Here is a 47404-nt window from a genome sequence, read left to right as displayed (position 1 = left end):
CGCGCCGGCCGGGCCGGGGCCTGCTGGCCCCGGTGTTACGCCAGGCGCCCCCGAGCGCCTGGTTGCTGGCAAGTTGTCGTGCTTGTTATTTCTTGAAGACAGGCTTGCCCAGCGCGAGGTTGCTCGGGGCGATGGTGACCAGCTTGCCGTCCTGCCACTGCATCACGTAGAACGTGGACGCATTGTTCTGGCCGTCTTCGCCGAAGTCGAAGGCCCAGCCGTTGGCGGTCTGGCCGGCGGGCTTCTTGTAGGCCAGCACGGCGGCGCGAATCTTGTCCTTGTCGGTGGACTTGGCCGCGGCGATGGCTTCGAAGAAGGCCTTGGCGCCGACGTAGTTGGTCAGGCTGTGGCCGGATTGCGGATCGCTCTTGTAGGTGGACTTGTAGGCTTCCAGGAACTTGTCCAGGCCGGGCGCGCCGGCCGGGTTGATGGACGATTGCGGGAAGTCCAGGTCGAACACGCCGTTCATGTCGGCGCCCACGGCCTTGGCGGTGTCGGCCAGCGAATAGCCGCCACCCGCGCCGATCACGACCTTGGGCTTGAAGCCCGCGGCGCGCGCCTGGCTGAAGAACAGGATGGCGTCGTTCTGGTAGGCCGTTTGCAGCACGACGTCGACCTTGGCGCCCTTCAGCCGCAGGATCAGCGACGACAGGTCGACCGTCTTGGCGGAGTAGGGCAGCACCTCGGCCACGGTGTAGCCGAGTTCCTGGGCGCGCTTTTTCTCGGTGGCGGCCACGTCGGTGCCGTAGGGCCCGTCTTCGTGGATGATGCCGATCTTGATGTCCTTGGGGTTCAGGCCCATGCCGGGCGCGATGGTGTCGTGCAGCGCATTGACCACCGAGACGCCGTACAGCGCGGTGTTGGGGTTGCTGCGGAACAGGTACTTGTAGCCGCGCGTGGTGATCTTGTGGGCGGTAGCGCCCAGTTCGAAGTAGGGCACGCCGGCCAGTTCGGTGACGGGCGAGGCCGCATACGAGATGCCCGACGCGTAGCTGCCGAACACGCCGACCACGTTGGACGAGATCAGGCGCTTGGTTTCGGAGACGGCCTGGGTGGGGTCGACGGCGTCGGCCTTGATGATCTGGATCTTTTCGCCGTTGATCCCGCCGGCGGCATTGATTTCATTGACGGCCAGTTCCAGGCCGCGGTAGCTCTCCTGGCCCAGCAGCGCCAGGGCGCCGCTGAACGGGAAGAGGGCGCCTACTTTCATGTCGGCCGCTGCGGTGCCGCTGACCATGACGCCGCACAGGCCCAGCGCGATGGCGAATTTATTGAACTTGAACACTGTCTACGCTCCTTTGTTGGTATGGGATGCGGACTGTATGCTGCTTCGTCCGTCTTTTTTAAATATATGATATATGCGCCGGCGGGGTGTGGGAACCTCGTTCTGGATTCTAGTGCCGGACTTGCACGGCTGAATCGGGGATTTCCCTCAAGCCGCATGAATAAAGCGTTTGCGGGCGATTGGCTCCTATGTGGCGGCGTGAGTTCCCCCCTTCGGATGAGGCGTATGGAACCACTTTTCGACAATTCCCGCGGCAAGAAACTGTCCGTTTAAATCATATATCCTATATGATCGAAAGGCGTTTCACGAAAAGAATCCAGGAGACATACGCATGTTCGAGGAAGTGGATTTCGCCGGAAAAAAGGTACTGATCACGGCCGGCGCCGATGGACTGGGCCTGGAAATGGCCCAGGTATTCCACCGCGCCGGGGCGTCGGTGCTGGTGTGCGACGTCAATCGCGACCGGCTGGCCGCGTTGCCGGGTGAGTTGCCCGGCGTGCAGGCGGTGTACGCCGACGTGTCGGACGAAGACAGCGTGGCCGCGCTGTTCACCGCCGTGCGCCAGACGCTGGGCGGGCTGGACATCCTGGTCAACAATGCCGGCGTGGCCGGCCCCACGGGCTTTGTCGAAACCCTGTCCAAGGCCGACTGGGACCGCACGCTGGCCGTCAACATCACCGGCCAGTTCCTGTGCGCGCGCCAGGCCATCCCGCTGCTCAAGGAATCGCCTGCCGGCGTGATGATCAACCTGTCGTCGGCGGCGGGGCACCTGGGGTTTGCCGGGCGGTCGGTGTATTCGGCGTCCAAGTGGGCGGTCATCGGCTTCACCAAGTCGCTGGCCATCGAACTGGGCGGCCACGGCATCCGGGTCAACGCGATCCTGCCGGGCGCGGTCGAAGGGCCGCGCATCCGCGCCGTCATCGCCGCCAAGGCCAAGACGCTGGACAAGCCGGTGGACGAGATCGCGGCGCTGTACGAAAACCAGGCCGCGCTGGGCCGCATGGTCACGGCGCGCGATATCGCCAACATGGTGCTGTTCAACGCCAGCGAGGCCGCCCGCAGCGTGACGGGCCAGGCCATCGTGGTGGACGGCTTCACGCAGAAGCTCTACTGATGGCGGCCGCCACCGACCCGCGCGACGGGGCAGAGCGTCGCGGTACCGACGCTGAGTTTGCTGGCCGCCGCTGCGCAGCCATCATCGGCACCGGGCTCATCGGCCAGGGCTGGGCCATCGTGTTCGCCCGCAAAGGCTGGGACGTGCGCCTGTATGACGTCAACGCGGCCATGCTGGGCGAGGCCCGCGCCCTGATCCGCCGCCAGCTGGACCAGCTGCAGGCGCACGGGCTGCTGCAGGACGCCGCGGCGGCCGCTGCGCGCATCCATGTCGCCGACAGCCTGCAGGATGCGCTCAAGGGCGCGAGCTACATCCAGGAAAACTCGCCCGAGACGCGCGACATCAAGCGCAGCCTGTTCCCCTTGCTGGATGCGGCGGCCGAGCCCGACGCCATCATCGGCAGTTCCACGTCCAGCATTCCGGCTAGCGAATTCACCGAGGACCTGCCCGGGCGCCACCGCTGCCTGGTGTCGCATCCGGTCAATCCGCCTTACCTGATTCCGGTGGTGGAACTGTGCCCGGCGCCCTGGACAAGCGCGGACACGATGGCGCGCGCCCGCGACATCATGCGGGACATCGGCCAAAAGCCCGTGTCGATGACGCGCGAGATCGAAGGCTTCATCCTGAACCGCCTGCAAGGCGCCTTGCTGCACGAGGCCTTCCGGCTGGCGGCGGCCGGCATCGCCAGCGCCGAGGACATCGACGCCACGGTGAAAGACGGCCTGGGCCTGCGCTGGTCGTTCATGGGGCCGTTCGAAACCATCGACTTGAATGCCCCCGGCGGCATCGCCGATTACTGCGGCCGCTATGGCGGCCTGTACCAATCCATCGGCGCCACCCAGGCCGAAAGCGTGGCCTGGGAGGGCGCGCTGGTCGATGCCCTGTCGGCCGAACGGCGGCGCCTGCTGCCCGACGAAGACCTGACGGCGCGCCGCTATTGGCGCGACGAGCAACTGATGCGCCTCGCGCGCCACAAGCAAAGCAACGGAGACGAAATTGGCTAAACCCAAACAGAAAGTCGTGATCACCTGCGCCGTCACGGGCGCCATCCACACGCCCAGCATGTCGCCGCACCTGCCGGTCACCGCCGACGAAATCGCCGAAGCCGCCATCGGCGCGGCGCGCGCGGGCGCCGCGGTGCTGCACCTGCACGCCCGCGACCCCGAAACCGGCAAGCCGTCGCAAGACCCGGAGCTGTTCAAGCCTTTCCTTGAGCGCATCAAGGCCGAGACCGACGCCATCATCAACATCACCACCGGCGGCAGCCCGCACATGACGGTGCAGGAGCGCATGCGCCCGGCCACCACGTTCAAGCCCGAGCTGGCGTCGCTGAACATGGGGTCGATGAATTTCGGCCTGTTCCCGATGCTGGACCGCTTCCAGGACTTCAAGCACGACTGGGAACGCGAGCACCTTGAGAACAGCCGTTCGCTGATCTTTCGCAACACCTACGCGGACATCGAATCGATCCTTGAACTGGGCAACGCCAACGGCACCCGCTTCGAGTTCGAGTGCTACGACATCAGCCACCTGTACAACCTGGCGCACTTCGTGGACCGCGGCCTGGTCAAGTCGCCGCCGTTCATCCAGTCGGTGTTCGGCATCCTGGGCGGCATCGGCCCGCACCCCGAAGACCTGATGCACATGAAGCGCACGGCCGACCGCCTGTTCGGCAATGACTACGAATGGTCGATCCTGGGCGCCGGCCGCAACCAGATGCCGCTGGCCACCATCGGCGCGGCCATGGGGTCGAACGTGCGGGTGGGGCTGGAAGATTCGCTCTGGATCGGGCCGGGCCAGCTGGCCGAGTCGAACCGGGTGCAGGTCGAGCGCATTCGCACCATCCTGGAGGCGCTGAATCTGGAAGTGGCCACGCCGGAGGAAACCCGCGCCAAGCTGGGGCTCAAGGGCGGTGACAACGTGGCGTTCTGAGGCGGCAACGCCCGGTGTGGGAAGGGAAGGCCCCCACGCCGCGCGCTACGCGCTAGCTGCCCCCCAAGGGGGGCGCCCCCCGCCTTGGGGCGGCCCGGCGGCGGAAGGGAAGGCCCCCACGCCGCGCGCTACGCGCTAGCTGCCCCCCAAGGGGGCGCCCCCCGCCTTGGGGCGGCCCGGCGGCGGGGGTGTTCTTATCGGCAGCTTTTCACGCGTGGCGGCGCAATGCGTCTGCGAGAGTCTTGATGTCCAGGGTGCGATCGAAATTGGCGGCGTGGCGCGCCTTGAGCGTCAGGTCGGCCGCCAGCGTCAGTTCGGCGTCGGTGGGGGCGACGGCGCCCAGCGCGTGTAGCGTGGTGGGCAGGCCCACCTGGTCGTACCACTGGGACAGCGTGGCCAGCATGCCGTCCTGGCGGTCTTCGAGGTCCAGCTGCACCAGCAGGCCGACGGCCACTTGCAGGCCGTGCAAGGCCGTGGCCACGCCCGTGATCTTGGGCAGGCCGCGCGTCAGGGCGTGGGCGATGGACAGGCCGCCGCTTTCGAAACCCAGGCCGCTCATCAGGATCATGGCTTCCACCACGCGCTCGAACGCGGGCGTGGGCGCGCCGCTGCCGGCAACGGCCAGCGCGTCGGCGCCGTCGGCCAGCAGCGTGCGCAGGCAGCCGTCGGCGATCAACTGGGCCGACAGCAGCGGGGCGCCGTCGTACATGTTCTTGCCGCCGTTGCGGGCGCATTGCTCGGCTTCGAACTTCTTGGAAATGGCGTCGCCCAGGCCGGCACGAAAGAAGTGCGCGGGGGCGGTGGCGATGATGGCGGTGTCCACCAGCACGATGGTGGGGTTGAACAGCATGTGCTCGACCGCCAGGAGGTTGTGATGGGCGTCGTACAGCACGTAATTCTTGCTGGTGGGCGCGTCGTTCGAGGCCACCGTGGGCACGGTGACCAGGTGGCAGTGCGCGGCCTTGGCCACGGCCTTGCCGGCGTCCAGCGACTTGCCGCCGCCCACCGCGATGACCATGTCGATGCCCGCGGCCGCGGCCTGGGCGCGCAGCGCCGCAATGACCTCGGGCGTCAGGTCGCCTTCCACCAGGAGCGGCGTGAGCGTCACGTGGCGCGCCGCGCACAGCGCTTCGATTCTTGGGCCCAGCACGCCATGGACGTAGCGGTCGATGACCAGGGCGGCATGGCGGCCGAACAGGGCGGCGTAGTCGCCCAGGGTGTCCAGTGCGCCCGCTCCCTGGATATAACGGCCGGGAGCGCCAAAAATCTTCAGCATGGGGTCTTCCTATTTGCGGGGCCCGGGCGGGCGGTAGTCGAGTTCTTTTTCGCGTTCGACCAGCCAGTCGATCATGATTTTTCCGCCCCAGACCAGGTCGGCCTGGATGGCCTTGGCCGCGGCGTCGGAATCGCGTGCTTCCAGGGCTTCCAGCACGGCCTCGTGGCGATGCTCGTTTTCGGAATAGTCGAGCCCGGCCGTCTTCACATGGAACACCTTGAGGATGGGGCCGGTGATGACCCAGAACGATTCCACGGTGTTGCGCAGGATGGGCTTGTTGCTGGCTTCGAGGATGCCGAAGTGGAACTTGCGGTTCAGGTAGCTGGCGCGCTTGGGATCGGTGGACGTGCAGGAGATGAAGTCTTTCTGCAGGGCGATCAGGTTGTCCAGCTGCTTGCGGGTGATGTGCTTGGCGGCTTCGGCCGCGCCCATGCCTTCCAGGTGGAAGCGGATCTGCTGGATTTCGCGCAGCTTTTCGGAATTGACGTAGGGCACGTACACCGCGGTGGCGGCTTGCATTTCCAGGCCCTGTTCGCTGATGAGGCGGAAGATGGCCTCGCGCACGGGCGTGATCGAGACGCCCATTTCCTGGGCCAGCTCGCCAATGATCAAACGTTCTCCGGGTTCGTACTGCCCGTTGATGAGGGCATTGCGGATTTCGTTGTAGACCTTGACGGAGAGGTTCTCTTTCTTTACCGGTTTAAGGCTGGGCATGACGGTTGGGGCTTGCGGGTTCGAGGGAATGGGCCGGGGCCGGAAAACAGCGCCCGGCGCAATTCTAGCCCGGCCTAGCCAATTCGAGCGCGATGGGTATATTATATATCATATATTCTAACGACGTAAGGGAACGTCATGCGCCAGGACCGGGGAGCCCCAACCGAAGGGGAAATCCGCATGCTGCGGGAAAAGGCCCGCTACATACGGCTGGAGACAATCAGGCTGATCGAAATCGCCAAGGTCGGGCACTACAGCTCGGTCTTCTCGTGCGCCGAGATCTTTGCCGCGCTGTACTACGACGTGATGCGATTGCGGCCGGGCGAGGCCGCCTGGCCGGACCGCGACCGCTTCCTGATGGGCAAGGGCCACGCGGCGGTGGGGTTGTTTCCCGTGCTGGCCGACCACGGCTTCATTGCGCGCGAACTGCTGGACGGCTATACCCGCCTGGGCAGCCCGCTGGGCGACCACCCCGACATGACCAAGGTGCCGGGCGTGGATTTCAGCTCGGGGTCCATCGGCCACGCGCTGTCCAACGGCGCCGGCATGGCGGTGGGCGGGCGCATGAACGGGCGCGATTACAACGTCTTCGTGATGCTGGGTGATGGCGAGATGCAGGAAGGGCAGGTCTGGGAAGCCGCGCTGTTCGCCGCCCACCAGCGGTTGTCGCGCCTGGTGGCCATCGTCGACCGCAACGGCTATCAGCTGGATGGCAAGGTCGATGACGTGATCGGCGTGGAATCGCTGAAAGACAAGTGGCAGGCCTTTGGCTGGGACGTGCACGAGGTGGACGGCCATGATCTGTCGGCCCTGACCACGCTGCTGCGCCGCCTGCGCGCCGACCAGACGCGCGACAAGCCGGCCTGCGTCATCGCCAGGACCATCAAGGGCAAGGGCGTGGGCTACATGGAAACCGAACCCGGCTGGCATCTGGGCTACCTGGCGCCCCAAGACGCGCAGGCCGCCATCGACGAAATCATGACCCGCGAGATCTGAATGGCACAGGCACAGATAACTTCCCCCGATTCCTGGCAGTACCGCGCGCTGAACGCGGTGAACCCCGGGCTGTCGTATCTTTCCGATGCGCTGATCGACCTGGCGCAGGCCGGGCACCCGGTGGTGGCCGGCTCGGCCGACCTGCAATATTCCAACGGCCTGAACCGCTTTGCATCGGCCTATCCCGACCGCTACGTGCAGTTCGGCATTTCCGAGCAGAACATGGTGTCGGCGGCGGCCGGGCTGGCCACCACCGGGCTGATGCCCTTCGTGGCCACGTTCGCCTCGTTCCTGGGCCTGCTGTGTTGCGAGCAGATCCGCATGGACGTGGCCTATACCCGGCTGCCCGTGCGCCTGATCGGCCATCACACGGGCATCAGCCTGGGGTTCTACGGCACCTCGCACCACGCCACCGAAGACATCTCCACCATGCGCGCCATTGCCGGCCTGACGGTGGTGTCGCCGGCCGACGGCCCGCAACTGGCCGCTGCCATCAAGGCGTCGGTCGACTGGCCCGAGCCGATCTACTTTCGTATCGGCCGGGGCCGCGACCCGCAGGTGTACGAAGACGGCACGCCGTTCACGTTCGGCCGCGCCATCACCCATGGCACCGGCACCGACCTGAACATCATCGCCTGCGGCATCACGCTGCATGCGGCGCTGGAGGCGGCCGCGCGGCTGCGCGAAGACGGTCTGTCGGTCGGCGTGATCGACATGCCCACCATCAAGCCGCTGGATCGCGAGGCCGTGCTGGCCGCCGCCGGCCAGGCGCGCGCGTTGCTGACGGTGGAAGAACACAATGTGATGGGCGGGTTGGGGTCGGCGGTGGCCGAAGTGCTGGCGGATGCCGGCACCGGCACGCGGCTGCGGCGCCATGGCATCTACGATGAATACAGCCTGATCGCCCCGCCCACCACCCTGTACGCCCATTACCAGCTGGACGGCGCCGGCATCGAGGCCGTGGCGCGTGAGTTCATCCAGCGATAAGACACGGAGACAGCAATGAAGGAAATCAGCGGCAATACGCGCTTGTTCGGCATCCTGGCCGACCCCATCTACCACGTGAAGACGCCGCAGCGCATGAACGAGCACTTCGCGCGCATCGGCTTTGACGGCGTGTGCGTGCCGTTCCATGCGCGGCCCGACAACCTTGCCGAGGTGGTGGCGGGCCTGCGCCGCCTGGAAAACCTGGGCGGCCTGATTGTCACCATGCCGCACAAGACGGCCATCCTGGCGCTGGCCGACGAGGCCACCCCGGTGGCGCGCAAGATCGGCGCGGCCAATGTGGTGCGGCGCGAGGCCGACGGCCGCCTGGTGGCGCACATGCTGGACGGCGAAGGCTTCGTGCGCGGACTGCGCACGGCGGGCGTGTCGCCCGAGGGCAAGAGCGCCTACCTGGCCGGCGCCGGCGGCGCGGCCAACGCCATCGGCTTTGCGCTGGTGCAGGCGGGCGTATCGCGCCTGACCATCGCCAACCGCACGCCGGCCAAGGCCGAGGACCTGAAGGCCCGCATCCTGTCGCTGCATCCGCAGGCCCGCATCGATGTCGGCACGGCCGACCCGTCGGGCCACGACCTGGTGGTCAACGGCACGTCGCTGGGCATGAAGGAAGACGACGCGCTGCCGCTGGACGCGCAGCGCCTGACGCCCGACCAGCTGGTGTGCGAGGTCATCATGCAGCCCAAGGACACGCCGTTGCTGCGGGCCGCGCAGGCGCGCGGCTGCCGGGTGCACTATGGCGCGCCGATGCTGGCCGGGCAGATCGAGCTGATGGCGGAAATGATGGGCGTGGCGCCCGCCGCGCAAGCCTGAGCCCGCGGAACCAGACGATGGGCGATTACGACTTCATTATCGCGGGCGGCGGCACCGCCGGCTGCATCCTGGCCAACCGGCTGTCGGCCGACGGCCGCCACCGGGTGCTGATGCTGGAAGCGGGCCATGAAGCCCGCAGCATGTGGATCGGGATTCCGGCGGGCTTTTCCAAGCTGCTGGTCAACCCGGACTACAACTGGCGCTTTGCCACCGAACCCGAAGACAACGTCCACGGCCGCACCATCGCCGTGCCGCGCGGCAAGGGCGTGGGCGGCTCGACGCTGATCAACGGCATGATCTACGTGCGCGGCCAGCCGGCCGACTACGACGGCTGGGAGGCCGCGGGCGCCACCGGCTGGGGCTATCGCCAGGCCGAACGCGTATTCCGCAAGATCGAGCACTACGAACCCGGCGACGCCAGCCGTGGCAAGAGCGGGCCGATGCACCTGGAAGAAGTGGCCGAGCGCTTTCCGGTGTCCGATGCATTCTTGCGCGCGGCCCAGGAAGACGGCCTGCCGCTGAACCCGGACTACAACGGCGGCAAGCAGGACGGCGTGGGCTATTACCAGGTGCTGCAGCATCGCGGCCGCCGCTGGAGCGTGGTGGACGGCTACCTGAAACCCGCCGCCGGGCGCAAGAACCTGACAGTGGAATGCGGCGCGCACGTGACCCGGCTGCTGTTCGAGGGCAAGCGCTGCGTGGGCGTGGCCTATCGCCAGAACGGCCGCGAATTCACCGTGCGGGCCCGTCGCGAGACGCTGGTGTGCCTGGGGGCGGTGCAGTCGCCGCAACTGCTGGAATTGTCCGGCATCGGCAACCCGGCGCTGTTGCAGTCCTTGGGCATCGCGCTGGTGCATGCGCAGCCGCAGGTGGGCGAAAACTACATCGACCACTTCGCCACGCGCATGAACTGGCGGGTCAAGAATACGGTGACGCTGAACGAGATGTCGCGCGGCTGGCGGCTGGCGCAGCAGGTGGCGCGCTACTACACGCAGCGCAAGGGCATCCTGACGCTGGGCACGGGCCTCGTGCACGGCTTCATCAAGAGCGCGCCGGACCTGCCCGCGCCCGACGTGCAGTATTTCTTCGTGCATGCCAGCTACGCCAACGCGGCCGAGCGCATCCTGGACCGGCATCCGGGCATGACGCTGGGCGTGGCGCAGTTGCGGCCCGAATCGGTGGGCACCATCCACATCAAGTCGGCCGATCCGCTGGCGGCGCCCGCGATCCGGCCGAATTTCCTGTCGGCGCAGGTCGACCGCGACAGCCTGGTGGGCGGCATGCGGGTGGCGCGGCGCATCGTGCAGCGGCCGGCGTTGCAGCACTACATCGAGGCCGAACTCAGCCCGGGGCCGGCGGTGGAGACCGACGCGCAATGGCTGGACTTTGCCCGCCGCAATGGCCAGACGATCTATCACCCGATCGGTACCTGCCGCATGGGGTCGGACGCCGCCGCGGTGACCGACGTGCGGCTGCGGGTCAACGGCGTGTCCGGGCTGCGGGTGGTGGATGCCTCGGTGATGCCGAAGATGGTGTCCGGCAATACCCAGGCGGCGGTGATGATGGTGGCCGAGCGCGGGGCCGAGATGATCCTGGAAGACGCCGCCGCGGCGTAAGGGCGGGGCATCGGTGCAGGCAGCCGCCCGGCGACGGGCGCTGCCGTCGCCTGCCCCACGCCCGCTTTGTGCTTCAGTCGTGCCGGCTTCGGTGCAGCGTCAGCTTGCCGATGCGGTCCCAGTCCCAGGCGATGCCCAGGCCGGGTTCGTCCGACGGGATGGCGCGGCCCTGCTCGATGCGCATGCCGCGTTCGGTCACCATGTCCAGCTGCGGAATGTATTCCAGCCAGCGGCTGTTGGGCACGGCGCAGCACAGGGCCACGTGGATCTCCATCAGGAAGTGCGGGCACACCGGCACGTTGCAGGCCTCGGCCATGTGCGCCACCTTCAGCCAGGGCGTGATGCCACCGATGCGGCCCACGTCCACCTGCACGATCGAGCAGGCGTCGCTTTGCAGGTAGTCCTTGAACTGCGACAGGCTGTAGAGCGATTCGCCGACGGCGATCGGCAGGGTGGTGGATGCGCTCAGGCGGCGGTGCGCCTGCACGTCGTCGGCGTGAATGGGCTCTTCGAACCAGGCCAGGTCCAGCGGTTCGAAGCAGCGGGCCCGGCGGATGGCTTCGGGCAGGGAAAAGCCCTGGTTGGCGTCCGTCATGATGTCCCAGCCCGGGCCGACGGCGGCGCGCACGGCCGCCAGCCGCGCCACGTCTTCGGCGACGTGGGGCTTGCCGACCTTGAGCTTGGCGCCGCCAAAGCCGGCTTCGCGCGCCTTCAGGGCTTCTTCCACCAGCTGCGTCTCGGTCAGGTGCAGCCAGCCGCCTTCGGTGGAATACAGCGGAATGTCCGCCTTGGCGCCGCCCGCCAGCTGGTGCAGCGGCAGCTTGGCGCGGCGGGCGCGCAGGTCCCACAAGGCGGTGTCGATGGCGGCCAGCGCGATGGACGTCAGCGCGCCGACGGTGGTGGCGTGCACGCGGTACATCAGGTCGCGCCACAGTTGCTCGATGTAGTCGGCATCGCGGCCCAGCAGCAGCGGCGCCAAGTGGTCGTCCAGCAGGCGCACCACCGACGAGCCGCCGGTGCCGATGGTGTAGCTGTAGCCGGTGCCGGTGACGCCGTCGGCGTCCGTGATGCGCACGATGGGGGTTTCCTGGCGCTCGAAGCTTTGCACGGCGTCGGTACGCTTGACCTTGGGCTGCAGGTCCACCTGCAGGATGTCGACGGAGACGATGCGGGCCATGTCGGGTTCTCCTGGGCGAGGTGTCAGCCGCCGACCTTGGCGACTTCCTGCGGCAGGTCGACGCCGTGGAACTGTTTGTAGATGGTGTTGAGTTCGCCGTTCTTCAGGTTGGCGCGCACCCAGTCATCCAGCTTGGCCTTGAGCGCCGGCTCGTTCTTGCGCAGGCCGATGGCCAGCATGTTCAGGCGCATCACGAACTTCGATTCCATCTGCTTGGCGGGCGCCTTGTCGTTGATGGTGCGCAAGAGGGCGGGGGCGGTGGCGAAGATGTCGGCCTGGCCGCTGACCACGGCAGTGATCGAGGTGGCGTCGTCGTCGAATCGGATGATCTGTGCGTCCTTGGGGGCGATCTTGGTCAGCTCGGTGTCGTTGGTGGTGCCGCGGGTGGCAATGACCTTCTTGTTGGACAGGTCGGCCGCGCTGGTCAGCGTCATGCTCTTGGGGGCGCCCACCACGGCCAGGATGGCAGCGTAGGGCACTGAAAAGTCGATGACCTTCTGGCGCTCGGGCGTGACGGACATGCTGGAGATGACAATGTCGGCCTTGTTGGTCTGCAGGAAGGGCACGCGGTTGGCGCCGGTGGTGGGCACGATTTCCAGTTCCACGCCCAGGCCCTTGGCCAAGAGGCGCGCGGTTTCCACGTCGGACCCGGTGGAATGGAGCGCGGCGTCTTTCATGCCGTAGGGCGGCACGCCCAGGTCGATGGCCACGCGCAGCTTCTTGGCCTTCATGATGTCGTCGAGCTGGTCGGCGTGGGCCGCGCCGGTGGCGGCCAGGGCGCCGGTCAGCGCCAGGCCGAGGAAGGCGGCGCGCAGCCGCGGCAGGAATACGGGCGTGTTCATGCAGGTGTCTCCAGTGTCTTGGTGTTGTGGTTATTGCTGCGAGAGGGCGGCGGCGTTACAGGCCGCTGCCCAGGAACTGCCGCAGTTCCGGCGTGGCGGGGGCCGACAGCATGCTGGACGGCCCCTGTTCCCAGACCTGCCCCTGGTGCATGAAGATGACCTTGTCGGCCACTTCACGCGCAAACGCCATTTCGTGCGTGACCAGGATCATGGTCATGCCGTCGGCGGCCAGGTTTTCCATCACCTTCAGCACTTCGCCCGTCAGTTCGGGGTCCAGCGCCGAGGTCACTTCGTCGAACAGCATCACCTTGGGCTGCATCGCCAGCGACCGGGCGATGGCCACGCGCTGCTGCTGGCCGCCCGACAACTGCTCGGGATAGGCGTCGGCCTTGTCGGCCAGGCCGACGTGTTCCAGCGCCTGCATGGCCTGTTCGCGCGCCTGGGCCGGTTTGACGCCCTTGACCGAGCGCGGCGCCAGCGTGATGTTCTGCAGCGCGGTCATGTGCGGGAACAGGTTGTAGCTCTGGAACACGATGCCCACGTCCTTGCGCAGCGCCCGCAGATCCAGCTTGTCGCTGTCGTGCAGCGCATGGCCGCAGACGTGGATGGTGCCGCCGTCGGTGGTCTCCAGGCGGTCCATGCAGCGCAGCGCGGTGCTCTTGCCCGAGCCGCTCTTGCCGATGATGGCGGCGACCTCGCCACGGTTGACGGAAAACGACACGCCGCGCAGCACGTGGGTGCCGCCAAAGCGTTTGTGGACCTGGTCCAGTTCAACGACGGGTTGCATTCAGTCTCCTTTCCAAGGAACGGCTCCAGCGTGACAGCGGGTAGCACATGAGGAAGTACAGGACGGCCGCGCAGCCGAAATACACGAAGGGCTGGAAGGTCGAGTTGTTCAGGATCTTGGCGTTGTAGGCCAGCTCGGCGTAGCCGATCACCAGCGAGGCGATCGAGGTGTTCTTGATGATCTGCACCAGGAAGCCGACGGTGGGCGGGGTGGCGATGCGCAGGGCCTGCGGCAGCACCACCTTGGCCATGCGCTGCAGCCGCGACAGGCCCAGGCATTCGGCCGCTTCCCATTGGTTCTTCGGCACGGCCTGGATGCAGCCGCGCCAGATTTCGCCCAGGAAGGCGCTGGCGTACACGGACATGGCCAGCGCGGCGGCGGCCAGGGCCGACAGCTCGCCCAGGCCGAACAGGCTGGGCCCGAAAAAGCACAGGCCCATCAGCACCAATAGCGGCGTGCCCTGGATGACCTGGATATAGCCGGCGGCCGCCAGGCGCAGCAGCTTGCGCGGCGCCACCCGGGCCAGCGCCAGCAGCAGGCCGGCCGCGCCGCCGCCCACGAAGGTCCAGGCCGACAGCTTGATCGTGCCCCAGGCGCCTTGCAGCAGGTACAGGGCGTGTTCGTCGGGAATGAAGAAAGCCATGGCGCGGGTCCTTACAGCGACGTGCCGAGCTTGCGCCGGCGCGGAAACACGATCTGCGCCAGCAGCCAGAAACCCAGTCGCATCAGCCACGACAACGCCAGGTATACGCCCCACAGCACGATGAAGACTTCGAAATTGCGATAGGTGTCGGACTGGATGCGGTTGGCCACGCCCAGCAGTTCCTCGGCGCCCACCGCCGACATGATGCTGGAGGCCAGCATCAGCAGGATGAACTGGCTGGCCAGCGACGGGTACACGCGTTCGACGGCCGGGCGCAGCACCACGTGCCAGAACACCTGCGGGCGCGACAGCGCCAGGCATTCACCGGCTTCGAGCTGGTCCTTGGGAATGGACTCGATGCCGGCCCGCATGATTTCGCAGGTATAGGCGCCGATGTTGATGACCAGCGCCAGCACTGCACCGGTCATTATCGACATCGTCAGCCCGGCGCTGGACAGGCCGAAGATCAGGAAATAGGCCTGGATCAGGAGCGGCGTATTGCGGATCAGCTCGACGTAGCCGCCGGCCAGCGCCCGCAGCCAGCCCAGCCGGCTGTTGCGCGCCAGGGCGCACAGCGTGCCCAGCACGAAGCCCAGCACCGTGGCCAGGAAAGACAGCTTGACCGTGACCCAGGCGCCTTGCGCCAGCAAGGGCCATTGTTCGAGCACGGACGCGAAATCAAACGTGTAGTTCACTACGTCACTCCTTGGGCCGGCTGGCTGCGCGGGCCGGTCAGGCCGCGCGGGTCAGCGGCAGGCAGGACGGGCCGATGGGCTCGAACGCCTTGTAGGTCAGGATGAATTCGCGGTGCCCCAGGTCTTCGGACTTGCTGGGGGCGCCGTTGGCCACCGCCGCGACCTGGGCGTGGATCTCCTCGGCAACCTCTTGCAGCGTGCCGCGGCCTTCCAGGATGCGGCCGGCGTCCACGTCCATGTCTTCGCCCAGCGCACGGTAGGTGTCGGGGTTGGCGCAGACCTTGATGACGGGCGAGACCGCCGACCCCACCACCGAGCCGCGGCCGGTGGTGAACAGGATCACGTGCGAACCGCAGGCGATCAGCTCGACGATTTCGGCGTTGTCGCTGATGTTGGGAAAGCCGAAGCGCGGCTCGCCGTCGGGCACCACGTCCAGCAGATACAGGCCGCCAAAAGGCGGCACGTCGCCGGGCTTGATGATGCCGTCGATGGGCGAGGCGCCGCTCTTGGCGTAGGCGCCCAGCGATTTTTCTTCAATGGTGGACAGGCCGCCGTCGGCGTTGCCGGGGGCGAAGCTGCCGTGGCCCATGATGCTGTAGTAGCGCGCGGCCTTGTTGACGCAGGCCACGATCTCGTCGCCCAGTTCGGGGGTGGCGGCGCGGCGGCGCATGTGGAATTCGCAGCCGACCAGTTCGCCGGTTTCTTCGAAGATACAGGTGGCGTCCTGGGCGATGAGCATGTCGAAGGCGCGACCCACCGCCGGATTGGCGGTGATGCCGCTGGTGCCGTCGGAGCCGCCGCAAATGGTGCCCACGATCAGTTCGTCCATGCCCATCGGCACGCGGGTCTGCTGCGCCAGCTGCTGCGCCGTGGCGCGCACCCAGTCGCGGCCGGCGGCCACGGTGCTGCGGGTGCCGCCGCGTTGCTGGATGGTCAGCGTGTGGACCGGCCGGCCGGAATCGGCGATGGCCGCTTCCAGCTTGCGCTTGTTCATGCTTTCGCAACCCAGCGACACGAGCAGCGCCGCGCCCACGTTGGGATGCGTGGCGATGGCCGTCATCATCTGCTCGGCATAGGCGTTGGGGTAGCAGCCGGGAAAGCCCACCAGGTGCACCTGCACATCGCCGGTCAGGTCGCGGAAATCCAGCGCGATCTCGCGGGCCACGTGGTGGGCGCATTCCACCAGGTAGGCCACGACGACCACGTTGCGTATGCCTTTGCGGCCGTCGGCGCGCGGGTAGCCCTGCAAGGGCGGGGTCAGATCCGTCATGGGAAAACCTCAGTGCCGGTCGGTGAAGGCGTGACCTTCTTCCAACGTGTAGGTGGGGGTGTAGTCGCTGTCCAGGTTGTGGGTATGGATGTGGTCCCCGGCGGCGACGGCGGTGGTCAGGCTGCCGATGACGGCGCCGTACTTCAGGATCTTTTCGCCGGCCGGCATGGCGTGGCGCGCCAGCTTGTGGCCCAGGCCCAGCGGCGTGGCGATGAGGGCGGTGCCGGTTTCCAGCTGCACACGGGCGCCGGCGGGCAGGGCGCTGCGCACGATCAGGCAGTTGTCTTCGGGGGAAATCAGCAATAGCTGAGGGTCCAGGGTGGCTTGTCTCGTCATGATTTTTTAGGAATGATTGTTTTGCGTATAAAAGCAAGTTTCATATCGGAGGTCAACATTGGTTTTCCCGAATTTTGGAATATTTGAAGGGAATTCGGGTAATTACCGATGGGTGCAGGCTTGCGCCGGCTTGCTGCATGCTAAATTTCCCGTGTATTGTGTTTTACAAATGAAATTCAATTTTCATTAAATGGATCCGGCGCAGGCCTTTGCGGCGACGCCGGGCCGCCTTACCCACCCGAGAGAAGAGACATGACCCTACGTTTGCAAGACAAGCGCGCGCTGGTCACCGCGGCCGGCAATGGCATCGGCCGCGCCAGCGCCCTGGCCCTGGCCCGCGAAGGCGCCCAGGTCTGGGCCACCGACATCAGCGAAGACGCGCTGGCCGACCTGGCGCGGGAGGCCCGCGAGGCCGGCCTGACCGGCCTGCGCACCCGCGTGCTGAACGTGCGCGACAACGCCGCGGTGGCCGACTGCGCCCGCGAGACCGGCGCGGTGGACGTGCTGTTCAACTGCGCGGGCTTCGTGCACGCCGGCAGCATCCTGGACTGCGAGGAAGCCGATTGGGACTTCAGCATGGACCTGAACGTCAAGGCCATGTATCGCACCATTCGCGCCTACCTGCCGCTGATGCTCGAGCGCGGCGGCTCGATCATCAACATGGCTTCGGCCGCATCCAGCGTGAAGGGCGTGCCCAACCGCTTGGTCTACGGCGCGTCCAAGGCCGCGGTGATCGGCCTGAGCAAGGCGGTGGCCGCCGACTTCGTGGCGCGCGGCATCCGCTGCAACGCCATCTGCCCCGGCACCATCGAATCGCCGTCGCTGCGCGACCGCATCGCGGCGCAGGCCCGCCAGCAAGGCAACGACGAGGCTACGGTGCGCGCCGCCTTCGTGGCGCGCCAGCCCATCGGCCGCGTCGGACGGGTGGACGAAGTGGCGGCGCTGGTGGTCTACCTGGCCAGCGACGAATCCGGCTTCACTACCGGTACCATCCAGGTTATCGACGGCGGCTGGTCCAACTGACCGGCCGGCCTCTTTCATTCCCTTCCAAGGATTACGCATGAAACTCGTACGCTATGGCCAACCCGGCCAGGAAAAACCCGGCCTGATCGATGCCCAGGGCGCCCTGCGCGACCTGTCCGGCGTGGTCGGCGACATCGATGCCGGCGCCATCGCCCCGGCCTCGCTGGCCAAGCTGGCCAAGCTCGACGCGGCCTCGCTGCCGCGCGTGGACGGCGCGGTGCGCTATGGCTGCCCCGTGAGCGGCGTGGGCAAGATCGTCTGCGTGGGGCTGAACTACGCCGACCACGCGGCCGAGTCCGGCCTGCCGGTGCCGGCCGAACCGGTGCTGTTCCTGAAACCCAGCTCGTCCATCACCGGCCCCAACGACCCGGTCATCATTCCGCGCAACTCGGTCAAGACCGACTGGGAAGTCGAGCTGGGCATCGTCATCGGCAAAAAGGCGTCCTACGTCGAAGAAAGCGAGGCCCTGGAGTACGTGGCAGGCTACGCCGTGGTCAACGACGTGTCCGAACGCGAATACCAGATCGAACGCGGCGGCCAGTGGGACAAGGGCAAGGGCTGCGACACCTTCGCCCCGATCGGCCCGTGGCTGGTCACCCGCGACGAGATCGCCGACCCGCAGAACCTGGACATGTGGCTGGAGGTCAACGGCCACCGCTACCAGAACGGCAGCACCCGCACCATGGTGTTCGGCGTGGCCACGCTGGTCAGCTACATCAGCCAGTTCATGACGCTGCAGCCCGGCGATGTCATCAGCACCGGCACGCCGCCGGGCGTGGGCCTGGGCCAGAAGCCGCCGGTCTACCTGAAGGCGGGCGACGTGATGCGCCTGTCCATCGCCGGCCTGGGCGAACAGCGCCAGGTTCTGCAGGCCTGGTCGCGGGTCGAATAAAATTCGGTTCCCACCCAGAGCCACGCCATGACCGCAACCAAGAAATCCGCCTCCGCCCGCGCGACGCCCAAGACCGATGTGCCGGCTGACGTTCTGGCCGAATCCCCGGCAGACGCGTCCGCCGAAAGCCCGGGCGCGCAACGCTACGCGGCGCCCGCCCTGGAAAAGGGGCTGGATATCCTGGAAGCGCTGGCGGCCAGCCCGGCCGGCTACACGCTGGCCGAGCTGGCCCAGAAGATCGGCCGCAGCGTCAGCGAGATCTTCCGCATGGCGGTGACGCTGCAGCGACGCGGTTTCGTGCAGGTCGACGAAAACGACCGCTACACGCTGACGCTCAAGATGTTCGAGCTGGCGCACCGCCAGCAGCCGCTGAAATCGCTGGTCAGCGTGGCCCTGCCGCTTTTGCGCGAGTTGGCCAACCGTGCCCGCCAGTCGTGCCACCTGGCCGTGTACCAGGGCGGCCGGGTGGTGGTCATTGCCCAGGTCGACAGCCCCGAGCGCTGGTCCTTCGGCCTGAAGGTGGGCGTGATGATGGGCCTGACCGACACGTCGTCGGGCCACGTGCTGCTGGCGTTTCGCGACGAAGTCGAACGCACCCGCATGCTGGCCGCGCACATCAAGGTCGAAGGCGAACTGGAATCCGACCCGGGCGAGCTGTTTTCCATTCTGGCCGACGTGCGCAAGAATGGCTGCGCCTGCATGGCCAGCCGCCAGATCCGCGGCATCACCAACGTGGCGTATCCGGTGATGGGCGTGGGCAACCACGTCATCGCCGCGATCAACGTGCCGCACATCGAACGCATCGACCAGAAAGAATCGCCCAGCATCGCCCAGGTGCAGGAGATCGTCGGCAACGTGGCCAAGCGGCTGTCGACGCTGATGGGATACAGCGGGTATCTGCCGGAACAGGCGTAGGCCGCGGGCGGCCGGGCTACACCGCGTACACCACGCGGTGCGCCTCGGTGGGCAGCGGCAGGTCCCAGCGATGCAGCATCGCCGTCAAGGTCTTGTTGGACAGGGACGTGTCGCGGCGGGTATTGCGCCGCAGGAGTTCGGCGCGCGGTTGCTCCAGGTACACCAGGTCCACCTCGGCGTGGTAGCTGTACAGCAAGTCCAGCGTCTTCTTGCGCATCAGTTCGCTCAGGTTGGTGGCGTTCCACACGAACGGCTGGCGCCTGCGCAGCAGGTCCTTGGCGCGATCCACCGCCAGGTGCGCGACCTTGCCCTCGTTCTTGCCGTGGGCCAGGCCCAGGGCTTCGCGGGCGTCGTCGAACGACACCACCGGCAGGTCGGGATGATGCCTGGCCACCCAGCTGTTCTTGCCGCTGGCCGGCAGGCCCGACATCACGATGACCTTGGACCCGGGCTCCTGGAACAAGGCGTAGTCCGGGTGCACCTGCGCACCGCGGAAATAGCTGACGGCGGTATGCGCATCGGCAAAGTGGCGAGGCTGGCCGAAACAGGCTTCGTCGCGGGCCACTTCGCAGAACAGCGCAATGTTGTCCAGCACCTTGCCCTGGTCGGCGCAGACGCGGCCGCGCATGTCGGCTTCGGCCAGCATCGCCAGCAAGCGAATGTCCAGCTGCCACGACAGTTCGCGCACGATGAATTCCGCCGATTTGCCGCGGCGCGATCCGGCCAGCGCGTAGAACGGCACCTGGTGCACGCTGATCAGCCGGCAGATCGCTTCGCGCACGGCGAACGGCACGCCCGCGTCCCACAGCGCGATGCGGGCGTCGATGGCGCCCTTGCGCGAGTGGCCCGGCTGGCCGATGGCGCCCGTGACCGGGTCGATCACGGTGGTGCTGTGCTTGGCCATGTCGTGCAGCAGCGCGGCCAGGAAGACGATTTCCTGGTCGCCGCGGCTGGCCTCGCGATACTGCGGCAGCGCCAGCAAGGCCTCGACCACCATCTGCGTATGGGTCCATACATCGCCCTCGCCGTGGTAGCGCGGGTCTTGCGGCGTGGTCTTGGCCAGCTCCAGCGCCGGAAACGCCGCCAGGCAGGCCGCGAAGTCCGGTTGTTGGCCGGGGGCGGGCGCCAGGGCCCGCAGGTGTTCGTAGTTCATGATGCCTCCGGCGAGTGTGGGGCGGCCGCGCGCAGGGTGTCCCAGTCGACAGCCGGCTGGCTGGCGTACAGGTCCACGCCCGGCGCCAGCAGGTTGGGCACGTAGGGCTGTTCGGAATGGTGCTTGTCGGATTCCAGGATGGCCTGCACGAAATCCGCGCGCACCCACTTGTAGCGGGCAACGGTCTGGCCGCCGGATTCGACCTTGATGTACAGGCCTTCGGACAGGTCCGACTTGTCGCATTGCTGCCAGGCCATGGGCAGATCGTGGCCTTCGCGCCGCAGCGTTGCCTCGAAGGCGTTGCGCCACTGCGCGGTCTTGGCCAGCGAGGGTTGGAGCAGCGCCTTCAGGGCGGCCAGCCGGGTCGGCGCGATGCCTTCAAACAGCACCGGCACCGACAGCACCGGGCCGCCTGCCAGCAGGTCGCGGCGCGCCGCGGTCGACAGGAACTCGCCGGTCTGGCGGTCCAGCACGTCGAATTCGAAGAAGTGATGCGGCAAGGCGTCGTAGAACACCGAGTGTTTCTTGGACATCGTTTCGCCGTACATCACGTAGCGGTCTTCCAGGCGTTGCAGCAGCCAGTCGGCATGCGCCTGCGCCCACGCCTTGATGAAATTGAACTGGCGTTCGCGGCCGCCGCCCACCAGATAGTGGCCGCGCGACTGCAGCAGCAGTTCACCGGCCGGGCTGAAGCTGATGCCGGTGTTGGCACCGTCCAGCTTTTCTTCCACCACCAGGAACTGGCCTTGCAGGTGGCGGTAGGGAACGTGGTCGTGGCCCTCGTCGCCGTCCTGCAGGCGCGAGCCTTCCAGGTGCGGGGTGCGGGGGTAGCGATAGAGGTCGAAGGATTGCGCGTGCGCGCGCGGATCGGGCGTCATGGAACTTCTCCAGGCAAAGTGGGGAAGCCGACGACGCGGTCTTACGGGGGAGGGGAAGCGAGTGTGTGTTGTGCTTTCCGGAACCGCGCCTGCCGTGCAAGGGGCTCAAGACGCAGGCGTCGAGCCGCAAAGACGGACAGGCAGACCGCGATTACCCGGAAAGGGAAGTCGTCGGCGATTAGGCGAATTGACGGATGGCAGACACGGTTGCACTCGGAAAGAAAGGGGGTGAAAAGAAGGCTGCGTGAAAAGCAGGGCGCCATCCTAAGGCGGGGCAATGCCGGTTGTCAATGCGGGCCTGCCAAAATGCTGCATTGTGCGGGTGACGTGTGCATCGCAACTGCTCGTGACCACTGTGCGTGGTCATTGTTCAAGGCCGTTCTTTGTGGCTTTCGCCCTACAGCCCAGCGTTTGTAAAACGAAAATACAGCCTGTACTTTGTTTTCGGTCATGCGGGGCAATGTACGCATTGAGTATCGTGCACGCCTTTGCCCCGCGTGTCGGTCCCTACAGCCGTGTCACCTGCAACACCGCATCGGCAAACGCCTTGGGCGCTTCCTGCGGCAGGTTGTGGCCGATGCCGCCGGTGATGTCGCGGTGCTGGTACTTGCCGGTGAACTGCCTGGCGTACGCGGCGGGGGGGCGGGTGCGGCGCGCCGTTGGCGTCGCTTTCCAGGGTAATGGTGGGCAGGGCGATCTTGGGGGCCGCGGCCAGGCGGCGTTCCAGCTCGTCGTAGCGCGCTTCGCCCTGGGCCAGGCCCAGGCGCCAGCGGTAGTTGTGGATCACGATGGCGACGTGGTCGGGGTTGGCGAAGGCCTTGGCGCTGCGCGCATAGGTGGCATCGTCGAAGTCCCATTTGGGCGAGGCCAGTTTCCAGATCAGCTTGTTGAAGGCGTCCACGTTGGCGGCGTAGCCGGCCGCGCCGCGTTCGGTGGCGAAGTAGAACTGATACCACCACTGGAATTCGGCTTCGGGCGGCAGCGGCTTGCGGTTGCCTTCCTGGCTGCCGATCAGGTAGCCGCTGACCGATACCAGCGCCTGGCAGCGCTCGGGCCACAGCGCGGCCATGATGTTGGCGGTGCGCGCGCCCCAGTCGAAGCCGGCGATGACGGCCTTGGGAATCTTCAAGGCGTCCATCAGGGCGATGATGTCGACGGCCACCACGGCCTGTTCGCCGTTGCGGGCGGTGTCGGCCGACAGGAAGCGGGTGGTGCCGTAGCCGCGCAGGTGCGGCACGATGACGCGATAGCCGGCGGCGGTCAGTTGCGGCACGACGTCGATGAAGCTGTGGATGTCGTAGGGCCAGCCGTGCAGCAGCACGGCGACCGGGCCGCTGGACGGGCCGGCGTCGACATAGCCGATGTCCAGGTCGCCGGCGCGAATCTGGCGGATGGCGCTGAACGTGGTGCTGGCGGCCGATGGCGTGCCGTTGGCGGCGATTGGTGCGGCCAGCGCCTTGGCGTTCAGGCCCAGGTTCAACAGGCTGGCGCCGGCAAGGGCCGAGGTGGTGCCGAGCAGGCGGCGGCGTTGAGTGTCGATCGGGTCGGGCATGGTCGGGGTCTCCGGAAGGGGATGGGGGGCAGGGACGTTGTAGCCAGCCCAAGGGCGCGAAGGGTGTCGCAATGTACGGGCCGGGGGCGCGGATACATAAGGACGTAAATCTCTTGATCGTCCGGGCGCCCGGCGGTGCCGTGCGGGGAGAAAACCTGCGCATGGTTGTGCATTGCGCCCGGACTTGGCATGATCCGCGCCATGGCAACGGCACCCGCTTTCCGCACGACATCTTCCCGCCCCGGCCGCACGGTCTTGTGGCTGGCACTGGGGCTGGCCGCGCTGGTGGCGGCGGCCTATGGGGCGACCGCCGTGATGGAGATTCCACCACCGCCGCAATTGCTGCGGCTGGAGATCTCGGCGCCGTCGCGCCGCGGCGATCTGTTTCCGGTCCGCGAGGTGGCGGCGCCGGCGCAAGCGTCCGCGTTGCCGTCACGCCCGCAGCCGATGCCGGCCGTGGTGCCCTGGAAGGGCGGCGAGCTGCCGTTTGCGCAGTTCCTGGCGGGCACCGCCACGAATGCGTTCGTGGTGCTGCGCGAGGGTGGGGTGGCCTACGAGTGGTACCGGCCGGGCGTGGATGCGTCCACGCGGCTGTCGTCGTGGTCGATGGCCAAGTCCGTCGTGTCGCTGCTGGTGGGGCAGGCGATTGCGCGCGGCGAAATCCGCGAAGACGACCGCCTGACCGCGCTGCTGCCCGAACTGGCCGGCGCGGGCGATTACGACCGCATCACGCTGGGCCAGTTGCTGGACATGGCGTCGGGCATCGACGTGGCGGAAAACTACCGGCCCTACTGGCCCTTTACGGGCACGGCCCGCATGTACCTGACCCGCGATCTGCCCGGCTATGTGCAGACGCATCGCGCGATGCATTTCGTGCCGGGCAGCCAGGGCGACTACCGCAGCATCGATACGCAGCTGCTGGGCATGGTGCTGACCCGCGTGACGGGCCGGCCCCTGGCCGACCTGTTGGCCGAACGCCTGTGGCGGCCGATGGGGGCCGAGGCGCTGGCGACCTGGAACCTGGATACGCCAAGCGGCACCGAAAAGGCGTTCTGCTGCCTGAATGCCACGGCGCGCGATGTGGCGCGCATCGGCCAGCAGGTGCTGGAGGCGGGGCGCGGGCAGAGCGTCATCCCCGCTGAGTGGGTCGCGCGCATCGCCCGGCCGCCGACGCATCCGGTGGACGGCTGGGGCTATTCGGCGCAGTGGTGGCAGCGTGATCCGCAGGGCAGCCCGGATTTCGCGGCGGTGGGTATCCACGGCCAGTACCTGTACATCGATCCGGCCAGGCGCGTGGTGATCGTAAAGCTGAGCGACTACAGCGAGAACCAGGACGAAAAGGAAACCTACGACGCGCTGCGGGCGATTGCCGGGGGGTGACGGCGGCAGCCGCCTACAGGATGCCGGCCGTCAATGCCTTGAGCGTGGCCGCCGCGCGGGTGGAACACTCCAGCTTGCGGAACACGCTTTCCACGTGGGTGCGCACGGTGCTGGGGCTGATGTTCAGGGCGCGCGCGGCTTCCTTGTTGCTGGCGCCCAGGCTGATCTGGCGCAGCACGTCCAACTCGCGTTGAGACAGCGCCGAGGCCGCGCGGCGCGGGGCGGTGCTGGTGTCGCCGCCGGCCGCGGCGATGGCGGCTTCGGCAACCATGGCGTCGTAGCGGCCGGCCGCGGCGTCCTGGCGCAGGATGCGGGCGGCGTCCGGCAAGGCATGGGCGGGTCGCCACGGGCGATCTTCCAGCAGGGCCTGCAAGGCCACGGTGGTGGCCAGCACCCGCTGCGGCAGGGTCAGCGCGGCGCCTGAAGCGCCCCGAAAATAGCCGCTGCCATCCAGCCGCTCGTAGGCATAGGAGGCCAGGTCGGCGGCCTGGCTCAGGCCCTTGATCTGGCGCGCGGCGCGGGCGGTCCAGTAGGGCATCAGGCGCAGCTGTTCCCATTGGTCGGGCGTGAGCGGACCGGGCGTGTCCCATAGCCGGTTCGGCAAGGCGGCGCGGCCGATGCCGTGCACCAGGGCGGCGGCCTGCAACTGCGCCTGCGCGTCGCCATCCAGGTCCAGCCGGGCGGCGGTCTGCACCGCCAGCGCGGCGACGCGGCGCGAGTAGCCGGCCAGCCACGGCAGCTTCAGTTCGGCCACGTCGGCCAGCAGGGTCAGGTCCGCCGGCGCGTCGGCGCGGCCATCGGCCAGGTGCCATTGCGAGGCATCGGGCGGCGCGGCGTCGATGTCGTCCAGCCAGGCCGGCCCGTGCTGCACGGCCAGCGCGGCGATGTCGGCCGGATACTTGGCGCCGGCCTGCCGCCGCAGGAAGTCCAGCGCGCTGTCGCGGCCATGCGCGCGGCTGAGAATTTCCAGGTCGCTGGCGGCGTTGACGACGAAGGCCGTGCGCGAGACGGCGGTGCCGTCCAGCGCTTGCGGCATGCCCTTGCCGTCGTAGCGTTCGAAGGCGTGGCGCAGGCCGGTCACCACGGCGTCCGGCATGCCCAGGCTGACGGCGACGTCGCCCGAGATTTCGCAATGGATCAGCGCCAGCGGCACGATCATCGATTGCGTGCGCGCGTCCAGCGGCGGCAGGGTCTGGGCCATCATGGCTTCGCGCGAGGCGATGTCGTCGCCCAGCAATTCGGCAAAGCCGCCCGCGTTGGCGGTGCAACCGGACCAGCGCAACAGGGCCACGGCGCGGGCGTGGTTCTGGCCATCGGCGTCGGCCCCCAGCGCGGCGGCCAGCAGGCCGGCCAGGCAGGCGGTGCGGCGCGAGTGGTCGGTGGCGCGGCCCATGCTCAGGTCGCCGACGAAGGCCATGGCCAGCACGGCGTCGGTGAGTTCAATGGCGCTAGCGGCGGTCATGGGCGGAAGGTGTGTGGGAAGGGCGCATCGGTCAATCAACCGATACCGGGGCGCAGGCGGCAAGACGACACTGGCATCCAGCGAACGCCGCGTCGGTGTTCGGCACCCAAGCAAAAGGAAATTCCATGAAGCGCCATATTATCGCAGCCTCCCTGTTGGCAGCCGGCCTGTTGGCCGGCGCGGCGTCGCAAGCCCAAGCCGCCCAGCCTTCCGTCGTGATCGTGCACGGGGCCTTCGCCGACGGCTCGGACTGGGCCAAGGTGGTGGCCCTGCTGCAGGCCAAGGGCGTGCAGGTGCAGGCCGTGCAGAACCCGCTGGAATCGCTGGCCGGCGACGTCGCCGCCGCCAATCGCGCCATCGACAACCAGCCGGGCAAGGTCGTGCTGGTCGGTCATTCCTGGGGCGGCACGGTCATCACCGAGGCGGGCAAGAACGACAAGGTCGCCAGCCTGGTCTACGTGGCCGCCTTTGCGCCCGAGGCCGGCCAGTCGGTGGCGACGCTGACCGAAGGCACGCCCAAGGCCCCGGGTTCGGACAGCATCGCGGCCGACAGCCATGGCTGGCTGAGCCTGTCGGCCAAGGGATTGGCGCGCGACTTTGCGCAGGACGTGCCGGCCGAGCAAGCCCGCGTGATGGCGGCGACGCAGGGCCCGATCAAGGCGTCGGCCTTTGCCGAGCCCGTGTCGGTGGCGGCCTGGAAGACCAAGCCGTCGTACTTCGTCGTCAGCCAGCAAGACCGCATGATCCTGCCGGCGCTGCAACGCCAGATGGCCGCCCGCATCAAGGCCAAGGTGACCGAGCTGCCGACCAGCCACGTGCCGCAGCAATCGCGCCCGGCGGATGTGGCGCAGGTGATCCTGGATGCCGTGGCCAGCGTGAAGTGACGATCGAGGCGAAGGCGCCGGCCGCTGGCTGACGCCTTCGGCTTTCCGGCCGCAAGCCGGATTGGCCTAGAATGCCGGCACCTGTTTCATGCGGCGCTGCTGCCGAGGATCGCGTGCCCTCTTTGTCGAAGACCATTCTATCGAGACGCCGCGGCGCCCAACGGTGCGCCAGCATGGTGCTAGGGGCCGCCCTGTTGCTGCCGGGCGCGGCCCGGGCGCAGGCCGCGGCGCCGGATTACCTGAAGGCGACCCAGTCGATTGGCGGGGACTTCGAACTGGAAGGCTATCCGAATTCGACCTTGCGCCAGATCAAGTATCGGGGCAAGCCCTACCGGCCATTGAATGCGTACGAGTTCATCCAGGTGAAGGCCCTGGGGCCGACCCAAGGCGGCCAGCCGGTGCTGCTGGCGGTGTCGAACGACTTCATGGGCGTGGGCACGATACTGATCGCGGTGCAGAACGATACGCCGCTCGCACGGGTCTTGAGCCCCACCGTTGACATACGCGACCCGGACCTGGGCCTGGCGCAGCCCGGGCGTGAGGATCTGCTGCTGTTTACGGCGGGTTCGCGCGCCCTGGTGACGTCCACGGGGCAGGTGTTGTGGTTCGAGCATGCCTTGCCCAAGGAGTCTCTGCGATCCAGTCCGCTGCTGGTGTCGGTGTCGCCCGACAATCGCCATGGCGCGCTGCTGCTGGACAACGAGATCTGCTTGAGCGTGGCGGACGACGGCCCCTATGCCAGCGTGCCGTTCACCAAGGCCATGCAATTGAATGCCTTCCGGGCGGCCGGAAACCAGAGCGCCGAGCTTGCCCGCCAGGCGCTGGGCGAAGGCAAGCGTATCGACCAGCGGCGGCTTTACGACAATATGAAGGCGGAATGGATCAACCGGCATTTCCAGTGGCAGGCGGGCAAGGACGGGTGGCAGTTCGTTGGCCAAGGCCTCAAGCCCGTCGTGCTTGCCGCGCCGCCGCGCCAGGAGCCTTGAGGTGATGTCCCTGGTCGTGTCCCGTAGCGTGAGCGGGTTGGGCCTGGTGTTGGCCGCGGCGCTTGCCGGGTGTGCCAGCCAACCCGATATCTACCAGAAGCATATGCGCGCCGAGGACGCCAACCCGGCGGACGTGGTGTTGACGCTGGACGTGACGTTTGCACGCGCGCCTGACTACGCGCCCAAGAGCCATGAATATGGGTCGAAGGAGACGCGGCGGGAGTATTCCGGCTATCCCGGCATTGACGTGCCCTTCTACCAGAAGGGCCTGGGCTTTGACCTGGGTGTGCTGGGCGATCCCCGGGCGTTGCTGGCGCTGCCGTATCCGTCGCCCACGACCCGCACGACGTCCGCGCAGCTGAAGATCTTCGGCGAACGGCTGGACGCCCGGCGCTACCGCTTCGTCGTGCTGCCCCGGCCGGGATGGAACAGCATGAACAGCTTCCAGGTGGCGTTTGCCATCAACGGCCGGCGCGAGGGCATGACGTTCGCCTACAGCACGAAGGCGGTGTGCGAAAGCCGCTTCGAGGTGACGACGCCGACGTATGGCTTCGGCATGTCGGTGGCGGCGAACTTTCCGGGTGGCAAGCCGGGCTGCCTGAAGGCCTGCGACGCACGCCCCGGCTATCCGGGGCAGTGCGCGTTCTTTTCCGGCGTCGAGTAACGCGGCGCCAGGGCTTGCGTTCAGTGGGCCCGGCTGTGCTGGGCAGCTACCCCGCGCCCGCCCTGGCGGGCCGCCTCGCGCTCAGGCGTCGGCAGATACACCGCGCACAGGAAATTGGCACCGGCGATGAGGGCGAACATCAGCGCCATCGGCTGCCAGGTCAGGCCGAAGGTGTGTGCCACCCACAGGCCCACCAGCGGCGTGGTGCCGCCGAAGATCGCGCCGCATAGCTGGAAGCTGAGCGAAATGCCCGTGTAGCGCATCTCCACCGGGAAGGCCAGCGGCAGGTAAGGCGCCAGCACCGCGTAGTAGGCGCCGATCAGGAAGATCGCGGTGAGCAGGCCGATGGCGATGTTCTGGATGTCGCCGGTCAGGACCAGCATCATCATCGGCACGGCCCACAGCGTGGACAGCGCGGTGACCCAGATCAGGAAGCGACGCTCGCCGATGCGGGTGGCGATGTACGAGGCAATCGGAAAGCTGATCAGCTCGACCACGCCGGCCCAGGTCACCACGTCCAGGATCTGGCTGCGCGTGATCTTCAGGTAGGTGGTGGTGTAGGTGATCATCAGGGTGGTCACGAAATAGAACCCCGAGATGCCGAGCAGGCACAGGCCGATGCCCAGCAGCAGGGCGCGCTTGCGTTCGCGCAGCACCAGGCGGATGGGCGCGGTGGTTTCCTTTTTTTGCGCCTTCAGGCGGGCTTCGAGCTCCGGGCTTTCGTTGACGCCGCGGCGGATGATGAAGGCCACCAGCACCAGCACGCCGCTGATGATGAACGGCAGGCGCCAGCCCCAGGACAGGAAGTCTGCCTTGGGCAGGTCGGACACCAGGCGGAACACGCCGGTGGCCAGGATCAGGCCGATGGGGCTGCCGTATTGCGGCGCCGACGCCAGAAAGGTGCGCCACTTGGGCGGCGCGTGTTCGGCGGCGATCAGCACTGCGCCGCCCCATTCGCCGCCCACCGCGATGCCCTGCACCAGGCGCAGCGCCACCAGCAGCACCACGGCGGCCAGGCCAATGGAATGGTACGAGGGCAGCAGGCCGATCAGCGTGGTGGCCACGCCCATCAGCAGCAGCGTGATGACCAGGCTTTGCTTGCGGCCAAAGCGATCGCCGACGTGGCCGAACAGCACCGCGCCGACGGGCCGTGCAAAGAAGCCGATGGCAAAGGTGCCCAGCGAAGCCAGCGTGCCCATGAAGGGATCATTGGTCGCGAAGAACACATCGCCGAACACCAGGGCGGCCGCCGTGGCGTAACAGTAAAAGTCGTACCACTCGATCATGGTGCCGAAGAAAGCCGCGGCCGCGGCGCGGACGGGCTGCTTGCGGCCTGTGGAGTCGTTCATGGAAGGAATTCCCCTTGTTTTTTCGCGGCTGCCGAACCGGCGCCGCGCTGTCTGATAACGGCGTTGACGATAGCAACTACTGGCTATATCTTGTATAGCCACAATCCGTTCAGACATAGGTCCACTTCATGAAGGAAGTCCTGCTCGCCGATCTGCTTGCCGGGTCCCTCTCGCGCGAGTCCGACGAGCCGCTGCAAAAGCAGATCTACGACATCGTGCGGCGCGGTGTGCTGGACCACACGCTGGTGGCGGGGCAGCGGTTGCCGTCGTCGCGCGCGCTGGCCACCGACCTGGGCATATCGCGCATCACGGTGACGCTGGCTTACGAAAGGCTGATTGCCGAAAACTACCTCAGTGCGCGCGGCGGCAGCGGCACCTTCGTGGAAAAAACCGTGGACCGGCCGCTGCTGCCGCCCGAAACCCCCGAACACGTGCAACGCCATCGCCCCGGCCTGTCGGCGCGCGGCGAGGTCATCGCCGGCGGCGCGGGCGGCCTGGCGCAGCACACCGGCGCCTTCGTGCCGGGCGTGGCCGATGCCAGCCTGTTTCCGTTTCATCTCTGGCGCCGGCTGGTGTCGCGGCACCTGGGCAAGTCCAACCTGGCGCTGTCCGGCTACGCCAAGGACGGTGCGGGCTACATGCCGCTGCGGCTGGCGATTGCCAATTACCTGCGCCTGGCGCGGTCGGTGGTGTGCGAGCCGGAACAGGTCATCGTCACCGCGGGCACGCACCAGTCGGTGGACCTGTGCGCGCGATTGCTGACCGAATGGGGCGATAGCGCGCTGGTCGAAAGCCCATGCCACTGGGCCTTTCCGCCGGTGCTGGGCGCGGCCGGGGTGCGGGCGCATGCCGCGGTGGTGGACGAGCAGGGGCTGGACCTGGCCGCCAGCAAGCTGCCGCGCCGCGCCCGCCTGCTGATCACCAGCCCGTCGCACCAGTACCCCACCGGCGTGGTGATGCCGCTGGCGCGCCGGCTTGAACTGTTGCAAGCGGCGCGGGCGCGCGGGCTGTGGGTCATCGAAGACGACTACGACAGCGAATTTCGCTACGACGGCGCGCCGATTCCGTCGCTGCAAGGGCTGGATGCCGATGGCCGCGTGATCTACATGGGCACGTTCAGCAAGACCATGTTCGCCGGCCTGCGCATGAGCTACATGGTGGTACCGCCGCAAGTGGCCGCCTCGTTTTCGCAGGCGGCCGCCAGCATCTACCGGCCGGGCCAGCTGCACTTGCAGGCGGCGTTGGCCGACTTCATGGGCGATGGCCATTTCTCGCACAACATCAAGCGCCTGCGTACCGAGTATGCGGGCCGCCAGGCGGTGCTGCGCGAGGCGCTGGCGGCGCGCGTGGGCGATGCGGTGCAATTGTCGCAGGCGCGCGCCGGGCTGCACGTGTATGCGCGGTTGCCGCCCAAGGTGCAGGTGGCCCGGCTGGCGGATGCCGCCCGCGAAGAAGGCATCGTGCTGGGGCAGCCGGCCTACCTGCCCGATGCCGCTCGCCATGGCCAGCCGGCCGTGGTGCTGGGGTATGGCGGCGTGCCGTGCGAGCGCATCGATGATGGCGTGATGCGCTTTGCACGGGCGTTGGCGCGGGCCACGGATGCCAAGCCCGCAAGGCGCGTCAAGCGTTGATGTCCAGATGGCGGTGCGTGGGGCGGCGCAGGCTTGCGACCGCCCCACGCGCGATTTCCTCGCCTACAGTTCGCCCAGCACCTGGTCCGCCGCCGCCAGCAACAGGTCGGCGTGCTCTTGTCCGAAGGGCAGTTGCGGCCGCAGCTTGAGCACGTTGCCGTGCAGGCCGGTGGCGCTGAGCAGCACGCGGCGTTCACGCATCAGGTTGACGAAGCGGTGGGTGGCTTCCTTGGCCGGCGTCTTGGTGGCGCGGTCGCGCACCAGTTCCACACCGATGAACAGGCCATCGCCGCGCACGTCGCCGATCAGCGGGTGGCGTTCGGCCAGCGCCCGGAAACCCTCGCGCAGATACTGTCCGGTGCGCGCGGCGTTGGCTTGCAGGCCTTCTTCCTGGATGACCGCCAGCGTGGCCTGGGCGGCGGCGCAGGCCACCGGATTGCCGCCGAAGGTGTTGAAGTAGCGGGCCTCGCGGCCGAAGCGTTCCATGATGTCCGGGCGCGACACCATCGCCGCGATCGGGTGGCCGTTGCCCATGGGCTTGCCCATGGTGACCAGGTCCGGCACCAGCCCATGGCGTTCAAACCCCCACATCTTCGAACCCGTGCGCGCAAAGCCCGCCTGCACCTCGTCGGCAATGAACAGGCCGCCCGCGTCGCGGATGGCCTGCACCGCCGGCGCCAGAAAGCCCGCCGGGTCGCTGTAGACGCCGTCGCTGGAAAAAATGGTGTCCACCAGCAGCGCGGCCGGGCGGATGCCATGGCGGCGCATGTCGTCGATGGCGGCCTGCACCTGCGCGGCGAACCAGGCGCCCAATGTGGCCGGGTCCTGCCGGTAGGTGTCGGGGGCGGCCACGGTACGCGTGTCCAGCCCCAGCGGCACGGCCTGGCCCAGCGACGGCGACACCGCCGCCACCGCCGAGGTCACGCCGTGGTACGCCAGCTGCGTGACGATGACGCCGGTGCCGCCGGTGTGGCTGCGCGCCACGCGCAAGGCCAGGTCATTGGCCTCGCTGCCGGTGCAGGTGAAGATCACCTGCGACAGCGGCTCGGGAAAGGTCGCCAGCAGCTGTTCGGCGTAGTCCAGCACCCCGTCGTGCAGGTAGCGCGTGTGGGTGTTCAGGATGGCGGCCTGCTCGGCAATGGCCCGCACCACGCGCGGATGGCTGTGGCCGACCGAAGCCACGTTGTTGTAGGCATCCAGGTAGCGCTGGCCGTCGGCGCCGATCAGCCACACGCCTTCGCCGCGCACGATGTGCAGGGGCTGGTCGTAGAACAGGCGGTAGGACGGGCCCAGCACGCGCTGGCGGCGGGCGATCAGGGCGCGTTCGGCCTCGGGCAGCGCATCGGCGGCCGCGGGGTCGAAGGCATTGAGCATGGCTTTGTCTCGGCTCATGTGAAACTCTCCATCGGGGTCAGGCAGGCGGCCAGCAGGATGTCGCTGGCCTGCTGGCGCGGCAGCGTGTCCAGCCGCGCCAGGCCGGACCAGGCCTGGCCATTGTTGCGCAGGATGTATTGGCGGTTTTCGGGATGCTGCTCGGCGCGCCAGCCGGTGATCGCCACCGTGATGAGGTGGCGCGCGGCGATCAGGTCGGGCAGCAGGGCGATTTCGGTGTCGGTCAGGGGCAGCGCCTGGTGGTAGCTGGCCACGCAGTGCCGCAACGCGGGCGATAGCGGATCGGGCGCGTCTTGCAGCAGATAAGCGCCGGCCACGGCCAGGTCCTGCACCAGCGGCGCGCGCACCATGTCGCCAAAATCCAGCAACGCGGCGATGCGTTCGGGGCGGGCCGGTTCGACCATCACGTTGTACGGGTTCAGGTCGTTGTGGATCACCTGGCGCCGCAAGCCTTCAAGCGCCGGCTGGGTGTGGCGGATGAAGCGGTCCAGGTGGCGTTCGGCCAGGGCGCGCCGTTCGGGGTCGGCAATGCGGGGCAAGAGGTCGGCCAGGCGGTCGGCGTGCTGCAGGTCCCAAAGCAGTTCGTGGTCGGCCATGGGGTGGCTGAAATGGGCCAATGCCAGATCGAACTGCGCCAGCGCACGGCCCAGCGCCTGGTGCTGCGCGGGGCTGCGGGCCACCTTGTAAAGCGGCACGCCATCGATATAGGTGATCAGCCGGATGGCGCGGCGGGCGCCGTCTTCGTCTTCGTGCCAATGCACGTAGTCGCCGGCCACGCCGGGAATCAGGCGCGGCACCGGTGGTTCGCCGCCGGCCTGCATCAGGCACAACTGCGCCTGGGTATGAAAGTCGGTGACCGCAGGATCTTCGGCGGGGTGGGTGGCCTTGAGCACATAGGCCGCGCCATCCGCGCACTGGATCAGGAAGTTCTGGTCGCGTTCGCTGGACAGGATGCTGGCGCGGGCCGTCAGCCCGTAGCAGGACAGGGCCAGGGCCTCGGCGTCCGCCAGGGTCAGTTTCGGGGGCTCGGCGGCGAACAGCGCCTGGCCGGCGCTGGGGCGGGTGCTGCGATTCATGCGGGGCGCTCTTCCAGTCCGCACCATTCGGCGATGAACAGCGCGATGGTCTGGGTCACCTTGCGCACCGATTCCAGGTTGACCGCTTCGTCGTAGCCGTGCGGCATGCGGCATTCCGGGCCGTAGACGATGGCCGGCGTGTCGGCGTACAGGCCATAAAAGCGCGCGTCGGTGGCGGCGGACGTGGCGTACTCGCGCAGCGGCTCGCCAAACACCTGCTCGTGGGCGCTGCGCAGCGCAGCTTCGACCTCGTCGGAATCCTTCAGTTCGTAGCCCTCGGCCATGAAGCCGTGGTAGACCACCTTGGGCGGATGCTTGGCCAGGAACGGGTCGCGCGCGGCGGCCTGCGCCACGAAGGCCTCGATCTCGGCGCGCGCGGCTTCCAGGCTCTGGCCGGGGTACACCGCCACACGCATGTCGAAGGTGCACCAGGCCGGCACGCTGGACGGCCAGTCGCCGCCCGCGATCTTGCCCAGGTTGAAGCGGATGGGGTGGGGGTGGTCGCAGAAATGGCGGTGGTCGCACTTGCGGCCGTTCCAGCGCGCTTCCAGCTCGTCCAGCGCCTGGATCAGGAAGATGGCCTTCTGGATGGCATTGGCGCCCGCGCCGGTGAACGCAGCCGAGGCGTGCTGGGGGGCGCCTTCGACCTGCACCTGGAACCACATCGGCCCGACCTGGGCGCGCATCAGCATGGGCAAGAGCGGTTCGGGAATGAAGGCCGCGTCGGCCCGGTAGCCGCGCGCCAGGCAGGCCAGCGCGCCGTTGCCGGTGCATTCTTCTTCCACCACCGATTGCAGGAACACGTCGCCCGCGGGCGCCAGGCCCAGGCTGGCCAGCGCGTCCATGGCCGACAGGCAGGCGACCAGGCCCGACTTCATGTCGCCCGCGCCGCGGCCGTGCATCCAGCCGTCGACGATGGCGGGGTCGTACGGGTCGCGGCTCCATTGCGACAGCGGGCCGACCGGCACCACGTCGATGTGGCCGTTCAGGATCAGCGAGCGGCCCTTCAGGCTGCGGGCGCGGTGCGCGCCGACCACGTTGTAGGCGTTGTCGTAGGACACCGCCACCGGCGAAAAGCCCGGCAGGTGGGCAATGGCGTCGACGTCGATCTTCCAGCGGTCCACGCCGTAGCCGCGTTCGGCATAGCGCGCCGCCATGAAGTCCTGCGCGGTGGCTTCTTCACCGCGCTGCGACGGCAGGCGCACCAGTTGCGCGGTCAGTTCGGTCTGGGCCGCAAAGCCCGCGTCCACGGCTTGGATGATGCGCTGCCGGAGCGCCGGGGTCAGTTCTGGCATGGATGTGCTCGAGGTTGACTGGGATGCGAGCCATCCTAAAGACAATTGGATCTGTGAAAAATAGCCAATCCGGGTTATTTGATATAGCCACTTTGCGGCGCTGGCGGCTTGGCGAGGCCGCCACCGTCCGCGCAATGACGGGCGACGCCGCCGCGCCGCCCGTGCCGGCCTACTGGCGAGGGATTCCGGCGCTGGCGATGGCCTCGCGCCATTGCTTGTCGCTGGCCTCGACAAAACGGGCGAATTCCGCCGGGCTGGCGGGGGCGCTGACCTTCACGCCCAGTTCCTGGAAGCGCGCCTGCACGTCGGGTTGCGCCATCACGCGGGTGAATGCCTGGTTCACCGTGTCCACGACGGGTTCCGGGGTGCCGGCGGGGGCGAACAGGCCCGTCCAGAAATAGAAGTCCATGCCCTTCAAGGCTGCCGTTTCCCCGGCCGAGGCCATGTCCGGGTTGCCGATGTCGCGGTCGCGGCTCATCACGCCCACCGGCGTCACGCGGCCGCTCTTGACCAGTTCCAGCAGGGCGGGCAGGCCGGACACCGCCAGGTCGACCGTGCCGCCGATGACGTCGGTGGCGATCTTCGAGGCGCTGGCATAGGGAATGAAGGTGATCTCGGTGCCGGTCATCTTCTTCAGGCTTTCCATCGCGATGCTCGGCAGCGAGCCGACGCCGGTGGCGCCGTAGGTCAGCCGGCCGGGCTCGGCGCGGGCGCGCCGGATCAGGTCGTCGAACGAGCGCACGCCCAGCTTGGGGTTGGCCACCACGGCCAGGCCGCTGGTGCCCAGCGGGGCCACGGCCTGCAGGTCGCGATAGGTGTACTTGGCGGAGACCTGCACCTGCGGCGCGATCACCACGTCCGAGACGATGCCCATCAGCAGGGTGTAGCCATCGGGTTTGGCGTTGACGGCCCGCGTGACGCCGATGATGCCGCCTGCGCCGGCGATGTTCTCGATGACGATGGTCTGGCCCAGTTCCTGGCCGAGCTTGGGCGCGACCAGGCGGGCAAAGGCATCCACCGAGCCGCCGGGCGCGTAGCCCACGATCAGCTTGATGGGTTGGGTGGGGTAGGTTTGCGCGGCAACGGGGGCCGCGCCGGTTGCGAGGGCCAGCGCCAGTGCGGGCAGGATGAAGGGTTTCATGTTTGTCTCCGTGGGGTGTTGTTATGGGTTGCTGTGATCGAGGGTCGCCATGCGCCGAGCCGGGGACGTCAGGTCTGCAGCCACGCCCTGACCCGCTCGAACACGTCGTCGCTGTTGCGGTCCATCATGGGCAGGTGGGAGTTGCCGTGGACCCCCTCGGCCGGCAGGTCGATCACGCTGACCGGCGTGGTGTCGCGGATGCTGGCGAGGTAGGCGTCGGCCTGGCGCCGGTAATTGATCCAGTGCGATCCGGACGCTTCAATAAAGTCGCCCCACACGTGCAGATGGCGCGGCAGCGGCCCGGTCGGGCTGGGCGCAGGCATGCCGCCGGGTTCGATGCCGACCACCGACTGCACCCACTGCGGCCGACGCCGTGCGATCTCGGCGGCGAAGCCGGCGCCCTGGCTGTGCGCCACCAGGTGGCAGGGGCCGACCTGGTCGACCAGCGCCTCGTAGGCGGCCAGGATCATCGCTTCGTGGCCCGGCCAACGCGGCACCCACTGCTTGGCGAAGCGGTCGAAGCTGTCGCAGGGAAATTGCTGCCCGGGAAAGGGATGGCGCGGCGCGGGCGCCGGCTCATAGCGGGGGCCGATGCGAAAAGTCAGCCAGGCCTCGCGCTTGGTGCGAAATACGGGCGCCTCGGCGTAGACCTCGGGATAGCGCGCCCAGGACGAACGGCCGCGCTCCACCGCGTCGCTGACCAGCACGTCGTAGCCCGCTTGCAGAAAGCGCATCAGCCAGCCCGGCCGGCCATCCGGCGTGTCTTCCCAGGTGCAGCCGGTCATGCCGCCGCCGTGCCACAGCAGCACGGGATGCGGATGGCGGGGCCGCGCCAGCCGGAAGGCCTGTACGTACATCTGGCCGTAGACCTGTTCACCGTTGGGATCGACCTCGCGCGGATGGCCGTTCAGCACCATGCTGCGGTGTTCGACGGGCAGGCCCGCCACCGTCGCGGTCTGGCCGCCGACAAAGAACGAGCTTACGGATTTCAGGCAGATATCGTCGCAATGCATAACAGGTCCGTTTTCGATGACGGGCGTAGCTTGCGATTCGGTCTATAGTTACGTCAATCGAATAAAAATCAAAGATTGTTGATCTATGGGAATCAATTACGACATCGAGGATCTGCGGGCGTTCTGCACGCTGGTGCGCACCGGCCAGTACACGGCGGCGGCGTCGCAGCTGTGCATCACCACGTCTGCCTTGAGCCGGCGCGTGGCCAAGCTGGAGGACCGCATCGGCGCCAAGCTGTTCGAACGCACGACGCGCCGCGTGGTGGTCACCTCGATCGGCCGCACCTTGTACGAACGGGTGCTGCCCGCCGTCAGCCGGCTGGACGCCTGCCTGCTGGAAGCGGCGCGCGCGGCGCAGGGGCAGGGCGGCAACCTGGCGGTGGGCACGGTGGCGTCGGTGGGCTATTCCGTGTTTCCCAAGGTGCTGCCCGCGTTCTACGCCGCGCATCCGCACACCTACCTGTCGATCCGCGACGCCAACGCCACCGTGGTGGCCAAGCTGGTGGAAGACGGCGAGGTCGAATTCGGCGTGACGACCGTGGTGTCGTTTCCGCAATCGCTGGTGGTGGAGAAGGCCGCCGCCTACGGCTACAACCTGGTGTACGCCAAAGGCTCGGCCTTCCGTCCGCGACGCCGCACGCTGACCTGGACGCAGGTGTCCGATTTGCCCGTGGTGGGGCTACACCCCTTGAGCTCGACGCGCCTGCAGATCGACAGCGTGCTGCACGCCAGCGGCATTGTCTTGCCCTGGAAGATCGAGGTCGATCAGCTGGCCACCATGGTCGGCCTGGTGCAGACGGGGGATTTCGTGGCGGTGATGCCCGGCCTGTTCGACGCGGCGGGCTATGGCTTGCAGTCGGTGCCGGTGGGAAGCCCGGATATCGTCCGAGATATCTACCTGGTCAGGCGTCACGACGTGAGCCTGTCACCGGCGGGGCAGTCGTTGCTGGGGTTGATTCGGGAGCGGTTGGGGGCGGGGTAGGGGGCGCCCTTGCGCCGACCCGTTGTCAGGCGTGCGCTGCCCGATCAGTCGTTACGGACGAAAGCCCGCAAGGATCGGCGCGATCCATTCCTGGCCACCCCCGTTGTCCCAGGGGCCGTTCTCTCGTCCACCGTAAAGCTCCTGGCTACCGGTCACTGTCTTGATGCCTTGCGGATGGCGCGCGGCGTCGAGAAAGGCGTTCACCACGTCGCGCAGGCCGGCTTCGTCATGGGGCGGCAGCGAGGCCAGGGCATCGTCGAGCGAATAGCGGATGTCGGCAATGACACATTCGTAGCGGACGGTCGCCATTTTTTGTCCGGGCAGCGCCGGATTGGGTTTGATCGTCTTGGACAGGACCTTGCAGCTTGATTGCGAAACGAGTGCCCGCTGCAGACGCAGGGCCTCTATCAACCGTTCCTTCGCCGCCTGTGGTTCGGTGGCATTCAGCAGCGCTTGCACCCGAATTTCCGCCGCGCGTCGGTACGCGCCTTCCCGCATGTTGTCCACGTTGCGCAAGACCTCCACGCGGATGGGTAGCTTGTCGGGATAGAAGCGCTTCGTGTAGGCATCCAGTTGGCGCGCGCTGTTCATGTCGTCGTGGATGACGTAATCGAGGTAGAGCTGCCCGATCTGTTCGGGCGTCAGCGATTGTGCTGCGGCTGGGGCGATGGGAAGTAGAGATACCCAGCCGAACAACGCAGCGGCGACGGCACGGGGAAAGCTCTGAATCAGGCGCATGGCGGGCGAGGGCTGGGCGTTGGGGGACGGGCCGCAGTCGCCCTGTCGATCAAGTGCGCGGCAAGGCGTAGCGATGTCATTATGCCTGCGCGAGGGACGACAGCGCCGATGCGCCTGGCGGCCGCGGGGGCCAGCAAGGCGTTCGGCTTCGCGTGCGCGGCGGCGCCGGGCCGCCGCGTCAGCCGCGTCAGGGTTGAAACCCCGCAATGATCGGGTCGACCCACTCGTTGTAGTCTTCGGTGGACCAGGGCCCCTGGCTGCTGGGCGCAAACAGGTCTTTCTTGCCTGTCACCGTTTTCACGCCCTTGGGATGCCGCAGGGCGGCCAGGAATTCGTCGACCAGCGTTGTCACGCCGGCTTCATCGGGCGCGGCGAGTTTGCTCAGCGCGGCCTCGAAGGAATAACGCACGTTGGGGATGGTGCATTGGTAGGTGACCTGCACGACTTGATATCCCGGCGGCAGGTCATTGGGCTTGATCTTGCTGGACTGCACTTTGCAGTCCGATTGCTGAACGGCGGCGTGCTGCAACTGCAGTGCCTCGGCCAGCTTGTCCTTCAGGACGCGGGGGTGCCTGGTGTTGGGCAGGGCGCCTGCCAACTGGGCCGCCATTTGCTGGAATTGCGCGCTGCGGATGGCCGCCATGTTCTTGACGGTGTTGACATCGAAGGTGTCTTTGCCGTCATTGGACAGCCTCAGGTAGTCGTTCAGCTGACGGGCGCTGTCGGCGTTGTCGTGCACGATGACGTCGAGATACAGCTGGGCGACCTGGTCGGGTGTCATCTGGACCGGCGTGGAGGTCAGGGCGGTGGCCGGGGCCGTAGACAGCAGGCTGGCCAGGCCCAGCAACGCGGGAGCGAGGGAGCGCGTCAATCGTGGATTCGAGGACATGGTGATAAGGCTTGGGGTGGCAAGGAGCGGGCCTGTCGGTGGCGACGGATGGCCCATGGGTGAAGAAGGAGGCAAGCGTAGCAACGCCGAGGCGGTCGTGAACGCCCGGACGAAAGAAACAGAAATTTCCTACAAATCGGGCTTGCGGACCGCCTTCCCGACCGTCTCCGGCAGCGCCTGGCCGCTTCCCGGCCGCCTTGCCCCCGCCTTGCCTCAGGATCGCTGGCCCGGCTGGTGCAGCAGGAAGTGTTCGACGATGCCTTGCAGGGCGTAGTCGGCGCTGGCCTGGCGGATGCGCTGGCGGCTGCCGCTGAACTGCCGGGTGGCGGTGTAGACGATGGGGCTGGCGTCGGCGTTGCCGCTTTTGAAGGCCCAGGCGTAACACTGTGTGCCCGCCGGCACGCGGTCGTCGATGGCGTCGGTGACGCCGGTGTTGGCAACGGCGACGTTGGCGGGACTTTTGCGCGCGGCGCCCAGCGCCATGTCGCGGGCCACGGCTTCGCTGGTCAGGTTATGAGTGGCCAGGGTGGATTGCGGCACGTCCAGGCAGCGCCGTTTCGATTCGGCCGAATACACCACGAACGCGCAATCGAGCAGGGCGCCCGCGCCCGGGATGTCGGCCAGCGTGGCGGCGATCAGCCCGGCGGTGCAAGACTCGGCGGTCACCAGCGTCAGCCGATGTTCGTGCATGAATAAGGCGACTCTTTCGTTGGCATTCATCAGGGACTCCTGCGGTTGTCCTGCCTTCCCAGCAATTGCCATGCCGGAAATCGCCCATTTCCCGGGCCGTCGCAGGTGCTGACAGACACTCACAGAATAAGGTCGCGGGCGGTCGGCACGGCGCGCATAATGAAGCTTGCGGTGAAGGCAGTTCGGACCGAAGCGGTGCCTGTGGCGCCCATCAAGTTCCCTTTTCCAGCGGCGTTGCGGCGCCCCATCGAGGAACTCCCATGTCTACATCTGCGCAGGTCAGGACGCGGGGCGAATCAGCGCTTCGGCTGGCAGGTGAAAACCGCTACCGGCTGCTGGTCGACGCCGTGATGGACTACCAGATCTATCTGCTCGATGCCGAGGGCCGGGTGATCAGCCTGAACAAGGGCGCCGAGCAGTTCAAGGGGTACACGCTGCAGGAAGTCGCGGGCGAGGATTTTTCTCTTTTCTACACCGAAGAGGACCGCGCCGCCGGCCTGCCCCAGCGGGCGCTGGAAACCGCAAGACGCGAGGGCCGCTTCGAGGACGAAGGCTGGCGCGTGCACAAGAACGGCCAGCGCTTCTGGTGCAGCGTCGTCATGGATACCATCCGCGACGACGACGGCAGCATCCTGGGTTTTGCCAAGATCACGCGCGACCTGACCGAAAAGAAAAATGCGCAGCAAGAGGTGGAAGCCGCGCGCGAAGCCCTGTATCACTCGCAGAAGCTGGAAGCGCTGGGCCGCCTGACCGGCGGGGTGGCGCATGATTTCAACAATTTCCTGACCACCATCCGCTTTGCCGCCGACATGCTGGCCAAGCCCACCGTCGAGGCGCCCAAGCGGCTGGAACTGGCCGGACTGATTGCCGCGGCGGTGGATCGTGCCGGCCATTTGACGGCGCAATTGCTGGCGTACGCACGCCGCCAACCGTTGAAGCCCGCACGCTTTGACGTGCGCGGCTGCATCGAGGGCATGCAGGAGATCTTCGCGGCCACGGCCGGGGCGGGCATCAGGATCGACTACCGCTTCGAGGATGGCCCGCTTTACATCTGCGCCGATCCGAACCAGCTCGAGACCGCGATCCTGAACATCGTGGTCAACGCGCGCGACGCCATGCCGCAAGGCGGAACCTTGACGATCTCGCTGTGCCGCGCGAACGGCGTGGCCGGCCCGGACCCGGCGGGCGGGGGCCGGCCGTGCGTGGCGATTGCCGTGCGCGATGCGGGCAGCGGCATGGCGCCCGAGGTCCTGGCGCACGTGTTCGAGCCCTTCTTTTCCACCAAGCCGATCGACAAGGGTACCGGCCTGGGGCTGAGCCAGGTGTTCGGATTCGCCCGGCAGTCCGGCGGCGACGTCAGCGTGAGCAGCAAGGAAGGCGAAGGGTCCACGTTCACCATCACCATTCCGGAAGACGCATTGCGGGGCGATATCCAGGCCGTGCAAGCCCCGCCGGCTGATCCCGGCGAGGCGTTCGAACGCATCGTGCTGGTCGAGGACGACGCCAGCGTGGCGGAGGTATTGCGTGCGCTGCTGGAAGACCTGGGCCACGAGGTCACGTTGTGCACCGGCGCCGACCAGGCGCTGGACCTGCTGGCCGAGACCCACGGCGGTTGTGACCTGGTGATCACCGATATCGAGATGGCCGGCCTGAACGGCATTGAGCTGGCGCATCGCATCCGTTCGATGTGGCCGCACATCCGCATCATCCTGACGACGGGGGCCGACGACATCCTGCGCCGGTCGGGGCCGCGCGTCTTTCCGCTGCTGCCCAAGCCATGGTCGATGGCGCTGCTCATCGACCTGCTCAAGCGCGATCCCGGGCCCGTGCCCGAGGGCCGGGCGCCCTAGGCGCCGGTGGCGCAGAGCGCCACCGGGTGGTCGCGCAGCAGCGGCAGCACGGCCAGTTCGCCCGCCGCGCCGACCTGGTGCCGCCGGCCTGACAGCACATCCAGGAAGACCCGGCCCGCTTCGCGCGGCAGCAGCAGCCGCGTGTCCGTCCAAAAGGTGCGGGCGGTGGCGGCATCGCCCTGGGCGTAGCCGGCGACCGCCACGGCGCACAGCCGGGGCACCACCAGCAGCAGGTCCTGGCCGTCATGGCGCCGCAGATAGGCCACGATGCGATCGGCCTGCGGCCCCTGGGCCGCGACGGGACGGCAGTCGGCGTGGCGCAGCAGCTCGGGAAAGCGGGCGCGCAGCCGCAGTGCGCGCTGGATCAGGGCCTGCTTGACCGCGCCGCTGCGCCAGGCGCCGGCGCAACCCGCCAGCGGACTGTCGGGCGAGGTCTCGGCCAGCAGGGCGGCGCGCGCGGCGTAATCCACCGGCCGGCGGTTGTCGGGATCGACCAGGCTGAAGTCCCACAGGTCCGTGCCCTGGTACAGGTCCGGCACCCCGGGCAGGGTGTTGCGCAGCAAGGTCTGCGTCAGGCTGTTGACCAGGCCCGCCGGGGCCAGGCGCAGCGCGTACGCGGCGATCTCGCGCAGCAGGGCGCGGCCCTCGGGCTCGGCCAGCAGATGGTCCAGGGCATGGCGGGCCGCCTGTTCGTACGCCGTGTCGGGGCTGGTCCAGCTGCTGTGCTGCTTGGCTTCGCGCAGGGCTTTCTGCTGCCATTGCGCCAGGCGCTCCAGGCAGGCCGCGACGAGGTCGGGGCGGGTGTCGATGTCGCCCGGCGCCAGGTCCAGCGGCCACGCGCCGACCAGGCTTTGCAGCAACTGATAGCGGTCGGCCCGGGACGGCATGCCGTCCTGCGTGGGCAGGCGTTCTAGCCAGGCTTGCGCGGTGTGGATCCAGCCTTGCGGATCTTCGGTCAGCGCGGCCAGGCGGCAGCGGCTGTCTTCGCCGCGCTTGTGGTCGTGCGTGGCGGTGGCCAGCATGGCATCGGGGTGGCTGCGGGCGCGTGCGACGCAGGCGGCGTGAAACGCCTGCGGGTCCAGCGAGAAGCGGGCGGGACTGGAGCCGACTTCGTTGCGCGAAAGCAGCGGGGCGTAACGGTAGAACAGGGTGTCTTCCAGGGCTTTGGCCGCGAGCGGCGGGGTCAGTTGCTGGAAGTGGCGCAGCGCACGGTCGCGGGCGCTTTGCAGGGCGCGGCCGGCGCTGGCGTCCTGCGGTTCGCCGGGCGTGCCGTCCAGCCACTGGCCGAGCAACTGGAGCAGGCGGTCGTCGGCGCTGCCGGGGCGCGCCCCGAGCTGGCGGCGGGCGTCGGCCAGGGCGGCCTGCATACGGGCCTCGTCCGCCGCGCCGCGGCCGCCGTCTTCCGCATAGCTGCGGTAGACGGCAAAGGCGGCGAGCACGGCGGACAGCACGCGGTCGATGGCCGGGCCGGCGCAATCCCGGGTGCGCAGGTCCAGCCGCGCCACCCGCGTCAAGGCGCGCACCAGCGTCTGCCGTTCGGCGACGAAGTGCCGCTCCAGCATGAGGCGGCGCGCGGTCAGCAGTTGCTCGGACGCGCTGTCGTGCTGGCCGCTCAGGCGCTGCCAGAATTGTTCCAGGCCGTCGCGGGCGGCCGGGGCATGCAGCAGGGCACCGACCTGGTCCATGAAGTCGTAGCCGGTGGTGCCGTCGGCCCCCCAGCGCGGGTCGGGCGTTTCGTCGTCGGCCAGGATTTTTTCCACGATCAGGTAGGGCTCGGGGCACAGGCCGGCCTGTTGGCGCGCGGGGCCGGCTTGCGCCAGCAGGCCGCGCAGGCGCCGCAGGTACGCGCCGGGCGCGGCCAGGCCGTCGACGTGGTCGATGCGCAGGCCGTCCAGCAGGCCCTGGTGGTACAGGCGCAGGGGCAACGCGTGCACGGCGTCGAAGACCGCGTCGTCCTCGACCCGCACGCCGATCAGCTCGCTGACCTCGAAGAAGCGCCGCCAGTTGATCTGGTCGGGCGCGGTGGCCCACCAGGCCAGGCGGTAGTGCTGGCGCTCCAGCAACGCATGCAGCCGCTGCCGGCCCTGCGGTGTGTCCGCCGCGTGGGCAGCGCAGACCTGGGCGGGCGTGCCGCCGGCGTCCAGCGTGGCCTGCGCGAGCGGATAGCGTTGATCGCCGACGGCAATCGCGTAGCCGGCGCGGCCGTCCGGCACCAGCGCCAGGCCCCCCGATTCCAAACAGGTGCCGTAGGAATCGGGCAAGACCGGCAGCAGCACTTTGCCGCGCAACGCGGGATCCGGCGTACGCCAGTCGATGTCGAAATGCCGCGAATACGCGCTGCGTTCGCCATGGCGCAGCACGTCGGCCCACCAGCGGTTCGAGACGTGCGCGGCCATGTGGTTGGGCACGATGTCGGCGATGAGGCCCAGGCCGAGCGCACGGGCGGCAGTGGCCAGGCGTTGCAGGGCGGGCTCGCCGCCCAGTTCGGGATTGACGCGGCCGTGGTCGATGACGTCGTAGCCGTGGGTGGATCCCGTGCGTGCCGTCGTGATGGGCGACAGGTACAGGTGGCTGACGCCGAGCGCGGCGTAGTAGGGCGCCTGGGCGGCGGCATCATCCAGGGTGAAGCCGGCGTGCAGCTGCAGGCGGGCGGTGGCGCGCGGCCGCCCGGCGGTGGCGCTGGGGGGCAAGGCAAGCGTCATGGTTTGCGGTCTCTCAGGGCGCGAAGCGGCGCGAGCCGCGTGCGCACCGCCGGGTCGTCCAGGCAGCGGGCCGCGTCCAGCGGCTGGCGCTGGCGCCAGTTGGGATGCCGTGCGTCGGCACCCGGCAGGTTGGGCTGTTCGAGCATGCCGGTGGCGTCTTCCAGGGGCACCAGCGTGAGCGGACAAGGCGTGGCGGCGACGAAGGCGAGCAGTGCGGCCCCCGGGGCCTGCGCCGGCGCCGGGCTGGCGGGCAAATGCGCGTGGTCGCGCACGGCTTGCCACAGGTGTTCGCGATGCGCCTCGCGCTGGGCGTGCAGCTCGGCGGGAGCCTCGTGCGGACCCGTCAGCCCGAGCCGCGCGCGCCAGTCGAGATCGTGGCCCTGCCACCAGCCCCGCAGCGTGGGCAGGTCATGCGTCGTGGTCATGGCGGCGGCGCTGGCCGGCCAGGCGGCCGGCGGCAGGAATGCCGCGGGGGCGCGCGGGCTGGGCGGACCGCGCATGAACCAGAGCACGTTCATGCCCAGCAGGCCGTGCTCGCGCAGTGCGTCGTCAAAGCCCTCGGGCACCGTGCCCAGGTTTTCACCGATCACCAGGGCCCGGTGGCGCCACGCTTCCAGCGCCGTCAGCCGCAGCAGCGCGCGCAGTGGGTAGCGCAGGTAGGCGCCGTCGGCCGCGCCCGCGCCATCGGGAATCAGCCACAGACGGGCCAGGCCCAGGATATGGTCGATGCGCAGTCCGCCCGCCTGCGCCAGGCTGGCGCGCAGCAACGCCAGGAAGGCCGCGTAGCCGGAATCGCGCAGCGCGCGGGGCGACAGGGCGGTGAGCGACCACGCCTGGCCCAGCGGGTTGTGGATGTCGGGCGGCGCGCCGACGCTGGCGTGCCGCAGCAGATCGGCCTGGCGGCTCCAGGCATGGCTGCCGGCCGGGTGGGCGCCGATGGCCAGGTCCGCAATCAGGCCCACGCGCATGCCGGCCTGCCGGGCCGCGGCGTGCGCGCTGGACAGGCTGAGCGCCGCCAGCCATTGCGCGAACCGGTGAAAGTCGAGTTCGTCCGCGTGCGTGCGGGCGGCGGCCTCGGCCTGCGCCGATCGCGGGTCGCGCAGCGCCTGCGGCCAGTCGGCCCAGGTGGCGGGCGCGCCGGGAAACTGCGCCTGGCGTGCATGCAGGGTTTCGAACAGGACGTGGTCACGCAGGTCCTGTCCGCCCGCGGTGCAGAAGGCCTGGAAGGCCTGTTGCTCGGCCGCCGAGGCTTGCGCACCGAAGCCGCGATGCAGTTCGCGCAGCAGCTGCTGACGCCAGCGGGCCGCCTGCGGCCAGTCGATCAGGTCTTGTGCGTCCAGGGCCTGCAGCGCCGAGGCGGCGGCCGGCGGCAGGCGGGCCAGCGCTGCGCGCAGGGGCGCCTCCCCCAGCACGCCGGGGTCGGCATACAGGGTGTTAAGGAACAAGCGGCTGGAAGGGGAATAGGGACTGAATTGGGTCGGGTCGTCGGCGAACAGCGCGTGCACGGGACTGATGGCCAGCGCATCGGCGCCCGCGGCCCCGGCGGCGCCGGCCAGTTCGCGCAGCGCGCCGAAGTCGCCAAAGCCCTGCGTGGACCGGGCGGCGTCCGGCCCGCGGTAGCGCAGGCTGTAGACCTGCGCAGCCAGGCCCCAGGCACGCGGCGCGGCATCGCCCAGCAACTGCGCCAGGGTCGGCGCGCTGGGCGGCGCGACGGCCAGGGTGGTGGTGCCGCCGGCCAGTTCCAGCTGGTAGTAGCCTGGCTGGGTCGGCACCGCCAGCTCGGGCGCGCCGCCGATGCCCGGGCTGGTGTGTCCGCGCAACGGGGCGGCCTGGGGGGCGTGGATGGCATAGCGGCCGGCGCAGCGTGCGGGCAGGCTGAGCGTGCCGCCCGCCACCGCGACCCGCATGGGCGGCAGGTGGGCATGGCTGTCGGCCAGGTGCCGGCGGCTGGCCTGGATCTGGCCGTCGGCGTCGGCCGGCAGGTCCATGGCGCGCAGCAAGGCACGCAGCGTGTCCGGCGCCACGACCCGGGGGTGGCCATGCGCATCGGTCCAGTGCTCGGCCAGGCCGGCTTCGGCGGCCAGCGCCGCCAGCGCGGCGTGGGGAGCCGTCATGGGGCCTCCTGCAACAGATACACCGTGCTGCCGCGACACAGGCTGCCTGTGCCGATGGCGTCGAACGCGCCGGGCAGCGATTCGAACAGCACCTCGCCAAAGCCGCCGGTGGGCGCGAGGTCCGCCGGCAGCGGCACGTGGTCGGGCCCCAGGTTGGCGTAAAGCGTCAGTACGGCGCCGTCATTCAAGGCCCACCGGGCCAGCACGGCGTGTTCACCCACTGCGCGGGCGCCGAGGCTGCTTGCGCCGCGCAGGCGC

42 protein-coding genes and 1 pseudogene are annotated in these 47404 nt (G+C 68.2%); 17 read left to right on the top strand and 26 right to left on the bottom strand.

Going from position 1 to position 47404, the window contains the following annotated elements:
- Positions 1 to 85: 85 nt before the first annotated feature.
- Positions 86 to 1285, bottom strand: a complete 1200-nt coding sequence (locus tag AC6LJ2_RS21295; protein WP_263913553.1) for an ABC transporter substrate-binding protein — start codon at positions 1283 to 1285, stop codon at positions 86 to 88.
- Positions 1286 to 1616: 331 nt separating this feature from the next.
- Here AC6LJ2_RS21295 and AC6LJ2_RS21290 point away from each other — a divergent pair, with 331 nt between their 5' ends.
- Genes AC6LJ2_RS21290 through kce form a run of 3 tightly spaced genes read left to right on the top strand, consistent with a single transcriptional unit; the run spans position 1617 to position 4331 of the window.
- Complete coding sequence (locus tag AC6LJ2_RS21290; RefSeq protein ID WP_445657048.1) at positions 1617 to 2399, top strand: SDR family oxidoreductase; 783 nt, start codon at positions 1617 to 1619, stop codon at positions 2397 to 2399.
- Positions 2399 to 3403, top strand: coding sequence for a 3-hydroxyacyl-CoA dehydrogenase (locus AC6LJ2_RS21285; protein ID WP_498152132.1), 1005 nt, complete (start codon positions 2399 to 2401; stop codon positions 3401 to 3403). The genes AC6LJ2_RS21290 and AC6LJ2_RS21285 overlap by 1 nt, the downstream gene beginning before the upstream one ends.
- On the top strand, positions 3396 to 4331 hold the full coding sequence (gene kce, locus AC6LJ2_RS21280; RefSeq protein WP_263913556.1) for a 3,5-dioxohexanoate:acetyl-CoA acetone transferase: 936 nt from the start codon (positions 3396 to 3398) through the stop codon (positions 4329 to 4331). Before AC6LJ2_RS21285 ends, kce begins: the two co-directional genes overlap by 8 nt.
- Positions 4332 to 4539: 208 nt before the next feature.
- On the opposite strand, the gene AC6LJ2_RS21275 is transcribed toward kce, so the two are convergent.
- Together AC6LJ2_RS21275 and AC6LJ2_RS21270 are read right to left on the bottom strand one after the other, a co-directional pair.
- Positions 4540 to 5607 (bottom strand): glycerol dehydrogenase, encoded by a 1068-nt coding sequence (locus tag AC6LJ2_RS21275; RefSeq protein ID WP_445657045.1) that lies wholly within the window; start codon positions 5605 to 5607, stop codon positions 4540 to 4542.
- Positions 5608 to 5616: 9 nt separating this feature from the next.
- Positions 5617 to 6321 (bottom strand): GntR family transcriptional regulator, encoded by a 705-nt coding sequence (locus AC6LJ2_RS21270; protein WP_263913558.1) that lies wholly within the window; start codon positions 6319 to 6321, stop codon positions 5617 to 5619.
- Between the two features lie 180 nt (positions 6322 to 6501).
- On the opposite strand from AC6LJ2_RS21270, the gene AC6LJ2_RS21265 reads away from it, so the two are divergent.
- From AC6LJ2_RS21265 to AC6LJ2_RS21250, 4 genes are read left to right on the top strand one after another with little or no spacing between them, the layout of a single operon-like run.
- On the top strand, positions 6502 to 7317 hold the full coding sequence (locus AC6LJ2_RS21265) for a transketolase (protein ID WP_263913559.1): 816 nt from the start codon (positions 6502 to 6504) through the stop codon (positions 7315 to 7317).
- Complete coding sequence (locus tag AC6LJ2_RS21260) at positions 7318 to 8304, top strand: transketolase family protein (RefSeq protein ID WP_263913560.1); 987 nt, start codon at positions 7318 to 7320, stop codon at positions 8302 to 8304. It begins immediately after the preceding gene.
- Positions 8305 to 8319: 15 nt separating this feature from the next.
- A complete protein-coding gene (locus AC6LJ2_RS21255; RefSeq protein ID WP_498152131.1) occupies positions 8320 to 9129 on the top strand; it encodes a shikimate dehydrogenase family protein in 810 nt (269 codons plus the stop codon).
- A gap of 17 nt (positions 9130 to 9146) precedes the next feature.
- Positions 9147 to 10745 (top strand): GMC family oxidoreductase, encoded by a 1599-nt coding sequence (locus tag AC6LJ2_RS21250; protein ID WP_498152130.1) that lies wholly within the window; start codon positions 9147 to 9149, stop codon positions 10743 to 10745.
- 73 nt (positions 10746 to 10818) lie between these two features.
- Here the strand turns inward: AC6LJ2_RS21250 and AC6LJ2_RS21245 are convergent, their stop codons facing one another.
- The 7 genes from AC6LJ2_RS21245 to AC6LJ2_RS21215 are packed head-to-tail and all read right to left on the bottom strand — an operon-like array spanning position 10819 to position 16495.
- Positions 10819 to 11922: a mandelate racemase/muconate lactonizing enzyme family protein gene (locus AC6LJ2_RS21245; RefSeq protein ID WP_498152129.1), complete on the bottom strand. Its 1104-nt coding sequence runs from the start codon at positions 11920 to 11922 to the stop codon at positions 10819 to 10821.
- A 23-nt stretch (positions 11923 to 11945) separates the two neighbouring features.
- The gene (locus AC6LJ2_RS21240; RefSeq protein WP_263913564.1) at positions 11946 to 12764 is read right to left on the bottom strand and encodes a transporter substrate-binding domain-containing protein; all 819 of its coding nucleotides are present in this window, start codon (positions 12762 to 12764) and stop codon (positions 11946 to 11948) included.
- A gap of 55 nt (positions 12765 to 12819) precedes the next feature.
- Entirely contained in the window at positions 12820 to 13551 is a 732-nt protein-coding gene (locus AC6LJ2_RS21235; protein ID WP_025140562.1) for an amino acid ABC transporter ATP-binding protein, read from the bottom strand.
- Entirely contained in the window at positions 13535 to 14194 is a 660-nt protein-coding gene (locus tag AC6LJ2_RS21230; protein WP_263913566.1) for an amino acid ABC transporter permease, read from the bottom strand. Before AC6LJ2_RS21230 ends, AC6LJ2_RS21235 begins: the two co-directional genes overlap by 17 nt.
- 11 nt (positions 14195 to 14205) lie before the next feature.
- The gene (locus AC6LJ2_RS21225) at positions 14206 to 14889 is read right to left on the bottom strand and encodes an ABC transporter permease subunit (protein WP_263913567.1); all 684 of its coding nucleotides are present in this window, start codon (positions 14887 to 14889) and stop codon (positions 14206 to 14208) included.
- A gap of 37 nt (positions 14890 to 14926) precedes the next feature.
- Positions 14927 to 16159 carry a UxaA family hydrolase gene (locus tag AC6LJ2_RS21220; protein WP_498152128.1) on the bottom strand — a complete coding sequence of 411 codons (1233 nt, stop codon included), beginning with the start codon at positions 16157 to 16159 and terminating at the stop codon, positions 14927 to 14929.
- A 9-nt stretch (positions 16160 to 16168) separates the two neighbouring features.
- Entirely contained in the window at positions 16169 to 16495 is a 327-nt protein-coding gene (locus tag AC6LJ2_RS21215; protein ID WP_263913569.1) for a UxaA family hydrolase, read from the bottom strand.
- A gap of 252 nt (positions 16496 to 16747) precedes the next feature.
- On the opposite strand from AC6LJ2_RS21215, the gene AC6LJ2_RS21210 reads away from it, so the two are divergent.
- Genes AC6LJ2_RS21210 through AC6LJ2_RS21200 form a run of 3 tightly spaced genes read left to right on the top strand, consistent with a single transcriptional unit; the run spans position 16748 to position 19325 of the window.
- Positions 16748 to 17518 (top strand): SDR family oxidoreductase, encoded by a 771-nt coding sequence (locus tag AC6LJ2_RS21210; protein WP_498152127.1) that lies wholly within the window; start codon positions 16748 to 16750, stop codon positions 17516 to 17518.
- A 37-nt stretch (positions 17519 to 17555) separates the two neighbouring features.
- Positions 17556 to 18410, top strand: a complete 855-nt coding sequence (locus tag AC6LJ2_RS21205; RefSeq protein ID WP_498152126.1) for a fumarylacetoacetate hydrolase family protein — start codon at positions 17556 to 17558, stop codon at positions 18408 to 18410.
- 27 nt (positions 18411 to 18437) lie between these two features.
- Positions 18438 to 19325: an IclR family transcriptional regulator domain-containing protein gene (locus AC6LJ2_RS21200; RefSeq protein ID WP_263913572.1), complete on the top strand. Its 888-nt coding sequence runs from the start codon at positions 18438 to 18440 to the stop codon at positions 19323 to 19325.
- A gap of 16 nt (positions 19326 to 19341) precedes the next feature.
- Here AC6LJ2_RS21200 and AC6LJ2_RS21195 read toward each other — a convergent pair whose 3' ends face one another.
- The 3 genes and pseudogenes from AC6LJ2_RS21195 to AC6LJ2_RS21185 all read right to left on the bottom strand — a co-directional run bounded on the left by AC6LJ2_RS21195 (position 19342) and on the right by AC6LJ2_RS21185 (position 22908).
- On the bottom strand, positions 19342 to 20478 hold the full coding sequence (locus AC6LJ2_RS21195; protein WP_498152125.1) for an AAA family ATPase: 1137 nt from the start codon (positions 20476 to 20478) through the stop codon (positions 19342 to 19344).
- Positions 20475 to 21356: an RNA ligase family protein gene (locus AC6LJ2_RS21190; protein WP_263913574.1), complete on the bottom strand. Its 882-nt coding sequence runs from the start codon at positions 21354 to 21356 to the stop codon at positions 20475 to 20477. The genes AC6LJ2_RS21195 and AC6LJ2_RS21190 overlap by 4 nt, the downstream gene beginning before the upstream one ends.
- 507 nt (positions 21357 to 21863) lie before the next feature.
- A pseudogene (locus tag AC6LJ2_RS21185) lies at positions 21864 to 22908 on the bottom strand (alpha/beta hydrolase).
- 201 nt (positions 22909 to 23109) lie between these two features.
- On the opposite strand from AC6LJ2_RS21185, the gene AC6LJ2_RS21180 reads away from it, so the two are divergent.
- Positions 23110 to 24288: a serine hydrolase domain-containing protein gene (locus tag AC6LJ2_RS21180; protein ID WP_498152124.1), complete on the top strand. Its 1179-nt coding sequence runs from the start codon at positions 23110 to 23112 to the stop codon at positions 24286 to 24288.
- A 13-nt stretch (positions 24289 to 24301) separates the two neighbouring features.
- Here the strand turns inward: AC6LJ2_RS21180 and AC6LJ2_RS21175 are convergent, their stop codons facing one another.
- Positions 24302 to 25750, bottom strand: a complete 1449-nt coding sequence (locus AC6LJ2_RS21175) for an HD domain-containing phosphohydrolase (RefSeq protein WP_498152123.1) — start codon at positions 25748 to 25750, stop codon at positions 24302 to 24304.
- 125 nt (positions 25751 to 25875) lie between these two features.
- Between AC6LJ2_RS21175 and AC6LJ2_RS21170 the strand changes: the two genes are divergently transcribed.
- From AC6LJ2_RS21170 to AC6LJ2_RS21160, 3 genes are all read left to right on the top strand, one after another.
- Positions 25876 to 26634, top strand: coding sequence for an alpha/beta fold hydrolase (locus tag AC6LJ2_RS21170; RefSeq protein WP_498152122.1), 759 nt, complete (start codon positions 25876 to 25878; stop codon positions 26632 to 26634).
- 173 nt (positions 26635 to 26807) lie between these two features.
- Complete coding sequence (locus AC6LJ2_RS21165; protein ID WP_498152121.1) at positions 26808 to 27620, top strand: hypothetical protein; 813 nt, start codon at positions 26808 to 26810, stop codon at positions 27618 to 27620.
- Between the two features lie 4 nt (positions 27621 to 27624).
- Positions 27625 to 28284 (top strand): hypothetical protein, encoded by a 660-nt coding sequence (locus tag AC6LJ2_RS21160; RefSeq protein WP_445657031.1) that lies wholly within the window; start codon positions 27625 to 27627, stop codon positions 28282 to 28284.
- A gap of 20 nt (positions 28285 to 28304) precedes the next feature.
- Here the strand turns inward: AC6LJ2_RS21160 and AC6LJ2_RS21155 are convergent, their stop codons facing one another.
- Complete coding sequence (locus AC6LJ2_RS21155) at positions 28305 to 29633, bottom strand: MFS transporter (protein ID WP_498152120.1); 1329 nt, start codon at positions 29631 to 29633, stop codon at positions 28305 to 28307.
- Between the two features lie 128 nt (positions 29634 to 29761).
- Here AC6LJ2_RS21155 and pdxR point away from each other — a divergent pair, with 128 nt between their 5' ends.
- Positions 29762 to 31264, top strand: a complete 1503-nt coding sequence (gene pdxR / locus AC6LJ2_RS21150; RefSeq protein ID WP_263913581.1) for a MocR-like pyridoxine biosynthesis transcription factor PdxR — start codon at positions 29762 to 29764, stop codon at positions 31262 to 31264.
- Positions 31265 to 31327: 63 nt separating this feature from the next.
- Here the strand turns inward: pdxR and AC6LJ2_RS21145 are convergent, their stop codons facing one another.
- The 5 genes from AC6LJ2_RS21145 to AC6LJ2_RS21125 all read right to left on the bottom strand — a co-directional run bounded on the left by AC6LJ2_RS21145 (position 31328) and on the right by AC6LJ2_RS21125 (position 37181).
- A complete protein-coding gene (locus AC6LJ2_RS21145; protein ID WP_498152119.1) occupies positions 31328 to 32656 on the bottom strand; it encodes an aspartate aminotransferase family protein in 1329 nt (442 codons plus the stop codon).
- The gene (locus AC6LJ2_RS21140; RefSeq protein ID WP_445657028.1) at positions 32653 to 33732 is read right to left on the bottom strand and encodes a phosphotransferase; all 1080 of its coding nucleotides are present in this window, start codon (positions 33730 to 33732) and stop codon (positions 32653 to 32655) included. The genes AC6LJ2_RS21145 and AC6LJ2_RS21140 overlap by 4 nt, the downstream gene beginning before the upstream one ends.
- On the bottom strand, positions 33729 to 35027 hold the full coding sequence (locus AC6LJ2_RS21135; RefSeq protein WP_498152118.1) for an ArgE/DapE family deacylase: 1299 nt from the start codon (positions 35025 to 35027) through the stop codon (positions 33729 to 33731). Before AC6LJ2_RS21135 ends, AC6LJ2_RS21140 begins: the two co-directional genes overlap by 4 nt.
- A gap of 169 nt (positions 35028 to 35196) precedes the next feature.
- Positions 35197 to 36168, bottom strand: coding sequence for a Bug family tripartite tricarboxylate transporter substrate binding protein (locus AC6LJ2_RS21130; protein WP_498152117.1), 972 nt, complete (start codon positions 36166 to 36168; stop codon positions 35197 to 35199).
- A gap of 68 nt (positions 36169 to 36236) precedes the next feature.
- Positions 36237 to 37181, bottom strand: coding sequence for an alpha/beta hydrolase (locus tag AC6LJ2_RS21125; RefSeq protein ID WP_498152116.1), 945 nt, complete (start codon positions 37179 to 37181; stop codon positions 36237 to 36239).
- Positions 37182 to 37266: 85 nt separating this feature from the next.
- Between AC6LJ2_RS21125 and AC6LJ2_RS21120 the strand changes: the two genes are divergently transcribed.
- Positions 37267 to 38163 carry a LysR family transcriptional regulator gene (locus AC6LJ2_RS21120; RefSeq protein ID WP_498152115.1) on the top strand — a complete coding sequence of 299 codons (897 nt, stop codon included), beginning with the start codon at positions 37267 to 37269 and terminating at the stop codon, positions 38161 to 38163.
- A gap of 51 nt (positions 38164 to 38214) precedes the next feature.
- On the opposite strand, the gene AC6LJ2_RS21115 is transcribed toward AC6LJ2_RS21120, so the two are convergent.
- The 3 genes from AC6LJ2_RS21115 to AC6LJ2_RS21105 all read right to left on the bottom strand — a co-directional run bounded on the left by AC6LJ2_RS21115 (position 38215) and on the right by AC6LJ2_RS21105 (position 40510).
- Positions 38215 to 38901, bottom strand: coding sequence for a hypothetical protein (locus tag AC6LJ2_RS21115; protein ID WP_498152114.1), 687 nt, complete (start codon positions 38899 to 38901; stop codon positions 38215 to 38217).
- A 187-nt stretch (positions 38902 to 39088) separates the two neighbouring features.
- Complete coding sequence (locus AC6LJ2_RS21110; RefSeq protein WP_498152113.1) at positions 39089 to 39772, bottom strand: hypothetical protein; 684 nt, start codon at positions 39770 to 39772, stop codon at positions 39089 to 39091.
- Positions 39773 to 40003: 231 nt separating this feature from the next.
- A complete protein-coding gene (locus AC6LJ2_RS21105; RefSeq protein WP_445657023.1) occupies positions 40004 to 40510 on the bottom strand; it encodes a CinA family protein in 507 nt (168 codons plus the stop codon).
- A gap of 230 nt (positions 40511 to 40740) precedes the next feature.
- On the opposite strand from AC6LJ2_RS21105, the gene AC6LJ2_RS21100 reads away from it, so the two are divergent.
- Positions 40741 to 42330 (top strand): PAS domain-containing hybrid sensor histidine kinase/response regulator family protein, encoded by a 1590-nt coding sequence (locus AC6LJ2_RS21100; protein ID WP_498152112.1) that lies wholly within the window; start codon positions 40741 to 40743, stop codon positions 42328 to 42330.
- Here AC6LJ2_RS21100 and treY read toward each other — a convergent pair.
- The 3 genes from treY to AC6LJ2_RS21085 all read right to left on the bottom strand — a co-directional run.
- Complete coding sequence (gene treY / locus AC6LJ2_RS21095) at positions 42327 to 45032, bottom strand: malto-oligosyltrehalose synthase (protein ID WP_498152111.1); 2706 nt, start codon at positions 45030 to 45032, stop codon at positions 42327 to 42329. The two genes, AC6LJ2_RS21100 and treY, sit on opposite strands and share 4 nt — an antisense overlap.
- The gene (gene malQ, locus AC6LJ2_RS21090; RefSeq protein WP_498152110.1) at positions 45029 to 47146 is read right to left on the bottom strand and encodes a 4-alpha-glucanotransferase; all 2118 of its coding nucleotides are present in this window, start codon (positions 47144 to 47146) and stop codon (positions 45029 to 45031) included. The genes treY and malQ overlap by 4 nt, the downstream gene beginning before the upstream one ends.
- The coding region (locus AC6LJ2_RS21085; protein ID WP_498152109.1) for a DUF3459 domain-containing protein at positions 47143 to 47404 on the bottom strand (262 nt) is incomplete at its 5' end. The genes malQ and AC6LJ2_RS21085, both read right to left, overlap by 4 nt.

The organism is Achromobacter sp. 1014246743, assembly GCF_059760725.1.
The sequence above is the reverse complement of the archived record's forward strand: the minus strand, read 5'-3'. Positions and strand labels throughout refer to the sequence as shown.

Bases quoted from the DNA above. Each gene is read 5' to 3' on its own strand.
- AC6LJ2_RS21290 (WP_445657048.1), top strand. From the start codon at position 1,617: ATGTTCGAGGAAGTGGATTTCGCCGGAAAAAAGGTACTGATCACGGCC.
- AC6LJ2_RS21285 (WP_498152132.1), top strand. From the start codon at position 2,399: ATGGCGGCCGCCACCGACCCGCGCGACGGGGCAGAGCGTCGCGGTACC.
- AC6LJ2_RS21275 (WP_445657045.1), bottom strand. From the start codon at position 5,607: ATGCTGAAGATTTTTGGCGCTCCCGGCCGTTATATCCAGGGAGCGGGC.
- AC6LJ2_RS21270 (WP_263913558.1), bottom strand. From the start codon at position 6,321: ATGCCCAGCCTTAAACCGGTAAAGAAAGAGAACCTCTCCGTCAAGGTC.
- AC6LJ2_RS21265 (WP_263913559.1), top strand. From the start codon at position 6,502: ATGCTGCGGGAAAAGGCCCGCTACATACGGCTGGAGACAATCAGGCTG.
- AC6LJ2_RS21260 (WP_263913560.1), top strand. From the start codon at position 7,318: ATGGCACAGGCACAGATAACTTCCCCCGATTCCTGGCAGTACCGCGCG.
- AC6LJ2_RS21255 (WP_498152131.1), top strand. From the start codon at position 8,320: ATGAAGGAAATCAGCGGCAATACGCGCTTGTTCGGCATCCTGGCCGAC.
- AC6LJ2_RS21250 (WP_498152130.1), top strand. From the start codon at position 9,147: ATGGGCGATTACGACTTCATTATCGCGGGCGGCGGCACCGCCGGCTGC.
- AC6LJ2_RS21245 (WP_498152129.1), bottom strand. From the start codon at position 11,922: ATGGCCCGCATCGTCTCCGTCGACATCCTGCAGGTGGACCTGCAGCCC.
- AC6LJ2_RS21240 (WP_263913564.1), bottom strand. From the start codon at position 12,764: ATGAACACGCCCGTATTCCTGCCGCGGCTGCGCGCCGCCTTCCTCGGC.
- AC6LJ2_RS21235 (WP_025140562.1), bottom strand. From the start codon at position 13,551: ATGCAACCCGTCGTTGAACTGGACCAGGTCCACAAACGCTTTGGCGGC.
- AC6LJ2_RS21230 (WP_263913566.1), bottom strand. From the start codon at position 14,194: ATGGCTTTCTTCATTCCCGACGAACACGCCCTGTACCTGCTGCAAGGC.
- AC6LJ2_RS21220 (WP_498152128.1), bottom strand. From the start codon at position 16,159: ATGACGGATCTGACCCCGCCCTTGCAGGGCTACCCGCGCGCCGACGGC.
- AC6LJ2_RS21215 (WP_263913569.1), bottom strand. From the start codon at position 16,495: ATGACGAGACAAGCCACCCTGGACCCTCAGCTATTGCTGATTTCCCCC.
- AC6LJ2_RS21210 (WP_498152127.1), top strand. From the start codon at position 16,748: ATGACCCTACGTTTGCAAGACAAGCGCGCGCTGGTCACCGCGGCCGGC.
- AC6LJ2_RS21205 (WP_498152126.1), top strand. From the start codon at position 17,556: ATGAAACTCGTACGCTATGGCCAACCCGGCCAGGAAAAACCCGGCCTG.
- AC6LJ2_RS21200 (WP_263913572.1), top strand. From the start codon at position 18,438: ATGACCGCAACCAAGAAATCCGCCTCCGCCCGCGCGACGCCCAAGACC.
- AC6LJ2_RS21195 (WP_498152125.1), bottom strand. From the start codon at position 20,478: ATGAACTACGAACACCTGCGGGCCCTGGCGCCCGCCCCCGGCCAACAA.
- AC6LJ2_RS21190 (WP_263913574.1), bottom strand. From the start codon at position 21,356: ATGACGCCCGATCCGCGCGCGCACGCGCAATCCTTCGACCTCTATCGC.
- AC6LJ2_RS21180 (WP_498152124.1), top strand. From the start codon at position 23,110: ATGGCAACGGCACCCGCTTTCCGCACGACATCTTCCCGCCCCGGCCGC.
- AC6LJ2_RS21175 (WP_498152123.1), bottom strand. From the start codon at position 25,750: ATGACCGCCGCTAGCGCCATTGAACTCACCGACGCCGTGCTGGCCATG.
- AC6LJ2_RS21170 (WP_498152122.1), top strand. From the start codon at position 25,876: ATGAAGCGCCATATTATCGCAGCCTCCCTGTTGGCAGCCGGCCTGTTG.
- AC6LJ2_RS21165 (WP_498152121.1), top strand. From the start codon at position 26,808: ATGGTGCTAGGGGCCGCCCTGTTGCTGCCGGGCGCGGCCCGGGCGCAG.
- AC6LJ2_RS21160 (WP_445657031.1), top strand. From the start codon at position 27,625: ATGTCCCTGGTCGTGTCCCGTAGCGTGAGCGGGTTGGGCCTGGTGTTG.
- AC6LJ2_RS21155 (WP_498152120.1), bottom strand. From the start codon at position 29,633: ATGAACGACTCCACAGGCCGCAAGCAGCCCGTCCGCGCCGCGGCCGCG.
- pdxR (WP_263913581.1), top strand. From the start codon at position 29,762: ATGAAGGAAGTCCTGCTCGCCGATCTGCTTGCCGGGTCCCTCTCGCGC.
- AC6LJ2_RS21145 (WP_498152119.1), bottom strand. From the start codon at position 32,656: ATGAGCCGAGACAAAGCCATGCTCAATGCCTTCGACCCCGCGGCCGCC.
- AC6LJ2_RS21140 (WP_445657028.1), bottom strand. From the start codon at position 33,732: ATGAATCGCAGCACCCGCCCCAGCGCCGGCCAGGCGCTGTTCGCCGCC.
- AC6LJ2_RS21135 (WP_498152118.1), bottom strand. From the start codon at position 35,027: ATGCCAGAACTGACCCCGGCGCTCCGGCAGCGCATCATCCAAGCCGTG.
- AC6LJ2_RS21130 (WP_498152117.1), bottom strand. From the start codon at position 36,168: ATGAAACCCTTCATCCTGCCCGCACTGGCGCTGGCCCTCGCAACCGGC.
- AC6LJ2_RS21125 (WP_498152116.1), bottom strand. From the start codon at position 37,181: ATGCATTGCGACGATATCTGCCTGAAATCCGTAAGCTCGTTCTTTGTC.
- AC6LJ2_RS21120 (WP_498152115.1), top strand. From the start codon at position 37,267: ATGGGAATCAATTACGACATCGAGGATCTGCGGGCGTTCTGCACGCTG.
- AC6LJ2_RS21115 (WP_498152114.1), bottom strand. From the start codon at position 38,901: ATGCGCCTGATTCAGAGCTTTCCCCGTGCCGTCGCCGCTGCGTTGTTC.
- AC6LJ2_RS21105 (WP_445657023.1), bottom strand. From the start codon at position 40,510: ATGAATGCCAACGAAAGAGTCGCCTTATTCATGCACGAACATCGGCTG.
- AC6LJ2_RS21100 (WP_498152112.1), top strand. From the start codon at position 40,741: ATGTCTACATCTGCGCAGGTCAGGACGCGGGGCGAATCAGCGCTTCGG.
- treY (WP_498152111.1), bottom strand. From the start codon at position 45,032: ATGACGCTTGCCTTGCCCCCCAGCGCCACCGCCGGGCGGCCGCGCGCC.
- malQ (WP_498152110.1), bottom strand. From the start codon at position 47,146: ATGACGGCTCCCCACGCCGCGCTGGCGGCGCTGGCCGCCGAAGCCGGC.